This is a genomic window from Duganella sp. HH101, from assembly GCF_001758795.1.
In the GTDB taxonomy this organism is placed as follows: Bacteria; Pseudomonadota; Gammaproteobacteria; order Burkholderiales; family Burkholderiaceae_D; genus Rugamonas; species Rugamonas rivuli.
Map to the genome: position 1 here is coordinate 398061 of NZ_LRON01000004.1, position 55432 is coordinate 453492.

The window sequence follows — 55432 nt, forward strand, 5'->3', positions numbered from 1 at the left end:
GCAGCTTCCAGAACCGCTTCCCGCAGATCAAGGCCAATGTGCGGCTGCTGAAAAAGCTGCCGGCCGTGCCGGGCCATCCGGGCTTCGACCTGGCCGGGCGCATGACGCCGGCCGAGCAGCCCAAGGACTTGACGCTGCGCTTCTTCGCCGGCGACGGCACCGAGGCCAAGGAGCTGGAGGACGGCGAGTATCTGGTATCGACCCGCGAAGGCTTCCTCAACGTCGACGCCAAGTCCAACCGCATTTCCATCACCGACAAAATCGTCAGCATGGATGGCGTCAGCGGACGCACCACCGGCAACCTGGAACTGGCCGGCGCCTACGAGGAGTTCGGCGACGTGCAGGAACAGCGCGACGTCACCGGCGGCGACATCACGGTGCACGGCAACGTCTACGGCAATATCCACTCGCGCGGCGGCACCGTGGTGCTGGACAAGAACCTGGTCAGCGGCAGCATCGCCAACACGGCCGGCAGCATCACCGTGACCGGCGTCGCCTCCAACTCGGTGATCCATACTGGTAAAGGCGCGGTGCACATCGGCCGCGCCGAGAACTGCGTCATCTCCGGCACCATCGTGACGCTGGGCGAGGCCTCCAATTGCGAGATCATCGCCGATGAAATCCGCATCGAGGTGGCCGAGGGCTGCGCGGTGGCGGGGCGCAACGTGGAAATCGACAGCGCCGGCCCGCGCCGCCGCACCGAGATGGTGGTCTATGTGCTGGTGAAGGATGTCAGCCAGTTCGACCAGGAGATCGCCGACCTGGAGTTGCGGGTGGCCGCTTTCGACCAGGCCAACCAGGGTTACCAGCAGGAGGTGGACCGCATCGCCGCCATTCCGGACGTGCGCCGCTACCTGGCGCTGGCCACCAAGCTGCGCACCCAGGAGCTGCAGCTCACTCCCGAACAGGGCCAGCACCTGCGCAAGATCGCGGGCGCGGTGGCGGCGGAGCTGCAAGCCATCGCCAAGCTGCGCACCGACCTGCAGGCAGGCCAGACGCAGTTGAAGCTCTTGCAGGACAAGCTGGCCCGCGTGATCGAGCAGAAGGTGGAGGCGGCCGGCATCGCACGCTGCGGCCTGCGCATGGTCAGCGGCGAGACCACGGTGCGCACCATGCCGTTCCAGGCCGATGTTGCGGCGCTCACGCAGCTGCCGGCCAAGGATATCAAGCAGCGCCTGCGCGGTACGCCCAACGGCGGCGAACTGCTGTTCTGCGACGGCGCCGGCTCGCTGGACTGGCATTTGAATCCGCGTCTGCGGCCTGTGGCTGGCTAGCCATGGTGCGCGCACAAGGCCTGCGGTTCATGCTAATCTAGAAATAACATTAAAAAAGTGAAGAAGTGCCGCTGCGGCGGCGTTTCGACGTACATCTTCCTGGGGATTACTGTGTCAGATGACGCGACGGCGATGGAACCAAGCGCGGAGAACGATCTGCCATCAGCGATCGTCAAACGCGCCGACGGCGTCTACTTTGCCGCCGACGCTACGGCCGTGTCCTGCCTGGCGGCGGTCAGCCAGGTCTTCCTCGGCAGCGCCTATTTTGCCAACCTCGATTACGCGATCTTCATCAAACTGCTCTACAATTGCGGCCCCGACCTGCCGGCCAGCCTGACCAGCAAGCCGCTGGTGCGCTTCGCCGACAGCATCGAGCCTTTCCATCCGCCGCGCCGCGCGCTGTACAAGTCCGTCAAGATCATCAACGGCGAGGCCGAGTACTATTTCGAGCCGGTGTTCTTCGAGATTCCGGACATGCCGCTGCAGCCGGCGCGCCTGAACTTCGACGAATTCGTCTCCGACATGTGGGTCAAGGGCATACGCTTCGGCATCGATGCGCCGGCCGTGCGCGACGTGATCGCCAACGGCCGGCTGGCGCGCATCATCGTCGCGCGCCGCCTCAACGCCACGCCGGGGCGCGACGCTTCCATCGTGGAAGTGTCGGCCGATATCCACCGCAGCAACGCGCCGCGCGAAAAATCGGACGGCAAGCTCGATCTGCAGGCCTTCCAGAACCGCTTCCCGCAGGTGAAGCCCAACGTCAAGCTGCTGCGCAAGGTGCCGCGTACGCCGGGTGTGCGCGGCTTCGAACTGTCGGGGATCGTGCTGGAGCCGCCGGCGCCCAAGGACATCGAATTGAGCAGCGTGGCCGGCGAGGGCACGGTGATCGAGAACCTGCGCGACGGCGAATTCCTGGTGTCGGCGGTGGAGGGCTTCCTCAGCGTGGATCCGGCCACCAAGCGCCTGTCGATCGGCCCCAAGATCATCAGCCGCGAGGGCGTCAGCGCGCGCACCACCGGCAACCTGCAGCTGACCGGCGAGTACGAAGAGTTCGGCGATGTGCAGGAACAGCGCTCCGTCGACGGCGGCAACATCACCATCCACGGCGACGTATTCGGCATCATCAACTCGCGCGGCGGCGACATCGTCCTGAGCCGCAACCTGATGGGCGGCACCTGCACCAACGCCGACGGCGGCATACGGGTGCAGGGCGTGGCGTCGGGCGCAGTGCTGCAAACGAAACGAGGCGAGGTGACGCTGGCGCGCGCCGAGAGCTGCATCATCTCCGGCACGCGGGTGGTGATCGGCGAGGCGAGCAACTGCGAGATCCTGGCGGAGGAAGTCGTCATCAAGGTGGCCGAGGGCTGCGCCATCGCCGCGCGCAAGATCGAGATCGCCAGCGCCGGGCCGCGCAAGCAGAACGAGATGCTGCTCTACACGCTGGTGCCGGACACTTCCAAGTTCGAGAAGAAGATCGCGGAATTGCAGCCCAAGGTGCAGCATGCCGCGCACGAAGCCAATCTGCGCAAGGCGGAGATCGACGCGATCACCGGCCAGACCGAAGTCCGCAACTACCTGACGCTGGCCACCCGCGTGCGCAAGCGCGAGGTGATGCTGACGCCCGAGCAGGAGCCGCTGTTCCACAAGATGGCGGCGGCGGTGGGGCCGTCGCTGAGGGCGGTGGCGAAGATTTCGCTGGCGATGAAGGCGGCGCAGATTCAGCAGGAGCAAGCGCAGGAGGAGGTCAACCAGGTGCAGCGGCAGAAGCAGGCGATCATGCACGGCTCGCGCTGCATGGTGCAGATGCTGACCGGCGATGTACTGCTGCGGACCATGACCTTCATCCCGGATGGCCCGCCGGCTTACGACCGTCCGGCCAAGGAGGTCAAGGCCAAGGTACGCACCACGGCGGCCGGCATGGTGACAATCTACTCGGGCGCGACGGGGCCTATCGCCTGGGCGCCGGAGACGGACTGATCCCGCCGCAGCGTCGCCACCAGTTCGCGGGCGTGGCGCGGCAGCGCGTCCAGGTCGCGCACGCAGATCAGCAGTTTGCGGTCGGCCCATTCATCGCTTAATTTCAGCACCAGCAGACGGTCGGCGTCGGCGCTGCGGCGGGCCGCGGTTTCCGGCATCAGCGCCAGCCCGGCGCCGCTGGCCGCCATGCGGCATACCGCTTCGAAGCTGCGCAGGCGGATCTTGCAGTGCATGTGCAATCCCAGTCGCGATGCCTGTCCTGCGGCGTACTGCTGGAAGGCGCTGTCGCCGGCCAGGCCGATGAAGTCGTGGGCCAGGGCGTCGGCGTAGCGGATGCTGCTGCGCCTGCGGTACTGCCGCGCCAGCGGATGGCTGCGCGCCATCACCAGCGCCAGTCTGTCGTCGCGGAAGGCGAAGGTTTGCAGCGCCTCCACATTGGCCGCATCGCTGACGATGCCGATGTCGGCGGCGCCTTCGGCCACGGCCTGCACGATGTCGCGGCTCAGGCGCTCCTCAAGATCGATGCCCAGCTGCGGATGCGCGGCGAGGAAGGTTGCCAGCGCGTCCGGCAGGAACTCGGTCATGGCGGAGGTGTTGCACAGCAGCCGGATGCGGCCTTTGAGGCCGGAGGCGAATTCGGCCAGGTCGGCCTGCATGTCGTTCACCTGGCGGGCGATTGCGCGCGCGTGGTGGAGCAGTGCGCGGCCGGCTTCGGTGGGCTCGGCGCCGCGTCGGCCGCGTTGCAGCAGCGGCACGTCCAGTGCCTGCTCCATGCCGCGTATGCGGGCGCTGGCCGAGGGCAGCGCCAGGTGCGCCAATTGCGCGCCGGCGGTGATGCTGCCGCTTTCGGCGATGTGGACGAATAGTTTGAGGTCGGTGAGGTCGAAGCGCATGGTCTCTGCCTATGGAATTGACGAAGTCTGGCTGAGTATATTCCAGATTTTCAGACGCCTCGCGTTGCGCCACAATGGTGCTCATGGATACTTCATACATTTTTATTGCGCTGGTGTTTGTCCTGGCGGGCATGGTCAAAGGCGTGACCGGCATGGGTTTGCCGACGGTCGCGGTGGCGCTGTTGACGTTGAAGATGTCGCCGCTGGAGGCAGCCGCACTGTTGATTGTGCCTTCGTCCGTAACGAATGTTTGGCAGCTGGCGGCGGGGGCGGCGCTGTATCCGCTGTGGCGGCGCCTGCGGGCCATGCTGCTGGCGGTCTGCGTCGGCACGGCGCTGGCGGCGACGTTGGCAGGCGGCGCGGATGGCGCCGCGTGGAGCGGGGCGGTGCTGGGACTGGCGTTGCTAGGCTACGGCGTGCTGGGTCTGGCCGGCTGGCGCTGGCGGGTGGCTCCCCGCGCAGAGCGTTGGCTCGGGCCGCTGGCGGGCGTCGCCACCGGCGCGCTGGCCGGCGTTACCGGCGTGTTCGTCATGCCGGCGGCGCCGTATCTGCAAGCGCTGGCGCTGGAGAAGGACGATCTGGTGCAGGCGATGGGACTGGCCTTTACCGTGTCGACGCTGGCGCTGGCGGTCATGCTGGCGTATCAGGGCGCTTGGCATGCAGCGGCGGCGGGCGCGTCATGTCTGGCGCTGCTGCCGGCTGCGGGCGGCATGCTGCTGGGGCAGTGGCTGCGCGGCCGCATGGCTCCCGCGTTGTTCCGCCGCTGCTTCTTCGCCAGCCTGCTGGCGTTGGGCGCGCATCAATGCCTGCGGGCCTTTGCTGGCTGACCTCTACAAACTGACCTTGCCGCGCAGCTGTTTGCGTTCCCCGTCCTTGCTCTTGCCGTCCAGCCGCTTGCGCTGCGAACTGCGGGTGGGCCGGGTAGGGCGGCGCACGGCAGGCAGCACGGCCACGCTGTCGACCAGCTCCTGCAAGCGGCGCAATGCTTCCTCCTTGTTGGCCTCCTGGCTGCGCGACTGCTGCGCCTTCAGCACCACCACGCCATCCTTGGTGATGCGCTGGTCGCGCATGGCCAGCAGGCGTTCCTTGATGTGCTCCGGCAGCGACGAGCCGACGATATCGAAGCGCAGGTGCACCGCGCTGGAAACCTTGTTGACGTTCTGCCCGCCCGGCCCCTGGGCGCGGATCGCGGTGAACTCCACTTCATTCGGATCGATCACGGCGCAAACCTGACCGGCTGCGCCACGGACCACGACTCGCCTTCGGTATCGTGTGTGCGGCGGCTGACGATGTCGCGGAACAGCGGATGCTGCAAGGCTTCCTCGGTGCGTAGCACGGGCGTGACGCAGCAGTCGGCGTCGGCGAAGGCCTCCGTCCATTGCGCCAGCGTGCGCGCGGCGAACACCGCGTCCAGCTCCGCCTTGAGCGCCATCGCGTCCTCGCCGCCGACCTGCTGGCCCAACTGCCAGTGGCGCGGCTTCAGGTCCGGCCGTTGCAGCACGTCGCAGCAGGCCTGCCAGAACTTGAGCTCCAGCGCGCCGACCGCCATGTAGCGGCCGTCGGCCGTGCGGTAGACGTTGTAGCAGGGGACGCCGCCAGTCAGCAGATCGCGGCCCGGCGCGGCGGGCGCGCCGTTGTTGACGGCCACCAGCGGCATGATGTTATGCGCCATCACGGCGGCCGTCATCGAGACATCGACCATGCGCCCCGCGCCACCCATCTTGACCGCGACCAGCGCCGCCAGGATGCCCTGCAGCGCAGACTGCGCGCCGCCCAGCAGGTCGCCCACCTGCAGGTTGGGCAGCGCCGGCACGCCGTCGGCGCCGGCGTTCTGGTCCAGCATGCCGGCATAGCCGATGTAGTTGATGTCATGCCCCGCCAGCAGCGCGTAGGGGCCGTGCTGGCCGTAGCCTGAGATCGCGCACATCACCAGCTTGGGATTACGCTCGCGCAGCGTGTGCCAGCCCAGTCCCAGCTTGTCCATCACGCCGGGGCGGAAGCTCTCGACCAGCACGTCGGCCGTCTCCACCATCGCCAGCAGCTGCTCGCGGTGGGCGGCGTCCTTCAGGTCCAGCCGCACCATCCGCTTGCCGCGATTGACGGCGACGAAGAACTGCGACACCTCGTTGCGCACCGGCCCCATGGCGCGCGCGTAGTCGCCGGGACCGGGGTCTTCGATCTTGATCACTTCCGCACCCATGTCCGCCAGGTGCATGGTGGCGACGGGGCCGGGCAGCAATCGCGTCAGGTCCAGCACGCGGATGCCGCTGAGAGGGAGTTCTGTATTCATGGATTCATTGTAGCAAACCAGCAACCGCGAGCCCGGCGAATGTTGACGTTGCTCAACGACCGCTTTGGAACGCAAAGGTAGGATGGCATATGCCTGTTACCGCACGTCCCGGACGAAAGGATCATCATGCCTTCATTGACTACGCAATCCGCCAGCGCCGACCAAACCGCCGTCGTCGCCGCCAACCAGTATCTGGTGTTCCGGCTGGGCGGCCTTGATTACGCGCTGGACTTCACCAAGGTGCAGGAGCTGCGGCCCTTGAAGGCGCTGGAGCGCTTTTCATCGGAAGGGGAGATCGTGGCCGGGGTGGCCGTGTCGCGTGGCGTCATCATGCCTATCGTCGACATGCGCATCGCCTTCGGGCCGCGGCCGCCGGAGCACGATCCGCTGACGGACGTGATCATCCTCAAGCTGTCTAGCTGCGTGATGGGGATGGTGGTGGACGGGGTGACGGATATCGTCCCGCTGACGCTGGGACAGATCAAGCCGATACCGGGTGCCAGCGCGGTGGAGTACCTGGTCGGCATCGGTGAAGCGGACGGGCGCCGGCTGATCGTGGTCGACATCGATAAGCTGATGTCGATCCAGAAGGTTCAAGTCGGCGCCCGCCAGGCAGCTTAGGCGAGGGCTTCGAGCTGCTCCTGCAGCTCCAGCCATTCCGCTTCCAGCTGGCCGAGGTCCTTGGTGAAGAAGGACTGATCGGCCAGCAGCTGTTTCAGCTTGGCCTTGTTGGCCGCGTCGTAGATCGACGATTCGCCCAGGGCCGCGTCCACATCGGCCTTCTGCGCGCTGCGCTTGGCGATCTGGTCGTCCAGGCGCTTGATCTTCTGCTCCAGCGGCTTGCGCAGCGTAGCCAGGCGCTGGCGGTCTTCGGCCTGCTGGCGCTTCTGATCCTTGCTGACCGCAGCCGGCGCGGGAGCGGACGGCGGCGCGACCGGCGAGGTGACGGGGAAGTCGGTCTTGTTGGCCTTGCCCGCAGCCGGCAGCACGTCGGTGCCCTTACCCAGCTTGGTCTTGAACAGCCAATCCTTGTAGTCGTCCAGATCGCCGTCGAACGGCTGCAGCTTGCCGTCGGCAACGATGATGAATTCGTCGGTGGTGGCGCGCAGCAGGTGGCGATCGTGGGAGACCACTACCAGCGTGCCTTCGAACTGCGCCAGTGCTTCGGTCAGCGCCTCGCGGGTTTCCAGGTCCAGGTGATTGGTCGGTTCATCGAGCAGCAGCAGGTTGGGGCGCTGCCAGACGATCAGGGCCAACGCCAGGCGAGCCTTCTCGCCGCCGGAGAACGGCGCGATCGAACTAGTCACCATCGTGCCCGGGAAGTTGAAGCCGCCCAGGAAGTTGCGCAACTCCTGCTCGCGCACGGTCGGCGCGATCTTCGCCAGGTGCCACAGCGGCGATTCGTCGTGGCGCAGCATCTCCACCTGGTGCTGGGCGAAGTAGCCGATGTTGAGGCCCTTGCCCATGGTGGCGTCGCCGGTCAGCGGCGACAGTTCGCCGGCGATGGTCTTGATCAGCGTCGACTTGCCGGCGCCGTTCACGCCCAGCAGGCCGATACGCTGGCCGATCTGCAGCGAGAACTTGATCTTGTTGACGATGGTCTTGTGGGTGATGTCGCCGGTCTCTTCGTTCTCGATCTTGTAGCCGGCATCGACGTTTTCCATCACCAGCAGCGGATTCGGGGCGCTGAGCGGCTCGCGGAATTCGAACGAGAATTCGGCGGCGGCGCGCAGCGGCGCCAGTTCTTCCATCTTGGCCAGCGCCTTCATGCGGCTCTGCGCCTGGCGGGCCTTGGAGGCCTGCGCCTTGAAGCGGTTGACGAAGGACTCCAGGTGGGCGCGCTTGCGCTGCTGCTTTTCCAGCGCGCCGGCGGCCAGGATCATCTGCGCTGCGCGCTGGCGTTCGAAGGACGAGTAGTTGCCCGAGTAGCGCTTCAGTTTGCGCTCGTCGATATGCACCACCACGTTGACCACTTCATCGAGGAAGTCGCGATCGTGGGAGATGATGAGCAGCGTGCCGGCGTAGCGTTTGAGCCAGTCTTCCAGCCAGATGATGGCGTCCAGGTCCAGGTGGTTGGTCGGTTCATCGAGCAGCAGCAGGTCGGAAGGGCACATCAGCGCCTGCGCCAGGTTCAGGCGCATGCGCCAGCCGCCGGAGAAGCTGGCCACCGGTTGCTGCATCTGGTCGATCGAGAAGCCCAGGCCGAGCAGCAGCTGTTCGCCGCGCGATTGCACGGTGTAGGCGTCGGCGTCGGCCAGCGCGCTGTAGATCTCGCCGATGGCGATGCCGTTCTCGGACGATTCAGGCTCCGATTCAAGGCGGGCCAGTTCAGCCTCCAGCTTGCGCAGGGTGACGTCGCCGTCGATGGCGTAGTCGAGTGCCGCGCGGTCCAGCGGAGGGGTTTCCTGCGCCACGTAAGCGACGCGCCATTTGGCCGGGAAGTCGATCTCGCCCTGGTCCGGGTGCAGCTCGCCGCGCATCATCGCGAACAGGCTGGATTTGCCGGCGCCATTGGCGCCGATCAGGCCAATCTTGTCGCCGGGGTTGAGGGTGACATCGACCTGTTCCAGCAGCGGCTTAATACCGCGCATCAGGCTTACTTGAATAAAGCGAATCATTGGTTCTTGTTCTTCTTAAAGTTTAAGCTGGTCTGCGGTCAGCAGGAATACCATGTCGTCGCCGTTGCTGGTGGTGAGCCAGGTCAGGCCCAGTTCACCGAAGGCCGCTTCGGCGAACTCGCGCTCATTGCCGATTTCGACGATCAGGATGCCGTCATCGGTCAGGCGCTCGGCGGCGCCGGCGACGATCTTGCGCACCAGGTCCATGCCGTCCTTGCCGCCATCGAGCGCCAGTTCAGGCTCGGCGCGGTATTCCATCGGCAGCTTGCTCATCGACGACGAGTTCACATACGGCGGGTTGGTGATGATCAGGTCGTACTTCTTGTCCGGCACATTGGCGTACAGGTCGGACTGGATCAGCGTCAGACGGTCTTCCAGCTTGTAGGTGGCGACGTTTTTCTTCGCCACTTCCAGCGCGTCGGCCGAGATATCGACCGCGTCCACGTGCGCGTCCGGGAAGGCGTCGGCCAGCATGATGGCCAGGCAGCCGGAGCCCGTGCACAGTTCCAGCACATTGCTGACGTTTTCAGGCTCGTTGACCCACGGCGCGAAGTACTGCGGGATCAGTTCCGCGATGAAGGAGCGCGGCACGATGGTGCGCTCGTCCACGTAGAAGCTGTAGGTGCCCAGCCAGGCTTCGTTGGTGATGTAGGCAGCAGGCACGCGCTCGTTGGTGCGGCGGTCGATGACAGCCATGACCGCGGCGATTTCCTCCGGCAGCAGCTTGGCGTCCAGGAACGGGTCCAGGTGATCCAGCGGCAGCTTGAGCGTGTGCAGGATCAGGTAGGCCGCTTCATCGAAGGCTTCGACGCTGCCATGGCCGAAGAACAGCTTGGCGGTGTTGAAGCGGGTGACGGCATAGCGCAACAGGTCGCGCGGCGTGGTGAAAGGAGTCGTGTTCATGGCTATCTCGGTAAAACAGTAATCGGTTTGCGCACGCCGCGCCGCCAGCCTGCGGGACTCAGGCCAGCAGGTTCTCCAGCGTACGGCGGTAGATATTCTTCAGCGGATCGACAAAACGCAGCTCGATATGCTCGTCGATCTTGTGGATACTTGCGTTGGGAGGCCCGAATTCTATCACCTGAGGGCAGATCTGAGCGATAAAGCGTCCATCCGAGGTGCCGCCGGTGGTCGACAATTCGGTGTCGACGCCCGTTTCGGACTTGATCGCGGCGGCCAGCGCATCGCTCAAGGTGCCGCGCGGCGTCAGGAAGGGCAGGCCGCTCAGCGCCCATTTCAGGTCGTAGTGCAGATTGTGCTTGTCCAGGATGGCGTGCACGCGGCGCTTCAGTTCCTCGTGGGTGCTGGCGGTCGAGAAGCGGAAGTTGAAGTCGATGACCATCTCGCCCGGGATCACGTTGTTGGCGCCCGTGCCTGCGTTAATGTTGGACATCTGCCAGGAGGTCGGCAGGTAGTACTCGTTGCCTTCGTCCCAGCGTTCGGCCACCAGGTCGGCCAGCGCGGGCGCGGCCAGGTGGATAGGGTTGCGCGCCAGCTGAGGGTAGGCGATGTGGCCTTGCACGCCCTTGACCGTCAGGCGGCCGGACAGCGAGCCACGGCGGCCGTTCTTGATCATGTCGCCCAGGGTCTCGTCGGAGGTCGGCTCGCCGACGATGCAGTAGTCCAGCGTCTCGCCGCGCTCCTTGAGGATATTGCAGACCACCACGGTGCCGTCGATGGCCGGGCCTTCCTCGTCGCTGGTGATCAGGAAGGCGATCGAGCCTTTATGGTCGGCGTGGGCGGCGACGAACTCCTCGCAGGCCACCACGAAGGCGGCGATCGAGGTCTTCATGTCGGCGGCGCCACGGCCATACAGCTTGCCGTCGCGGTGGGTCGGGTTGAAGGGTTCCGAGCGCCATTGCTCGACAGGGCCGGTCGGCACCACGTCGGTATGGCCGGCGAACACCAGCACCGGCGAGGTCGTGCCGCGGCGCGCCCACAGGTTGGTGACGCCGTTCGATTCGATCACTTCGCAGGCAAAGCCCAGCGGCGACAGCAAATCGATCAGGTGCTGCTGGCAGCCTTTATCGTCCGGCGTTACAGAGGAGAGGGCGATCAGCTTTTCGGTCAGCGCCAGGGTCTTGGAAGGAGTCATGTTTATTTGTCGAAGATTTGTTTGTACTGGGCGTCGGAGAAGGACACGGCGAAGGTGCCGTTCTTGTCCAGCACCGGGCGCTTGATCACGGACGGGTTTTCCAGCATCAGGGCGATGGCGCTGTCGTCGTCGACGATGGAGGCTTTGCGCTCGTCGGACAGCGCGCGCCAGGTCGTGCCTTTTTTATTGACCAGCACATCGCGCGACAGGTGTTGCAGCCAGCCGGCGACGATTTCGCGGGTCAGGCCCTGCTTTTTAAAATCGTGGAAGACAAAATCCTGCTGCTGGTCGGCCAGCCATACGCGGGCCTTTTTGACGGTATCGCAATTCGGGATGCCGTAGAGGGTGATTTTCATGTGCGTGCTTGCGAAAACGAGTGTGATAGGCGAAGGGCGACAGAATACCATGGCTGGCACTTGTTGATCTGCGCCGACGCTCCTTAGTTGCAAGCTATGCCTTCGCCGTCGGGGGAAAGAAATATCGAATAGACACGACCGGGGCGGTCTGAAACAATATTAACTCTGGCCGCAACCCCACACGGAGAAATAATATGAAAAAGACTCTGACGGCCCTGGCGCTGGGTGGCGCCGCCGCATTGGCGCAAGCGGGTGTGATCGACTTCAATCCACCTTCGCCCGTGTGCAGCAGCGCGGCCGATGGCAGCGGCGGCATCGTCGGCTGCACCAACTATGGCACCATCGCCCAGTCCTACGGCGACGTGCCGGGCGTGCTGGATGTGCAGTACACGGCCCTGCGCGTGAGCGACACCAGTTTGAGCTGGTGGGACGCCGACTACAACACCCTGCGCGGCGTGGCCTGGGCGGTCGGCGGCGACGGCAACTCGGCGGCGCAGATCGACCTGCTGCCCTTGAACGGCATGGCCGTCACCGTCACCCACTTCGACCTTGGCGCGTATTCCAACACCGCGCGCGGCACCCACCTGACGGTTTCCGCGATCGGCGGCCCTGTGTTGTTCAGCTACGACGGCAATGTCGGCGGCCTGCCGGGCAATATGCCCAGCAGTTTCGATGGCAGCTGGAGTTCGCTCAACGGCATCCGCATCGAATGGCACGACAGCGCCTACAACGTCGGCATCGACAACATCACCTATTCCGTCAACGCGGTGCCGGAACCGTCGGCCTGGCTGATGCTGGCGCTGGGCCTGGGCGCCATCGGCGTCGCGGCCCGTCGCCGGGCCTGATTTCGCCTCTCCACGCCGGCGCGGGCCAAGTTCCCGCGCCCCATGGTGGCAACGCCGCCACGACTCCCCAGCTTTCATCCCACATTCCCCGCCTTTGCGCTTACAATTCCATTAAGAACATTCTTTGTGGAAATACCAATATAGGGTTTCCGGCGCCGCCGCGCCCCTTGCCGCCTACGCTGCCGACAGTATCCATGACCGAGTCCAAAGCCTCACTATCTCCACCCGCCGATTCGCTGGTTAGGCGCCTGACCCGCATGAACCTGCAGCTGCTCAGCGTGACCATGCTGCTGACCTTCGCCCTGCTGGCCACGGCCACGTGGTACGTCGCGCGCGGCCGCCAGGTGCACGCGGCGCAGCTCAGCGCCCGGCTGCTGGCCAACAGCGTCTCGCCGATGATCGTGTTTGCCGATCGTCCCGCCGCCCAGATCGAGCTTGAAGCGTTTTCCCGCCGCAGCGACCTGCTGCTGGTGCAGGTGCAGACCCTGGCCGGCGCGGTGTTCGCGCAGTGGCAGGCCGGCGACGGTACGCCGCCAACACGCATCGTGCCGCCGGTCGCTGCCGCGCGACTGGCCGACGCGACGTCGGTGACGATGCAGGAGCTGGAAGTGTGGGCGCCGATTCGCCTGAAGGATGAGGTGGTCGGCGTGCTGGTGCTGCGCGAAAGCCTGGCCGGTTTGCGGATGGCGGTGCTGACGCTCAGCGCTGCCGCAGCGGCGTTGATCGCGATGGCGATCCTGGTCGCCTGGCGCGGGCTGCTGCTGGTGCAGCGCCGCGCCTTGGCGCCGCTGGTGGAGCTGTCCAACCTGGCCGAGCACATCGCCCGCGAACGCGATTACGGCAAGCGGGCAACGGTCTACCGGCGCGACGAAGTGGGACGTTTGACCGAGCGCTTCAACGACATGCTGAAACGGATCGAAGTGTGGCAGGCCGACCTGCACCAGCAACTGGAGCAGGAACAGGAGGCCGGCCAGCAGTTCCAGCAACTGGCCCACAGGGACAGCCTGACAGGCCTGCCCAACCGCCTGTTCTTCCAGGGCGAATTGCAGCGCTACCTTGCCTTCAGCACGGAGCACGACGAGTTGATGGCGCTGATGTTCATCGACCTGGATAACTTCAAGACCGTCAACGACAAGCATGGCCACGACGCCGGCGACGCCGTGCTGTGCGAAGTGTCGCGCCGCATGGCCAGCGTGGTGCGTTCGCGCGATGTGCTGTGCCGCCTGGGCGGCGACGAGTTCGCGCTGATCCTGCCGGCGCTGCCGGACCAGGCGGCGGCCGAGCACCTGGCGCAGCGCCTGATCGACGCGGTGCGCGTGACGCTGACGATCAACGGCGTGGTGATGCCGATCGGCGCCACCGTCGGCCTGGCCTTCGCACCGGTGGACGCGACCGACGCCACGGCCTTGCTCAACGCCTCGGACCAGGCCATGTATGAAGCCAAGCGGGCCGGCAAGAACACTTACAGGAGGGTGCATAGTGCGGGGGCTTAAGCCAGGGCTGTTGCTGGCGGCCGTATGCTGCTCGCCCGTGGCGCAGGCACAACAGCCGGCGCAACAGCCGGCGCCCGCCAGCCTGGAGGAACTGCTGCGGCAAACGCCGACCGACATCACGCGCGGCGTCGAGGAATCGACTTCGTCGCGCTTTGCGCAGAGTGCGTCGGAGGCGCCGTCCGTCACCTACGTCGTGACGGATACCGACATTACCCGCCACGGCATGCGGAATATGGCGGACGTCCTGCGCAGCATGCCGGGCCTGTACGTGACCGGCGACGGCAACTTCGTCTATGTCGGCGCGCGCGGCCTGGGACGGCCCGGCGACTACAATTCGCGCCTGCTGTTCCTGATCGACGGCATGCGCGTCAACGAGAACATCTACGACGCCGGGTTGCTGGGTTCCGAGTTCTTCGTCGACGTCGACCTGATCGACCGGGTCGAGTACGCGCCGGGGCCGGGCTCCGCGCTGTATGGGAACAACGCCTTCTTCGGCGTGGTGAACATCATCACCAAGGGCGCGGACAAGCTGCATGGCGTGCAAGTGCGGGCCAGCGCGGACTCCGACCGCCTGCGTGAAGTGCGCGCCAGCGTCGGCCATCGCTGGGAGCAGGGCGGCGAGGGCTGGCTGGCGCTGAGCGCCTTCAAGCAGAGCGACATCGCCGCGCAGTATCCGCTGCCGCCGGGCTTCGACAGGCCCGTCAAGGATCACAACTGGGACCGCGGCCAGCGCCTGCTGGGCATGGGCCGCTACCGCGGCTTCACGCTGCGGGCGGGCCTCAGCCACCGGGAGCAGGGTACGCCCGGCTTCCTGCCGCCGGAAGCGCCGGCGCCGATTGTGCAGAACCGGAATGTGTTCAACAACAGCTTCCTGTCGGCGGAATACCAGCGCGACCTGGGGAACGACTGGAGCCTGTATGGCGCGGTGTCGTCCAAACGCAGCGACTACCTGCAAGCCTTCCCGTACATACACCGCGATCTGACGCCGTTCGAATTCGACAAGCGATCATTGGGGCGCTGGTACAACGTCGACCTGCGAATCAGCACCCAGCGCTGGCGCGACCATGAGTTGATGGCCGGTTTCGAGTACCAGTACGACCGCACGCAACGGATCATCGCCGGCCCTTTAGGCGAGCAGCCGGACGCCGAGTTTTACGGCGATAACCGGCGGCGCGGCCTGTTCGTGCAGGATTCGTGGCGTCTCAACGACAGCCATCGCGTGACGCTGGGCCTGCGCCGCGACGCCACCATGATGGGCGGCACCAACATCAATCCACGCTTCGCCTGGATCTGGAGCGGCGTGCCCGATGCGTCGCTCAAGTTGATGTACGGCAGCGCCTACCGCGAGGCGAACCTGTTCGAATACCAGGTCAACGCACCGTGGGAAGCGCCGTTGCCGACACCTGAGCGGGTGCGTACGCTGGAAGTGGCATGGGACCATGCGTTGAGTCATAACGTGCAGTACCGGGCGTCGGTCTATGCATCGCGGCTGCGAGACCTGATCAGCGTGGGCCAGGAGAGCGGCGTGTTTGAGAACTCCGGCCTGATACGCAGCCTGGGCGCGGAGCTTGGTCTTGAACGGCGCTGGGCCGGAGGCCAGCAATGGCAAACCGCGCTGTCGCTGCAGCGCACCTCCGACGCGCTCGGACAGCGGTTGAACAACTCGCCGCGCGCATTGCTCAAGATGCTGTACAGCCAACCGCTGCAAGGCGACCGGCTGCGGCTGTCGTGGCAGGCGCTGAGCGAAAGCCGGCGCGTGACGGCGACGACCACTCTGCCCGGATACACCCTGCTTAACGGCACACTGCTGTGGCGCCAGAGCGAGGGCGTCAACGTCGCGCTGTCGTTGTACAACATCGGCAACGTGCGCTATTTCGACCAGCCCGACGGCGTGGGGCCGCCGCTCCGGCAGGAGGGGCGCGTGTTGAGGTTATCGCTGACCAGGCAGTTCGGCCCATGACGTCCTGGCGCAAAACATGGCTGCTGCTGCCGATGCTGGCGGCGCTGGCGTCGCCCGCGCGCGCGGGGCAGGACCAGCTGCAACTGAAGGCGGCGTTCATCTATCGTTTCGCGCAGCTGACCCAGTGGCCGCCACCGCCGCAGCGCGAATTCACCTATTGCGTGGCGGGCGACGCGCCCTTGCAGGACGCGCTGCGTACGCTGATGCAGGCCACCCCGGGCGGCATCCCGGTGCATACGCTGCAATTGAGCGAGCCGCAGCGCGTGCCGCAATGCCAGTTGCTGGTGCTGGGCGCGGGCGTGCGAGGTGGTGACTTACGGCGCTGGCAGGAGATATTGGCGGACGATCCGGTGCTGGTGGTGGGTGACAGCGCGGAGTCGTTTCGCAGCGGCGCGATCATCGGCCTGGTGATCGAACCAAACGGCCTGGCGTTCCGCATCAATCAAACGGAAGCCAGGCGGCGCGGCCTGGCGATCAGCTACCAGATGCTGAAGCTGGCGCGCGAGGTGAAGTAGGGCGCTTCAGGTATTGAGCGTGAACTCGGTGAACGAGGCCTCGTCCGGCGCGGGCTTGGCGTCCGGCTCGGCCTGGGCGCTCTTGCTGTCCGGGCCATTATTCAATAGCCACAGCAGGTTGGTGGCGGAATCGGCGTTGGCCAGCGCCTCGTCCTGGCTGATCAAGCCGTCCTGCACCAGTTTGAGCAAAGCCAGTTCGAACGATTGCGAGCCGGGCGACATGCTCTTCTCCATCGCTTCCTTGATCTGGCCGATTTCGCCTTTTTCGATCAGGTCCGAGATGTAGCGGGTGTTGACCATCACCTCCACCGCCGCCGTGCGCGTGCCGCCGTTGATCGAGCGGACCAGCCGCTGCGAGACGATGGCCTTCACCGTCGACGACAGATCCTGCAGCAGCGCCGCGCGGTTCTCGATAGGGTAGAAACTGATAATACGGTTTAGCGCGTTATAGCTGTTGTTGGCGTGTAGGGTCGCCAGCACCAGGTGGCCCGACTGCGCGTAGGCCAGCGCGGCGGCCATGGTTTCCTTGTCGCGGATCTCGCCGATCAGGATGCAGTCCGGCGCCTGGCGCATGGAGTTGCGCAGCGCGGTGTAGAAGTCCTTGGCGTCGCTGCCGATCTCGCGCTGGTTGACGATGGACTTCTTGTTCTTGAACAGGTACTCGATCGGGTCTTCCAGCGTCAGAATATGGCCGGAGCGCAGTTCGTTGCGGTGGTCCAGCATCGAGGCGATGGTGGTGGACTTGCCGGAGCCGGTCGAGCCGACCAGCAGCAGCAGGCCGCGTTTTTCCATGATCAGGTCCGCCAGCACAGGCGGCAGCTGCAGGTCGGCCAGCAGCGGAATGGTGGCGGGCACGAAGCGGAATACGGCGGAGATGGTGCCGCGCTGCTTGAATGCGGAGAGGCGGAAGCGGCCCATGTTGGGCATCGATACGCCCATGTTCAGCTCATTGGTCGCGGCCAGTTCTTCCATCTGCGCGGGAGAGGCGATCTCCGACAGCAGCGAGTGGATGTTGTCCGGCTCAAGCTTTTGCTGGTTGATGGGGATCAGGTTGCCGTTGATCTTGATGTGTACCGGCGAATTCACCGCAAAGAACATGTCCGACGCGTTCTTTTCCTTCATCAGCTGGAACAGTCGCTCCATGGCCATGGCACTCTCCTCAGTATCAAAAAAAACGGGGACTACGATGAGTCCCCGGTTCTTGTTGCCTGCTTAGATACCGCGCAGCAGTTCGTTGATGCCGGTCTTGGCGCGGGTTTTTGCATCCACGCGCTTGACGATGACCGCGCAGTACAGCGAGTACTTGCCGTCTTCCGAAGGCAGGTTGCCCGAGACGACCACCGAACCGGCAGGCACGCGGCCGTAGGTCACTTCGCCGGTGGCGCGGTCGTAGATCTTGGTCGACTGGCCGATATACACGCCCATCGAGATCACCGAGTTCTCTTCGACGATCACGCCTTCGACGATCTCCGAACGGGCGCCGATGAAGCAGTTGTCTTCGATGATGGTCGGATTGGCTTGCATAGGTTCCAGCACGCCGCCGATGCCGACGCCGCCGGACAGGTGGACGTTCTTGCCGATCTGCGCGCAGGAGCCGACGGTGGCCCAGGTGTCGACCATCGCGCCTTCATCGACGTAGGCGCCGATGTTGACGTAGGAAGGCATCAGCACCACGTTCTTGGCGATGAAGGAGCCACGGCGCGCCACGGCTGGCGGCACCACGCGGAAGCCGCCCTTGGCGAAATCTTCGGCGGTGTAGTTGGCGAACTTGGTCGGAACCTTGTCGTAGAACTGCATGGTGCCGTCGGACGGCATCTGCACGTTGTTCTCCAGGCGGAAGGACAGCAGCACGGCTTTCTTGACCCACTGGTTCACAACCCAGTCGCCGGTGGTTTTTTCGGCCACGCGGATGGTGCCGGCGTCCAGGCCTGCGATCACGTGCGAAACCGCGTCGCGCAGTTCGGCGGTGCCGTTACCCGGGTTGATGTTGGCGCGGTCTTCCCATGCCTGGTCGATGATTTGCTGGAGTTGTTGGCTCATGATTTACTCAATTATTTGTTAAGGGACTTGCAGAATTGGACAATGCGCTGCGCAGCTTCCAGGCCTTCTTCCGTTTCGGCGACCAGCGCCATGCGGATGCGGTTGCGGCCCGGATTGGCGCCGTGGGCGTCGCGCGCCAGGTAGCTGCCCGGCAGTACCGTGACATTATATTCGGCGTACAGGCGCTGGGCGAATTCGGTGTCCGACAGGCCGGTCTGGCTGACGTCGGCCCACAGGTAGAAGCCGGCGTCCGGCAGTTCCACCTGCAGCACTTCCTGCAGCAGCGGGGTGATGGCGGCGAATTTGGCGCGGTATTTTTCGCGGTTCTGTTCGACGTGGGTTTCGTCGTTCCAGGCCGCGATGGAAGCAGCTTGCACGGAAGGGCTCATGGCTCCGCCGTGATAGGTGCGGTACAACAGGAATTTTTTCAGGATGTCGGCGTCGCCGGCCACGAAGCCCGAGCGCATGCCCGGCACGTTGGAACGCTTCGACAGGCTGCTGAACACCACCAGGCGCGCGTAAGGCTTGTCGATGGTGGACAGGCCCAGGGTGTGGGCCGCTTCCAGCGCGCCCAGCGGCGCCTTGTCGCCGTGGTAGATCTCGGAGTAGCACTCGTCGGCGGCGATGATGAAGTTGTAGCGCTCGGACAGGGCGAACAGGTTCTCCCAGTCGGTCAACGTCAGCACGGCGCCGGTCGGATTGCCGGGGGAGCACAGGAACAGCAGCGATACGCGTTCCCAGACCGAGCTCGGGATGCTGTCGTAGTCGCAGCCGAAGTTGCGGGCCGGGTCGGAGTTGACGAAGTACGGCTCGGCGCCGGCCAGGTAGGCCGCGCCCTCGTAGATCTGGTAGAACGGGTTGGGGCTGACCACCAGCGATTTTGCGGCCGGATCGATCACGGTCTGCGCCAGCGCGAACAGCGCCTCGCGCGAGCCATTCACCGGCAGCACCTGGGTGGCGGGGTTCAGCTTGGGGATGCCGTAACGGCGCTCCAGCCAGCCGGCGATGGCGCCGCGCAGCGCGTCCGAGCCGATGGTGGTCGGGTAGCTGGCCAGGCCGTCCACATTGTCGATCAGCGCCTGCTGGATGAACTGCGGCGTCGGGTGTTTGGGCTCGCCCATGCCCAGGCTGATGGCCTTGTGCTGTGGGCTGGCAGTCACCTGCGCAAACAGCTGGCGCAGTTTTTCGAACGGATAGGGTTGCAGCTTGTCGAGATGTGGATTCACTTGGCGGACCGGGTGCGGAACGTTGATAAAAGAGCAGGGTAGACAAGCATTATAGCGCCTCCGCACGGGTGTCGTCATACGACGGTTAGAAGCCTTGCTATCAATGCCAAATAATAAACGTGTGAGATACTTCGGCCCATGGTTCACGACGAGGTTATGCATGGAACAGGATGAAACGATGCTGGGCGCGGGCGTCAGCCGGCGCGTGATGGCGCTGCGGCTGGCGACGGGACTGGCGCAGGGCGCGCTGCTGTATTGGCTGTACCAGGCCGACCGGGGAGGCTGGTGGCCGGCCGGTGCGCCGTATGTGATGACGCCACTGCTGATGGCCTGTGCGCTGTTGCCGGCGATGCTGATATCGGCCATGGGCCACATGGCGCCGAAAAAAGTGGTGCAGTGGATGTTGGCTGCTGTCGGCGTGGTGCTGGTCATGGCTTTGCATGCCGTCAGTCGCGAAGCGGGCCTGGCGCGAGGCGCCGGCGAGCTTGCGAAAGGCGCGTTCACGTCGATACCGGGCCCGATGATGGTTTTCGGCGCGGTCTTCATGTACATCGCCCACTCGCTGGTGATGGCGGGGGCCGCGGACAAGCGACGCATCGCCAGCTATCACACCTATTTCGAGCTGGCGTGGAAGCTGGCGGTGCAGCTGATGTTCTCGGCCTTCTTTGTCGGCTCGCTGTGGCTGGTGCTGTTGATGGGCAGCGGCCTGTTTGCGATGGTGAAGCTGGGCTTCCTCAAGCAGATGATGGAGGAGTCGTGGTTCGTGGTGCCGGTGATCTGCTTCGCCTGGTCGTGCGCGATGCACATCACGGACGTGCGGCCGGCCATTGTGCGCGGCATCCGCAGCCTGCTGCTGGTGCTGCTGTCGTGGATATTGCCGGTGGCGGCGCTGATCGTCAGCGGCTTCCTTTGCGCGCTGCCGTTCACGGGGTTGGATGTGCTGTGGGCCACGCGCCACGCTACCTCGCTGCTGCTGGCGGCAGACGCGGTGCTGATCGTGCTGATTAACGCGGCCTTCCAGAATGGCCAGGCCAAGGCGGCGCTGGTGGTGCGTGTGAGCGCGCGCGTGGCCGCGCTGCTGATCCTGCCGCTGACGGCTATCGCCGTCTATGCGCTGGGCTTGCGGGTGCACGACTATGGCTGGACCTCGGACCGCGTGATCGCGGCGGCCTGCCTGGTGGTCGCAAGCTGCTATGCACTGGGCTATGCCTGGGCGGCGCACCGCTACGAGACATGGCTGTGCCCCATCGCCAAGGTGAACGTGGCGACAGCGTTCGTGGTGCTGGCGGTGCTGCTGGCGTTGTTTACGCCGATCGCCGATCCTGCTCGGCTGTCGGTGAACAACCAGGTGGCGCGGCTGGAGAAGGGCCGTACCAAGGCTGCGCAGTTCGACTTCCACTATTTGCGTTTCGAAGGACGGCGCTACGGCCAGGAGGCGTTAACGCGCCTGTCGCAACAAACCACCGGCCCGGATGCGGCGCTGATACGCGACTTGGCCGCCAAGGCATTGAAGGAGACGAATCGCTGGAACGGCGGCCAGCAGGTGGCGCCGGTGTCGATCGTCGACAACGTCAAGGTGTGGCCTGCGACAGCCAGATTGCCGGCCGGCTTCCTTGCGCAGAAGTGGAGCAATATGCCGGACGCGGTGGAGGCCCAATGTCTGGTCACGACCGGGCGCACTTGCGACGCCTTGGTGATTGACGTCGATGGTGATGGTAAGCCGGAGGTGCTGCTGTTTAATGCAGGCCCTTACACAAGGCCGTCGCTTTACGCCGAGCAGGCGGACGGAAAATGGAAGGCGGTCGGAAACCTGGATGCGGACGAAAGCTCTTGCCAGCCGCTGATCGACAAGCTCAAGGCGGGGGAGTACACATTGGTGACGCCGCGTATGAAGGCGTTGGAAGTGGCGGGGCAGGTCTTGCAGTTCCAGTCGGAGTTCGGCCCTGATAACTGCAAGCTTATCAAGGCCGCAAAATAGACGAGTCGTGGGGGGAGGATGTCGCCTGCAAAGGGCATGTCTGCATGTCCTCTCCCAATCTTCGTGTGAGTTCGCCTCGCAGGGTGTGCAGGCCTTCGATGCGTTTGTCGATGTCTTCCAGTTTGCGCTCCAGCGCCGCGCGCAACTGCGGCGCGGACGACTCAGGTTCAGCCAGCAGCGGCAGGTCGGCTTCGATTTCGGCCAGCGTGAAGCCCAGCGTCTGCGCCAGGCGGATGTAGCGCAGCCAGTCCACCGCTTCCGGTGGATAGTCGCGGTAGCCGTTGGCGCTGCGGCGCGCGCGCAGCAGGCCGCGCTTCTCGTAAAAGCGCAGGGTGTCGCGGCTTAGGCCCGTGGCGCTGGCGATTTCTCCGATTTGCATGCCTGGACTCCAAATATCGTTTGACCCTGGAGTGTACTCCAGGCTTTAGCATGGCTCCACCATATTCAAGGAGACCTCATGCTTGCACCATCCACCTTCCGCAAAATTGTCCTGGGTAGCGCCATTTATGATCTGATCGTGACGGCGCCTTTCGCCACGCCGTGGAGTTTCGCTTTCGCCCGCACGCAACTGGACGACATCAATCAACTGCTGGGCGGTGCGGCGTTGCCAGCATTCGCGCCGTTCCATGTGCTGTTTGCTTGCCTGTTGGGGAGTGTGGTGCTGGTGTGGGCGCTGCTGCGAATCAGCGATCCGCAGCAGCGCTTCGGCCGTTTCGACGGCGCAGCGCGGCTGCTGTTTTCGACCTGGATGATCTGGACGCTCAGCGTCACCGGCGCACCGCTACTCTGGCTGTTTATCGTTCCGGAGATGGCCTTCTGCGTGGCGCAGTGGTTGCCGGTGCACAGGCGATGAGCCGCTTACAGATCGATGCTGATGCCCAGTTCTATTGAACGCCCATGGCCGGGCAGGGCGCGCAGCGTGCCGCCGTCGGCCCGCAGGCCTGACAGGTAGACGCCGCCCAGCGGATCGGCATACGCTTTATCCAGCAGGTTGCTGACGCCAGCCGTCAGGCGCACATTCTTCCGCACCTGATAGGCGGTGTGCGCGTTGAGGAGGGCATAGCCTGCGGTCTCCGGTTCCAGGCGGCGCGCGTCAACCCGGTCCTTGCGGGCTACCAGTTTAGTCTCGATCTGGCTGTGCCACGCGCCGTTCGAGTGCTCCAGCGTCAGCAAGGCGTTGAACGGCATGATGCGATACAGGTCGCCGCCATCCGTACGCTTTCCGCGCGCGTACGCGGCGTTGCCGGTGACGGTGAACGAGCCAAAGGAAGGGCTGCTGGTCAACGGCGCGCTCCAGGACAGGTTGGCGCCATACAGTTTGGCGTCGTGGTTGGCAAAGCGCAGCAGCGCACCGTTCGCGCTCATTCGCATGTAGGGATTGAACTGTCCCAGGACATCTACGTCGATATAGTCGTGCACGCGGTTGTAGTATGGGTTGAGCTTGACGAACCATCCCGCCGTGCCGCTGCCATGCCAATGCGCGGTGAAGCCCAGTGTGTACGCGGTCTCCGGCTTCAGATCGATATTGCCGACATAGCCGTTGCCGTCGCCGAACCAGTTCGTCATGGTCATGGCCATCGTGCCGCGCCCCCAGGAGTAGCGCTCGTACAGATTGGGCGAGCGGGTCTTGCGGGCCGCCGCCAATTCGTACGTGGAGGACGCATCGGCCTCGAAGCGCGCCAGCGCCGTCAGATCCAGGTTGCTGTCGCGCTGACGGCGCGAGCGGGCGTTGAATGCCGCAGCGGCTGCGGCATCGGCGGCGTTCATCATGTTGTTGGCGTAGGGCTGCACATCGCCGGCATCCATGCGTACCGATTCCCAACGGGCGCCGAGCAGCGATGTCCATTGCGCGTTATGCACGGTCTCCGCCTCGCCGTACAGCGCGATGCGGTCGCGCCGGCCGTCGTTGATGTTCACGTAGGTCTGTGGCCCCATCATCATCGAACCGGGGACGGCGGGCCAGTAGTCCTCCAGGCGGAAGGTATGGTACTCGTGCCCGACGCGCAGCTTGCCGGCGTCGCCCCATGGCAGCGTGGCCTTGAGCGCGTAACCGGCGTTGCGGCCGCGCGTCACCATCGGCATCATGCCGAGCCGTTCTGGTGTGAAGAAGCCCATGTCGTGGTTGGTCCTTTGCCAGTAGGCGCTGCCATCGAGCTCGCCCCAGCCGAACCGGCCGACGTAGCCCAGGTTGGCGAACTTGCCGTCGTTGTCCGTCATGTCCATGTACTGGTTGGGGAAGCCTTGGTAGGGAATGTGCTGTAGGCCTGCGCGCAGCGTGAGCTGTTGGTCTTTGCCGCGCAGGGCCAGCATCGCCGACTGGTTGATGCTTTCATAAAGGCTGGCCAGCACGCGCTGGTTGTTGCCGTCTTCGTAGCTATGACCGCGTGCATAGGCTGCGCTGTAGCCCAAGCTCCAGCGGTCGCTGGCGATGCCGGCCGAGATGCCGCTGTTGATCGTTACGCCATTGCTGCCGGCGTTGAGGGTGACGCGGCCCGTGCTGCGCAGTGCGTCCGCCGTCTCGGCGAACACCGGTGCGGGGGATTTGACGGTGACGGTGCCGCCTATGCTGTCGCCGCCAGCGCTGACTGGCGTTACGCCGGCCAGTACTTCGATGCGGCCCACCTGGCTCGGATCGATGTACGACAGCGGGGCGTTCATGTGGTTGGCGCAGGCGGAGGTGATCTCCATGCCGTCGATGCGGATCTTGAGGCGGTCGTCGCCCAGGCCATTGACGAAGGGCAGGGCGGAGACGCCGCCAGCCTGCGCCGCGCTGTAGCCAGGTGTTGAGCTGAGCAGCAACGCGGAATCGCTGACGGCATTCGGTCGTTGCAGCCAGCCTTCGCCGATGGCGGAGACGATGACTTTGAGGCGCGGCTCGGCGGCCGCTTCGTTGGCGGCTTGCGCGTTGGCTGTTGCAGCGGCGGCGCTGGCGATGGCCAGGCAGGCGGTAAGGTAGTGCTGTTTCATGGTGAATCCTTTTGCTACTGTTATTGATAGTTTGTTTGAGGATGGCGGCGCAGCGCGGTGATCAGCGTATCGAGCAGCAGCGCGGCCAGCATGGATGCGCCGAGCAGCGGGAAGCAGCAGCCCAGCACTACGGCGATCAGCACGACGCCCCGCGCCAGCTGATCACTGTTGCGGCGCTCGGGCGCGGCCAGCCTGCCGACGGGGCGGCGCTTCCACCAGATGACGATGCCGCTGATGCACAGGGCGATCAGCGCCAGGCAGCCGGCCAGCATGAGCAGCAGGTTGGGCGTGCCATACTCTCCGCCCTGATGCACGCTGACGCCCCATTCGGTGATGCGGCCTATCGCGCCGATGCGTTCGGGGCCGATATCCATCAGCACCTTGCGGCTGTATTGGTCGATGTGAATCACGCGCTGGTCCTCCGTGCGGCCGGTGCTGCGGATCGCACTGTAGACGCCACGGGTATCGCGCGGCAGCGCAAGCCGGTAGCCGCGATCGATGCCGATCGACGCCAGTTGCGCGACGACGGCTTCCGGGCTGGCCGTGCCGGGGTGGCTCAACAGGGCATAGTCGTTGGTGCTGGCCTCGTGCGCCATGGCCTTGTGATGTGCATGCGGATCGTCCGATTCGGGAACGGCGAGTTGCTGCTGGGTCCACGGCAGTTCGCCCAGGGCGCGTGCGGGCAGCGTGGATTTGGGCACTCCTCGCCACATGCCATTCGGGACGCCCAGATCGTGCGCGGTCAGCCATGCGTTGACGTTTGCGCCCCAAAAAACCGACCATGGCATGCCGGTCAGCGCCAGGAACAGGATGACGATGCCGCCGAAGGCGCCGGTGACGGCATGCAGATCGCGCCACCACGTTCGCCCCTCGGCTCCCGGCCGTATCGACACCACGCCCACGCGACGGCCACGCGGCCACCACAGATAGACGCCGGTGGACATCAGGACGATGATCCAGCCAGCGACGATTTCAATCACCACCTTGCCGCCGTCACCGGCGATGGCCAACGAATGAATGTGCTTCACGATGGTCATGATGCGCTGGTCTTCGGCGATGGCGCCTGCAACCGTCGCGGTGGCGGGATCGACAAACACCTGTAGCGTGCCGCCGTCGGGCCGGATCACGTCCACCTGCGCGTTGTGCCGGTCGTCTGCAGGCAGGTTGAGTGCCTTGGGCCGCCCCGGATAGGATTGCAACGCGGCGGCGATCAGCCGTGACGGCGGCTGCGTGATATTGCTGGCCTGCGCGCGCAGCATCTGCGGGGCGTAGACCAGGTCGTCGATCTGGCGATGGAACAGGTACATGGCGCCAGTGACCGCCAGTGAAAAAATAAAAGGTACGCAAACCAGGCCGGCAAAAAAATGCCAGCGCCAGATGCGTCGATACAGGCCGGCGCGCGGTGCCGCGGCCGTAGCAGAATACGATGAGCTCATTGCTATCCTCGTCAAACAGATTGACTTGGCGCACAAAAGTGCGCACGTGGGCAGGGATCAGACGAGGGTGGGCGGTGCGCGCGCATGAGCCGCAGACCATGCGTGTAGCGGCTGCGGGGCGGCGTAAAAGAGGGAAGGGTAGATAGCGCGGCCGCCATCCGCAAGCAGCACTGTAGCCGGTGCGGTGCGGATGGCGTCGGAGCCGCCATGGGTGGCGCAGAATGCGCAATGCTCCATGCCGTGCTTGGCGGATGCCGGGGCCTTGCTGTTGTCGCCGGGGGCGAGCTTGACCAGCTTGTAGCCGTTCACCGTGCAGACTTCCACAGTGTCGGCGCCGGCTGCGGCCAGTGCATGCGAAATCGAAGGCGCGAGTGCGCTGAACAGGATGGCCAGCAAGGCTATCCAGATGTGCAGCGTTTGTCGTTTTGCCATTTCGATCATGTTGTCATTATATCCGATGGCGTTTGTTTGCCGTTGCCGGAATGCTCTCCGCGAGGAAGTCGATAAAGGCGCGCACGCGGGCCGGCTGCTGCTGCCGGCTCGGATAATAGACGTACAGGTCGGCCGATGGCAGCGTGTAATCGGCCAGCACCACCTGCAGGCGGCCGCTGTCGAGGTATTTGGCGGCGTCCCATTCGGAGCGCAGCAGGATGCCGTGGCCGTCCAGCGCCCAGCCCAGCACCACGTCGCCGTCGTTGCTGGACAGGCTGCCGTGTACCTTCACCGTCTCGGCCTTGCGGCCCTTTTGCAGCTTCCAGGTGCTGTAGGTATCGTTATTCTGGCGGTGCAGGATGCAATTGTGCTGTACCAGGTCCTGCGGCAGGTGCGGCGTGCCTCGCCGCTTCAGGTAGGCCGGCGAGGCGCACAGGAAGCGCCGGTTGGACAGGATCTTGCGCGCACCCAGGCGCGTATCGGGCAGTTCGCCGAAGCGGATGCCCAGGTCGTAGGCGTCTTCCACCAGGTTGATGGCGCGGTCGGTCAGCTGCAATTGAACTTCCACGTCCGGATAGCGGCGCGCGAAGGCGGAGACCAGCGGCGCGATGGTGGTGCGGCCGAAACCCAGCGTGGCATTCACGCGCAGCAGGCCCTTGGGCGCGGCGCGGCTGCTCGATACCGATTCCTCCATGTCGCGGATGTCGCCGAGGATGCGGGCGGCTTGCGACAGGTAGGTTTCGCCTTCGCTGGTCAGGCTGACGCGGCGCGTGGTGCGGTTCAGCAGACGCACGCCCAGGCGCTGCTCCATCAGCATCAGGCGCTTGGTGACGGCCGGCGGCGTGATGCCCAGTTCGCGCGCGGTGGCGGAAAGGCTGCCCAGCTTCGCCAGCAGCACGAAGAAGGACAATTCTGAGACGATGTCATTATTCACTTGAAGTGTATAAAGGAGTAAATGTCAGTGAATTATACGACTGCTTTTCAATAGTAAGCTTGATCCCATTCTTAGCCCTCTGGAGACAGCACCATGAAAATCGTCGAGATCCGCGAAAAGACCATCCCTATCAGTTCCCCCATCCGCAACGCCTACATCGATTTCAGCAAGATGACTTTGAGCCTGGTGGCGGTGATCACGGACGTGATCCGCGACGGCAAGCCGGTGGTGGGCTACGGCTTCAACTCGAACGGCCGCTATGGGCAGGGCATGTTGATGCGCGAGCGTTTCATCCCGCGCATCCTGGAAGCCGATCCGATCTCGCTGATGAACGACGCCGGCACCAACCTCGATCCGCACAAGATCTGGAACTGCATGTTCACCAACGAGAAGCCGGGCGGCCATGGCGAACGTTCGGTCGCCATCGGCACCATCGACATGGCGGTGTGGGATGCAGTGGCCAAGATTGAAGGCGTGCCGCTGTTCCAGCTGCTGACCGACCGTTACGGCAACGGTAGGCCGGACCGCAAGATCTTCGTCTATGCGGCGGGCGGCTACTACTATCCGGGCCAGGACCACGGGAAGCTGAAGGACGAGATGCGCAGCTACATCGACCGAGGCTACACGGTGGTGAAGAAGAAAATCGGCGGCGCCTCGCTGGATGAAGACCTGCGCCGCATCGATTCCATCCTTAGCGTTCTGGGCGATGGCCAGAAACTGGCGGTGGACGCCAACGGCCGCTTCGACCTGGACACCGCGATCAAGTATGCGAAGGCGCTGTCGCAGTATGACCTGTTCTGGTACGAGGAAGCGGGCGATCCGCTGGACTATGAATTGCAGGCGACGCTGCGCAATTACTACGATAAGCCGATGGCCACCGGCGAGAACCTGTTTTCGATGCAGGACGCCCGCAACCTGATACGCCACGGCGGCATGCGCGCGGACCGCGACTGGCTGCAGTTCGATTGCGCATTGAGCTATGGCCTGGTCGAGTACCTGCGGACGCTGGACATGCTGCACGAGCATGGCTGGTCGCGCAAGCGCTGCATCCCGCATGGCGGCCACCAGATGTCGCTCAATATCGCAGCGGGACTGGGCTTGGGCGGCAACGAGTCGTACCCGGACCTGTTCCAGCCCTTCGGTGGCTTCCCGGATGGCGTAACGGTCGATAACGGCTACATCACCATGCCGGACCTTGTCGGCATCGGCTTCGAGGGCAAGGCCAACCTGTATGCCGAGATGCAGGCGCTCAGCGCCTGATCGTCATCACGCCGCCTTCAGCAAGGACTGTGGCTTGCTCCAGACCTGCTGCGCCACGCGCATCATGTTGCGGCCCATGACCAGTTCGGCCTCGCTGTCGGTCATGCCGACCTTGCGCAGCGCTGCGGCCAGCTGGCGCCAGACTTCCGGCGGCGTGAAGGTCGGTGGACGTTCGGCGCTGTAGCCGGCGGAGGCGGGCCACCAGTAGCCCGGGTCGAAGTCGCCGGGCGGCGTGTCGTCCAGGCCGGGCTGCTGGAAGCAGATGTCCAGGCCGATACCGGCATGCGATACCCCCACCAGATCCGCCACATAGGCCACGTGGCGCGCGACTTCGTCGGCGCCCGGATGCTCTTTACCCACGAACCACGACAGGCCGGATATGCACACCACGCCGCCCGTGGCGGCGCAGGCGCGTATCTGTTCATCGGTGACGTTGCGGCCGTGCGGCACCAGCGCGTGGGGATTCGAGTGGCTGAAGATCACCGGCTGCGACGACGCGGCCATGATATCGAGGCTGCACATGCGGCCCGTGTGCGAGCAGTCCATCAGCATGCCGGCGTCGTTGACCGCCGCCACCATGCTGTGGCCCAGCGGGGTCAGGCCGCGCGGCAGGTCGTGGCAGCCGTCGGCGACGCTGTTGTTGCGGTTGTAGGCGAAGTGGATCTGGCGCACGCCCAGCTGGGCGTACAGGGCCACCATCTCCGGCTGTTCGAGCAGCGGCATCGCGCCTTCCAGGTCGAAGCTGATGGCCATGCGGCCGTCGGCGGCGGCCTGGATCACGTCGTCCACGCTCGAAACGAGCACGTAACGGTCGGGATCTGAGGCGATGGTGGCGCGGTAACCGGCGATGACCGACATCACTTGCGAAATTGGATTCATGTCGCCGCCGACATTGAGCGAGACGTAGTTCACCCCGGCGGCGTGCAGCCGCTGGACGGGCGTGAAGTCGGCCTGCGGATGCTGCGGCAGGCAAGCGTGGGCGTCCCAGTTGATCATGTTCGTAGGCTTTGTCGAAAATACTATATTCCCACGAATGCGTGTCCAGGGCAAATCGCAGCGGCCGGGGTGTGGCGCGCATGCTTTATACTGGCGACAAATTCACATTATTAAGGCCAACATGTCTTTTTCTTCGCTGGGCCTTGCTCCCTCACTGATTAACGCCGTTACCGAAATCGGTTATCAGGAGCCGACCGCCATCCAGAGCGCCGCCATTCCCGCCATCCTGCGCGGGGAGGATGTGCTGGGCGCGGCACAGACGGGGTCCGGCAAAACCGCTGCTTTCGCGCTGCCGCTGTTGCAGTCGCTGCTGGACAACCGCAGCGGCCCGCGCCAGCTGCATGGCCTGGTGCTGGTGCCGACGCGCGAGCTGGCGGCGCAGGTGGGCGAATCGATCCGCAAGCTGGCCTCGCACTTGTCGATGCAGGTCAAGGTGTCCATCGTGTTCGGCGGCGTGTCGATCAATCCGCAGATGATGGCCTTGCGCGGCGGCGCCGATATCGTGGTCGCCACGCCGGGACGGCTGCTGGACCTGATCGACCACAATGCGCTGAAGATCTCGCGCACGGCCATGCTGGTGCTGGACGAGGCCGACCGCCTGCTGGACCTGGGCTTCAGCGAAGAATTGAACCGCATCCTGGAGCTGCTGCCCAAGCAGCGCCAGAACCTGTTCTTCTCGGCGACCTTCCCGCCTGCGGTGCAGGCGCTGGCGGACGGCATGCTGCATCAGCCTACGCGCATCGAGGTGTTGTCCGAACCGGTGAGCAAGCCTGATATCGCCCAGCGCGCGATCATGGTCGATGTGCCGCGCCGTACCATGCTGCTCAAGCATCTGATCCAGGAGCATAAGTGGAGCAGGGTGCTGGTGTTCGTCGCGACCAAGTACGCGGCCGAGCATGTGGCCGATAAGCTGAACCGCAACGGCATCCGCGCCGGCGCCTTCCACGGTGAGTTCAGCCAGGGGGCGCGCACCGAGGTGCTGGGTGACTTCAAGGCCAGCCGTTTGCAGGTGCTGGTGGCGACCGACGTGGCGGCGCGCGGCATCGACATTGCGCGTCTGCCTGCGGTGGTCAACTACGATTTGCCTCGTTCGGCGGTCGACTACACGCACCGCATCGGCCGTACGGGCCGCGCGGGCGAGAGCGGCGTGGCGATCAACTTCGTCAGCGCGGAGACGGAGCAGCATTTCCGCCTGATCGAGAAGCGCCAGGATATTTTGCTGCCGCGCGAGCAGATCGCCGGCTTTGAGGCGGTGGAGACGCTGCCGCCTGCGCCGGCCAATTCGGTGACGGATACCGTCAACGGCGGTATCAAGGGCAAGCGCAAGAGCAAGAAGGACAAGCTGCGCGAGGCGGCTGCAACTGGGGCTTCGGACGAGTAATAACTCGCGCCGTCAATCCGGCGCGGCGGAGCGGTATAGCTTGCGGTACTCGGACGGCGATGTCCGCAGCGCCGCCCGGAAGTGCTGTCGCAACGACAGCGCGGAACCGAATCCCGCCTGCTGCGCCACCACTTCAATCGATACTTCGCTGCTCTCCAGCAGATGCTGCGCATGGGTCAGCCGCTGGTTCAGCAGCCATTGCTTGAACGAGGTGCCGGTGGCGTTGCGGAAGTGGCGCGTGAAGTTCCTGCGGCTCATCAGCGCACGCTCGGCCAGCGCATCGATGCTGTGGTTCTGCGTCAGATCCTCTCCAACCCACGCCAGCACCTGAGCGAAGCGGTCGTCGCTGCCGGTGACTGGAAGCGGGCGTTCGATGAACTGCGCCTGTCCTCCCTGCCGGTGCGGTGCGACCACCAATTGCCGCGCCACCCGATTGGCGACCTCCGCGCCGCATAGCTGCCGCAGCAGGTGCAGGCAGCAATCCAGGCCCGCCGCCACGCCGGCCGACGTTACCACCTTCCCCTCATCGACATACAGGACTTCACGGTCGACCTTGACCTTGGGGTAGCGCGTGGTCATGGTGTCGGCGCAGGCCCAGTGCGTGGTGGCCGTGTAGCCGTCCAGCAGGCCGGCTTCGGCCAGCGGAAGCGCACCGATGCACAGGCCCACTACCTGCGCGCCGCGCTGGTGGGCGCGGCGCAAGGCGTGCAGCAAGTTAGGCGGAGCGGGGCGGCAGTCGGCATGCCAGGATGGCAGGATGACGATGTCGGCCCGGGTCAGCGCGGCGAGGCTGTGGGTGGCGACGATATCGAAGCCTGCCGTGGTGCTCAGCGGCGCTGCCGGGTGTTCCGCGCATACTTTGACGTCGAAGGTCGCGCTGCCGCAGTCGGCGCGCTGGGCGCCGAACACCTGGCATGGTACCGACAGGTGAAATGGGTTGATGCCGTCGAAGGCGATGACGGCGATGCGGTATTTATGGATGGGCGGGGTGGATGTCGACATGGCCTGATTATATCGCATGGTGGCCTTCGGGCCACTTTTGGATAAGGCCGCGGCGGCGCAGAATGTCACTCACCGGGCGCTTCCGCCTTATCCTACAGGAGAACAACATGACCGCAACCCCACGCCGTGCCTTGATCGTGATCGACGTCCAGAACGAATACTTCACCGGCAAGATGAAGATCGAGTATCCACCGGTTGAGACTTCGTTGCCGAATATCGGCCGCGCCATGGATGCCGCGCGCGAAGCCGGCATACCCGTGGTGGTGGTGCAGCACGACGCGCCGGAGGCTTCGCCGATCTTTGCGCTGGGCTCGGACGGTTGGAAAGTGCATCCCGTGGTGGCGCAGCGGGTGCACGACCATTTCATCAACAAGGGCATGGCCAGCGTATTTGCCGGGACCGACCTGGCGGACTGGCTGAAGGAGCGTGGCGTCGATACGCTGACCATCGCCGGTTACATGACGCACAACTGCAATGCATCGACCATCTTCGAGGCGAAGCATCGCGGCCTGCAAGTGGAGGTTCTGGAGGATGCCACCGGTGCGCTGCCGTATGAGAATGCGGCGGGCAAGGTCAGCGCGGAAGAGATCCACCGCGTTTTCAACACGGTATTCCATTCGAACTTCGGCGCGGTGGTGAGCACCGAAGATTGGCAGGTTGCGGTGCGTGATGGCCGCAAGCTGGAATCCGACAATATCTATCTGTCGAACCAGCGTACGCGCTAACCGCCGGTGCGCTTGGGTTGGTGGCCCAGTTTTTTCAGGGCTTCCATCACCAGGTCGCAGTGGTCGCCCTGGATTTCGATGACGCCATCCTTGACGGTGCCGCCGGAACCGCAGGCGCTGCGGAGCTGCTTGCCCAGCAGGGCGAGGGCGGTGGCGTCCAGCGCCAGGCCTTTCACCAGCGTGACGGTCTTGCCGCCGCGCCCTTTGGATTCGCGCGATACGCGTACGACGCCGTCGCCGGCAGGCTTGGATTTGGCTGCGGCCTTGCAGCTGCAATCGGCGACCGGCTGGCCGCAGTCGGGGCACATGCGGCCGGTTTCGGTGGAGTAGACGAGACGGGTTTTCATAGAGCCGGAATTCTAGCAGAAGCCGGCCTAGAGAAAACGGGCGTTCCTCAGCGATGCCGGCACGATGCGGCGGTGCATGGGCGCGACGAACAGCATGTAGACGCGGCCCAGCAGGTTGTGGATGTGGACGACGGTGCTGACGGCTACCTTGTCCTCCAGCTTGCAGACGGAAACTTCGACGTGCAGGTGCTTGTCGGTGTCGCCGAGAATGACTTCCTGTTCGCTGAGGTAGCAGATGGTGAAGATGCCGACGCGGTCGCCGACGCGGTAATCGATGGCTGGCTTGGCGGGGTTGACATCGCCAAGGCCGCCAAGGTTCTTCAGACCGACCAGGCTCACCACGCGATTACGCAGCGCCATCAAGCGGTTGATCCACGCGGGCATGCCTGCCACCACTTGCAAATACAAGTCCAGCGCGGAACGCGGCGTTGGCTTGATGGCCGTTTCGTAGCAGTCGTAAAAGTCGGCGCCGTCAAGGTGGCGGGATATTTCGCTGTGTGGCGGGATGTCGATGGCGGAAATCATGGAGGTCCGTGTACACGAAAGAACATGCTCAAACAGTATCATATGCTGGCCGCGCGTGCTGACTGCCTCGCAAAAGCGGCGATGGCCGCTGCGGACTCCGTGGCGGCAGTCTGCAGGAGGCAATGCGGTCCATGTAATGTCAGCAACTCCGTTGCGGGGTAGAGCGTTGCGATGTCATGTCCGGCGCTAGCCGGTACTACGCGATCTTCCAATGCCTGCATATAGAGGACCGGCAGTTGCAGCGTCTTCAGTTTGGCCGAGACATCGACCGTGAGCACGGTGCGCAAACGGGCTTGCAGTACCCGGCTTTCGACTGCGGCGATGGCTGCGGCCAGGGAGGTGCGTAAGGCCTTGCTGGCTTGGCGACCCAACAGCGTATAGCTTATCAACGCGGCGGGCGCCAGTTTGATCGGCAGGCGGGATGCCAGCCTGCCGATAGCGTCGAGTACCGGTCTTGGATTGCGCACAAAGGTGCAGCACAGGACAACGCCAACAAGGCCCTCAGGGCGAGACGCGGCAATCGAAATGGCGATCGGACCTGAGAACGACTCGCCAAGCAGTATGAATTGCCCGCTTGTTGGCAATGCCCGGCGCGCGATCGCTTCCAGTTCGCTGTAGCCCAGTGGCTCGTGGGTAGGATAGGGAACGACGGTGATTGCGAATTCATCCTTTAGCGCATCGATGAGGGGAGCGAACAGATTCCCGGTTCCATCCATGCCAGGCAATAGGACGATGGTCAGCATCCTACGGTTTTTCGCCGACGAGATCGATGCGGCGTTTGATGCGTTGGGCTTCTGCGGTATCGCCCGATTTCTCGGCGCGCATGGCCTGGACGCCCAGCCATGCCAGCAACGGACGGCGCCAGCCTTGGGTGGAAGCGGTGTCCACGGCGTCGCTCAGTACTTGCGGCGTGGCTTTGCCGGTGCGGAGCAGGACGCCGCTGGCCACCAGTTTCGAGAGCGGGTCGGCGATGGCTTGCGTGGTGATGCTCCCTGCGGCTACCGGCTGGTGCTGTGGCGGCAGCAGCGCGATGTCGGCGGCGGTGGCGCGGCCGGATAGGTAGGCGGCGTAGGCGCGGTCGGCCGGGCTGGCGTCCTGCGACAGTTTGTCGTAGCCGGCGCAGTCTTCGAATACCAGCGAGGCGACGCGCGCGGCGCAGCGTATCAGTTCGGCGCGTATCATCAGATCGACCTTGCCGGTGCTGGCCAGCGCTGCGCGGGCGCGCTGGTATTCGGCCGCTTCCACGCGGGCGTTGCCGGACAGGTAGGCGGACGTGCTGCGCTCGATGGAGCTCTGCGCGTTCATCTGCCAATCCGGCACGGGCGGGTTGTTGCCGCAGGCGGCCAGCAACGTGGCGGCGGTCAGTGCTGCAATCAGGTGAGCGGTAGTCTTCATGGCAGTTTGATCTCCGTGTCGCGCTTGAACGGCCATTTACGGTTGATTTCATTGACCAGCTGTTCCACCCGGCGCAAGCTGCTTTCCACCTCGCCCCGCAGCACACCCAGATCGGCCGTGGCTTCCTTGGCGTTGGCGCCTACGGCCTGTGCTTCGACCAGCACCGCGTCCATTTTCTTCAGACTGTTGCGGGCGTCCGCCAGCAGGCCGTTAAGCTGCACGATGGTCGCCTGCGCGTCCGTCATTACGCCTTGCTTGCCGAAGACTTGCGTATCGGCGTGGCCGATCAGGCTATCGGCCTTGGTGGCCAGCGCGTTCACGGTGATCAGCAGCTTGTTGGCGCGCTCCACCAGTTGTTGGGCGTTCTTGTCGTCGCCGGCGATCAGGCCCATGGCGCCGCCGGGGCCATTGAGCTTGCCGGTGACGCCCTGGACGTTGGCCAGGCTGGCGGCCAGCGCGGAATTTTCCGCCGTCAGCTTGTTGAGGTTTTCCAGCAGATCCTTGGCGGCGGCCAGCAGGCGTGGGATTTCGGCGCCGGCATCGCCGACCAGCAGCGCGCGGGCGGCGCCGTCTTCCAGCGGCGGATCGGTCGGTATGCCGCTGAAGGCGCGCAGCTTGGCGCCGCCCACCAGGCCGCGCTCCAGCGTGAAGATGCTGGAGCTGCGCAGCCAGTGCGCGTCGTTGCGCGGCACGTCGACGATCACGCGCGCCTTCCCGTCCTTGCCCAGCTCTATGCGGCGCACGCGGCCTATCGGGAAGCCGGCGAATGTGACGTCCATGCCGACGGTGACGCCTTCCGAATCGTCCGCCTGCAGCACCAGCGTCTGCGTCGATTCGAAGGCCCCGCGCGCGTACATCAGGTACAGCGCCGAACCGGCCACCAGCACCACCATCAGCACCAGCAGCAAGGCCGCCTTGAATTCCGCGTTGCGCACCGGCGCCGCTTCGTTTGTCTGTTCTGTCATCGCTTTATTCCGCTCAGTAGTAGTTGCCCATCAAGGAGGCGATTTCGATCAGCAGCATCACGGCGAACAGGCGCACCATGTCGTACAGGCCGTGCGTTACCTTGGCGCGGTAGCTGCTGCTGAAGTAGAAGGAGGAGGCCATCGGTATCAGGCCGACCGCGAAACTGAAGAAGACGATCTTCAACACCAGGATCAGCGCAACCGCCGGATTGAACACCTGGCCGACCACGCGCGTGTAGCCCGGCAGCGCCCATGGCGTGAAGCCGTACAGCGTCAGATAAGCCAGGACCAGCGTCATCACGCAGCTGACGGCAGCCAGCATCCACACGGCGAATACGCCGGCCGCCACGCGCGGGAAGAATTCCTGGCGCAGTTCCGCCTCGCTGGTGTTGTCGGCGTTGCTGCGGCTTTGCGAGAATTCCAGTCCGGCGGGCAGGGTGGTGCGCAGCGCGACGAAGGCTGCGGCGGTCAGCGGAATCAGCTCCAGCACCAGCACGCGCACCACCATCTCCAGCGCGAAGCGGGAGAGGCCGTAGCTCTGCGAGGTGACGACCACGATGCGGATCAATACGAGGCTGACCAGCGCCGACAGAACGCCATACCAGGCCAGGTTGGGGGCGGTGTCGCGCACGATGTGCCGCGCCAGCAGGTTGCGGTTGGCGCCGCGATAGCTGGCCGGGCTGAAGGCCAGAGGCAGCATCAGCACGGCGAATTGCAGCAGCCGCCACCAGCTGTTCAGCCAGGCGACGGTTGCGCGGATCAGGCGCCGCAGCGCCGGGGGGATAGATGCGTCCATGCTCATGTTGGCATCTTAGCACCGCGATGGCTTGGTAAGGTGTCCGGCACGGCCGCGCGCCTATTCCTCTTCCGCGAAGGTGGCGATGATGGCGTCGGCCGTGGCGCGCACGCGGGCGCTGCGACTCAGGTCGGTGTGCATCACCAGCCAGACCTCGTAGTGGTCGACCCGTTCGGGCCAGACGCGCGTGAGCTGCGGATCGCCGTCGGCCATGTGGCAAGGCAGTTCGGCCACGCCCATGCCGCGCCGGGCTGCGTCCAGCATGACCATGCCGCTATTGACTTCGATCGCCACGCGGGCGTTGGCGATCGGCTCCAGGCACAGCTTCTCCTTGTGGCGCGGCGCCACCGAACCCTGGTAGACGATGATGTCGTGGCCCTGCATGCCGTTGCCGGGCACCGGCATGCCGCGTTGGGACAGATAGGCCGGCGTGGCGTACAGGCCCATGCTGCGCCGGGCCAGGTGGCGCGAGATCAGGTCGGGACTGGTGGGTTTGAGCGTGCGCACCGCCAGTTCTGCTTCGCGCCGCGTCAGGTTGCTGATCTCGGTGCTGGTGCTCAGGACCACGCGGATTTCGGGATGCATGACGTGCAGCCGCTGCATGGCGCCCAGCACCGAGTGGCTGGCGATGGTGTCCGAGGTGGCGACGCGCACGGTGCCGGACAGGCGATTGTCGATGCCCTGCATCTCGCGCTGGAACTGCAGGGCCGCGCGCTCCATCAATTCGGCGGCGGTGACGGCGAGTTCGCCGGCCGGCGTGGCCAGGTAGCCGGACGGCGTGCGCAGGAACAGCCGTGCGCCCAGCGATGCTTCCAGCGCGTTGAGGCGGCGGCCGACGGTGGCCTGGTCGATATCGAGGAAGGCGGCGGCCGAGCGCAGCGTGCCTTTGCGGTAGATGGCGAGGAAAATCCTGGCGTTGTCCCAATCCATGCGGCGTGTCCGGGTGTGATGCATTTTTGCATCGGAGTGCCGATGTTATGCGTATTTACTGCATCATGCAAGAGGGCTAACATCGGCGCATCTCTCCAAAGGACGCACCATGACTACCCCTGTCTCCGTGGCGCCGGCGATCCAGCCGCGCCAGATTCCCGCCTTGCTGGTGTTAATGACACTGGCCGTAGGCTTTGTGATGGCGATGATCGATGTCACCGCCGTCAATACCGCCTTATCCGATATCTCCGTCAACCTGGGCGTGCCGCTTACCGGCCTGGTTTGGGTGGTGGACGGCTACACGCTGACCTTCGCCGCGCTGCTGATGGCAGGCGGTGCGCTGGCCGACCGCTTCGGTCCGAAGAACGTCTACCAAGGCGGCCTGAGTGTGTTCATCCTCGGTTCCGTGCTGTGCGCCGTGGCCCCCAGCGGCAATGCGCTGATCGCAGCGCGCCTGCTGCAGGGCGCCGGCGCGGCGCTGTTCATGCCGAGTTCCCTCAGTCTGCTGACGCATGCCTACGAGGACCAGGCCACCCGCGCGCGCATGCTGGGGACGTGGTCGGCCATCGTCGGCTGCTCGTCGGCGGCCGGTCCGCTGGTGGGCGGCCTGCTGGTGCACTCGTTCGGCTGGCGCAGCGTGTTCTGGGTGAACGTGCCTATCGGCCTGCTCGGCATCGTGCTGACGCAGGTGGTGGCGCCGGCCACGCCGCGCCATGAGCGCGCGCTGTCGATGCTGAGCCATTTGCTGGGCGTGGTAGCGCTGGCGGCGCTGAGCTTTGTGCTGATCGAAGGCCCGGCGCTGGGCTGGGCTTCGGCGCCGGTGCTTGGCGCGGCTGCTGCGACGGTGCTGGCGGCCTTCATGCTGGTGCGGCGCGAACGCAACGGCGCGCATCCCTTGCTGCCACGGGCGCTGTTCGATACGCCGGCCTTCGCGGCGGCCAATGGCGTCGGCTTCCTGATTAACTTCGCGGTGTTCGGCCAGCTGTTCCTGCTGAGCCTTTTCATCCAGCAGTCCGGCGCGGATGCGCTGCATACGGGCTTGAAGCTGATACCGATGATGGCCGCTTTCGCTGTCGGCAACCTGACTTCGGGGCGCATCACGGCGCGTGTCGGCACGCGGCCGCCGATGCTGTATGGCTTGATGGTGGGCTTGATCATGGCGTTTGTGATGCTGGTCGGCTTGAGGCCGCAAACGCCATACTGGCTGCTGGTGTTGGGTGCGGTGGTGATGAATTTCGCCATCGGCATCGCGATTCCGGGCATGACGGCGACCGTGATGCTGGTGGCCGGCAAGGCGCACTCCAACAGCGCCGCCGCCGCGCTGAACGCCAATCGTCAGATCGGCGCCCTGGTCGGCGTGGCGATGATGGGCACCGTGATGCATATGGCGCCCGAGTGGGCCTGGCGTCTGCCGCTGTCGTTCTGCCTGATTACGGCGGCATACGCCGGGGCGCTGTTGCTGGTGTACCGCTACGTCAAACTGGGCAAGCCGGTTTAAACGCCATGCTTACGGCGCCATTCGATCATCTCGGCGATGGTCAGGATGGGCATGCCGTGCAGTTCGGCGAAGCTTTCGATGTCGGCGCCGCGCATCATGGTGCCGTCTGGGTTCATCAGTTCGCACAGCACGGCGGCGGGGTTGAGGCCCGCCATCGTCGCCAGGTCCACCGAGCCTTCGGTGTGGCCTTGGCGGGCCAACACGCCACCCGGTGTGGCGCGCAGCGGGAAGACGTGGCCTGGATGGACCAGGTCATGCGGCACGGCGTCCGCCGCGATGGCGGTGCGGATGGTGGTGACGCGGTCGGCCGCCGAGACGCCGGTGGTGACGCCCTCGCGCGCTTCGATCGACACCGTGAACGGCGTGCCGTAACGGCTGCCGTTATCGGCGGCCATCATCGGCAGTTCCAGCGCACGCACCTTGTCGGCGCTCAGGCAGAGACAGACGATGCCGCTGCATTCGCGGATCATCATCGCCATCGACTGCACGGTGATTTTTTCGGCGGCGACGATCAGGTCCGCTTCATTCTCGCGGTCGAAATCGTCGAGCAGGATCACCGGCACGCCGGCGCGCATGGCGTCCAGCGCCGCGGCGATACGGCCTTCCAGGTCGTCCGAAACGAGGGAATAGGGGGATACTGCGGATTGTTGGTCAAACATGTGGAACGCTCCTCGCAAAATTGGCGAAAAACGCGACAGGGCAAGCGAATACGCGCGGCCCGCCACACCGATCGCTCGGGCGGGAGGCCGCGTCACCGCACATCTTCTTTCATCCGGACTATACCGTCGGCTCTGGAGTCGCACCAGATCTGCTGACCCTTTGCGATGGATTGCAAAGGCGCTCGCGGGCTTGGCCATCGCTGGCCTTACCGCCGGTGGGGAATCGCACCCCGCCCCGAAGACGTCGTTAACACCTGCCGGCTGGCAGGCGAGCGAGGATTCTAGCCCAAATTAAGAATTTCGGTGTAAGGTAGCTTTTTCCTTCCTAAAATTGCAATGGGTATGAAGCTGATGACAATGCGTAGCGCCACCGCCGCCGTTCTGCTGGCGTGTACTCTCATGGCGCAAGCCGTCGATCAGCCGCCGCTGAATTTGAACGATCAGATTCCCATCGGCCCGCAGGTCAAGGTGGGCACGCTGCCCAACGGCTTGACCTATTACGTGCAAAAGAACGCCCGCCCCGAGAAGAAGCTGGAGCTGCGGCTGGTGGTCAAGGCGGGATCGATCCTGGAGGACGAGGACCAGCTAGGCCTGGCGCACTTCACCGAGCATATGGCTTTCAACGGCTCGACCCATTTCAAGCGCAATGAACTGGTGTCCTATCTGCAGACGATAGGCGTGAAGTTCGGCGCCGACCTGAATGCCTACACCACCTTCAACGAAACCGTCTACGTGCTGCCGATACCGACCGAGAAGCGCGAGGTGGTGGAGCAGGGCTTCCAGGTGCTGGAGGACTGGGCGCACGGGCTGTCCTTCAACGATGCCGATATCGACAGCGAGCGTGGCATCGTGCTGGAGGAGCTGCGGCTGGGTAAAGGCGTGGACGACCGCATGAACAAGGTGGTGCTGCCGAAGGTGCTGAACGGCTCGCGCTATGCGCAGCGGCTACCCATCGGCAAAGAGGACGTCCTCAAGAACTTCAAGTACGACGCCATCAAGCGCTTCTACCGCGACTGGTATCGGCCGGACCTGATGGCGGTGGTGGTGGTCGGCGATATCGAGCCGGCCGATGCCGAGCAGCTGATCGTGCAGCATTTCGGGAAGTTGAAAAATCCGCAGAACGAACGGCCGCGCGAGTATGCCAGGATTCCGGAGCGCGCCGAGCCTGAGGGCGTGGTCTTTACCGACAAGGAGATCGGCACCAATTCGGTCTTCATCCGCTATCCGATCCAGGCATGGCAGCCAGGCACCACGATCGCCGATTACCGGCAGAAGATGATCGAGAATATCTACGGTTTCATCCTCGGCCAGCGCATGCATGAGTTGACGCAGCAGGCCAATCCGCCGTTCCTGCAAGGCTTCAGCGGCATGAGTGGCGTGATGCGCGGCTATCGCTCCTTCGTCGCCGGCGCTGTGCTGGGCAAGGGCGGCGTGACGCCGGCCATCAACGCGCTGGTGCAGGAAGACCAGCGCGCGCGCCAGTACGGCGTTACCGAGTCCGAACTGGAGCGCGCCAAGAAAGGCTTGCTGCGCAACTTCGAGCGCATGTACAACGAGCGTGACAAGTCCGATTCGTCCGGCTACGCGGCGGAGTACATCCGCAACTTCCTCGACAAGGAAAGCATCCCCGGCATCGCCGCGGAGTACCGCTACGCCAACGAGCTGATACCGGGCATCGCGCTGTCGGAGGTGAATGCCGCCGTGCGCGCGGCGATCCCCGACAGCCAGAACAAGCTGGTGGTCTACTCCGGCACCGCTGCGGCGGGGGCGCTCACGCCGAAGGCCGAGGAGCTGCTGGCCGTGGCCAGCGCCGCCGAGAAAATCAGCGTCAGTGCGCGGGAGGAGAAGGTGTACGCCAGCCAGCTGATGCCGGTTCCGCCCAAGGCCGGCAGCATCGTCAGCCAGACCGTCAATGCCAAACTCGGAATGACCGAGCTTGTGCTGAGCAACGGCGTGAAGGTGGTGCTGAAGCCTACCGACTTCAATAACGACCAGGTGATCGTGACAGGCTTGCGGTTCGGCGGCTGGTCGCTGCTGGGCGACCAGGATTTGTTCAGCGCGCGCTACGCCAGCAATATCGTGCACCAGATGGGCGTGCAAAACTACACGCCGAGCGATCTGGTGAAGGTACTGGCCGGGAAGACGGCGGCCGCCAGCGCCAGCGTCAGTTCGCTCAACGAGATGGCGAACGGCTTTTCCGGCAAAGGCGATGTCGAGACCATGCTGCAGCTGCTGTACCTGAACATGACCCAGCCGCGCAAGGACCCCGCCATCTACAGCGCCTATGTCGACCGCCAGCGCGAACTGGCGAAGAACAACTTGGCGCGGCCCGAGTCCATCCTGGGCGATACGATCACGGCTACGCTGTACAACAACAACCCGCGCGTGCAGCGGGCGCCGAAGCCCGCCGACTTCGACCAGCTGGGCATGGACCGCGCGGTGGACCTGTACAGCAGCCGCATGTCCAGCGCCAAGGGCTTTACCTTCTTCGTGGCGGGCAGTTTCGATGTCGAGAAGGTCAAGCCGCTGATCGCCACCTATCTGGCCAGCCTGCCGGTGGGCGACATTCCCGTGGCGTTCAAGGACGAGGGCGTGCGGCCGGTGCGCGGTGTGGTCAAGAAGGAGGTGCATGCGGGTTCGGAGCCGAAGAGCACGATCTCGCTGTCCTTCACCGGCGAGACGCAGTTCTCCGCGCAGGAGCGCATGCGCTTGCAGGCATTGATCGAGGTGTTGAATATCAAACTGATCGAGGTGCTGCGCGAGAAGATGGGGGCGATGTACAGCGGCGGCATACGCGGCGGTATCGAGCGCATCCCGTACCAGCACTACGCGGTCACGGCCACCTTGCCTTGCGCGCCGGAGAATGTCGACAAGGTGCTGGCGGCGACGTTTGCGGAGATCGACAAGATCAAGGAGAGCGGCGCACTGGACTCGGACCTGGAGAAGGTGAAGGCGACGTGGCTGAAGAACTATCGCAACGGCCTGCGCGAGAACGGCTACTGGATGGCGGTGATGATGAACGCCTTCGTCAATCAATCCGATCCGGCCGAGGTGCTGACCTATGAGTCGCGCGTGACGGCACTGACGGCGGAGGAGTTGAAGGAGACGGCGCGGCGCTATTTCGACATGAACAACTACGTGCAGGTGGTGCTGTATCCGGCGAAGTAGGCGGGCCGCCTGTTACACTGGCGGCTTGTATCAACCGATGTAGAGATAAATCATGGCAAAGAAAAAAGAAGAGCTGGATCCGGAAACCCTGGAATTGATCAACTGGTGTATCGAAGTGGAGGGCTTCCTGGTCAAGGGCGGCGCCACGCAGGAAGAAGCGCAGGAGCATATCGAAGAGCAGGTGGAGTGGTTCACCGACCAGTTCTACGAGGGCCTGACGCCCGAAGAGGCGGCGAAGGAAGCGCTGGCCTGATACCTTGTCCTATGCTGGAATTGTCACGATGAGAATATACGCTGTTGTTTTGCTGTTCCTTGTTACGCTTTACCATCAAGTCAACGCCGAGGAGTGCCCAGCCGGGAAGTCCTACGAACAGGCGAGGGCGGTAGTCCGCGACCTTCAGCGCATCGTGGCGCCTGGCGGCGTCGATGAGTCGTATACGACGACCATCGGCGGCATCAAGCAGTGGCTCAATGTGCGCGGGCAGGACAAGTCCAATCCCGTCATCCTGTTCCTGCACGGCGGCCCTGCGGCGCCGCTGACGCCGAGCACCTGGGAGTTCCAGCGGCCGATCGAGGAGTACTTCACGGTCGTCAATTGGGACCAGCGCGGGGCCGGCAAGACTTATCTGGAAGCCAAACCCGAAGAGATCAGCGACAGCATCCACATCGACCGCTACGTCAAGGACGCCATCGAGGTCGCCGAGTTCGTACGCCAGCGTTACGGCAAGAGCAAGGTGATCCTGATGGCGCACAGCTGGGGAACTGTGATCGGCATGAAGGCCGCGCTGGAGCGGCCGGACCTGTTTTACGCCTACGTCGGCATGGGCCAGGTGATCAATACGCCGGACAACGAGCGGCTCAGCTTCCAGTACGGGTTGGACCAGGCACGGGCGCATAACAATGCGGAAGCGATCGCGGAGCTCAATTCCATCGCGCCGTATCCGGGCAATACGCCGATCACGCGCGAGCGCATCATCATTGCGCGGAAATGGCCGCAGTTCTATGGCGGGCTGAGTGCGTATCGCGATGGCGGCGCGAAGTACTATTTCGATGCGCCCTTGCTGTCGCCCGAATACGACTGCAAGGCTGCTCGCGCGGTCGATCAGGGCAGCCTGTTCACGCTGGACCGGATCCTGCCGGAGTTCCTGCTGGTCGACTACAAGCAGGTGCGCAAATTTCCGATCCCGGTGGTGATGTTCATGGGGCGTCACGACTATACAACGCCCTCCGCGCCCTCCGCCGCATGGCTGGAGCAAGTGGACGCGCCCTACAAGAAGGGAATCTGGTTCGAGCGCTCGGCGCACATGATTCCGTGGGAGGAGCCGGGCAAAACGCTGAATAGCTTGCTGGAGTATGTGCGGCCGTTGGCGATTCCTGCGAGTCGTTAAAGAAGCGGAGGGCCGGTTCTGTCTATGCGAGCGGGCCGGTGACGAAATCGGCCAGCAGCCCCCATCGTTGCCCTCCGCCTTCGGATATGCAGAACGTGCCGCTGAGCTGTACATCCCACAATACCAAATCCCCGTTATTCTCGACGACGAACTCGTAGGTGTTCGGCAGCTGGCCGGGTCGCAGCACCACGCGCAGTCCTTCGTGGTTGGTGATGCTCATGTTGTGCGGCTATTCCTTTTATATGGCGTCGTGACAAACGACGCAGATTTTGTTCCCCTCCGGGTCGCGCAGGTAGGCGCCGTAGTAGTTGGCGTGGTAGTGCGGACGTAATGCCGGCGGCCCTTCGCAGCGGCCGCCGTTCGCCAGCGCGGCGGCGTGGGCGCGGTCGACCGCTACGCGCGACGGCGCCATGAAGGCCGTCATCTGGCCGTTGCCGCAGGCGGCCGGTTGGCCGTCGTACGGTTTGCCGACGATGAACAAGGGCCGCGCACCTTCTGCCGGCTGCCAGCCGGCCCATGGCTTGGATGCGTCGTTGAAGCGCAGGCGCGTGCCCAGCTCCGTCATCACCGCGTTGTAGAAGGCGAACGCCGCTTCGAAGTCGTTGGTCCCCACGTAGATATGCGATAGCATCGGTTTCCCCGGTTGAGTGAGTAGATCGTCAACATTTCGGGGTATAGTGTACCCGGAGACTAATCGAATGGGGGAACACCATGGAACTGACGTCCGTCGCGCCACCGCCGCTGCGCCGCATCGCCGATTTGCCCGCGCCGAAAGCGCAGCTGTTGATGGGGAATGTACGCGATATCAATCGCAAGCCTTTGCATCAGGTGCTGGAGAGCTGGGGCCGCGAGTTCGGCCCCATGTACCGCTTCCGCGTGCTGCGCAAGGAGATCGTCGTCACGTCCGACCGTGAACTGATCGCCAGCCTGCTGCGCGACCGGCCCGACGCGATGCGCCGCTCCAGCCGCACCGCCGAGGCGCTCAACGAGGTGGGCACGCGCGGCCTGTTCACAGCGGAGGGCGAGGATTGGCGGCGCCAGCGCAAGCTGGTGATGCGCGCGCTGACGCCGGAAGTGATCCATAACTTTTTCCCCACATTGACCGCGCTGACCGAACGCCTGCGCCTGCGCTGGGAGACCGCCATCGCCGCCGGCAGGCCGGTCGATGTGCTGCGCGACCTGAAGGCCTATACGCTGGACGTGACCATCGGCCTGGCGATGGGGCAGGACATCAACACGCTGGAGCTGGAGGAACATCCGCTGCAGCGCGATATCGAATTCCTCTTCAAGCTGGTGGCCAAGCGCCTGACGTCGCCGTTTGCCTATTGGCGCGTGCCGGTGCTGCGGCGGGCCGACGACCATGAGGCGATTGCGGCGGCGGAGCGCATCCAGCGCGCCATCTTCGGCTTCATCGCCGAGGCCCGCAAGCGCATCGAGCGCAATCCTGCGCTGCGCCAGAAGCCGTCCAATATGCTGGAGGCGTTGATCGTCGCCCGCGACGAGCCGGATTCCGGCCTGACCGACGAGGCGGTGGTCGGCAATGCGATCACCATGGTCTTTGCTGGCGAAGACACGACCTCGAACACGACCGCCTGGCTGATCGATTTCCTGTCGACCCATCCGCAGGCCGCGCGCAGCATGGCGGCGGAGACCGGACAAGTCCTCGGTGCCAAGGCCGTGCTGGACGACTACCATCAGCTGGAGCACCTGAAATACATCGACGCCGCCACGCGCGAGGCCATGCGCCTGAAGCCGGTGGCGCCCATCATGGCGGCGCAGCCGAACGAGGATGCGGTGGTCGGCGACCTGTCGGTGCCGAAGGGGACGGTGATCTTCCTGCTGCTGCGCCAGGCCTCCGAGCGCGACTGCGAGCTGGCGCAGCCAGAGCGCTTCCAGCCGGAGCGCTGGCTGGAGGGCGCCCACGGCGGCGGCGACGACCCGGCGCGCAAGCTGTTCCCCTTTGGCGGCGGGCCGCGTTTCTGCCCCGGCCGTTATCTGGCGATGGCCGAGATCAAGATGGCGATGGCCATGCTGGTCAAGAATTTCGAGATCGAGCGGGTGCCGGGCGCGGCGCCGGTCGAGGAGCGCTTCACCTTTACGATGACGCCGAGCGCATTGCCAGTGCGACTGATCAAAAAAACATGATAGGCTAGATGTGCAGCGTCCATCCGCGTCTTAAAAAAAGGGAAAAATCATGCTGAAGAAGATCGCCATCGGTGTCGTCGTTCTGGTTTTGATCGTGCTGGGCCTGGCCGCCATGCAGCCGGACAGTTACCGCGTGCAGCGCACCATCGCCATCAAGGCGCCGGCCGAGAAGATCCTGCCGCTGATCAGCGACTTCCACAACTGGACGTCGTGGTCGCCGTGGGAGAAGCTGGACCCCGCGATGAAGCGCACCTTCAGCGGCGCGCCCAAGGACCAGGGCGCGGTCTACGCATGGGAAGGCGACGACAAGGTCGGCTCCGGCCGCATGGAGATCACCGGCCTGACGCCGGCCAAGGTCGATATCAAGCTCGATTTCCTGAAACCGTTCGAATCGCATTGCCAGACCGTGTTCGCGCTGGAGACCAAGGGCGACATCACCACCGTGAGCTGGACCATGTCCGGCCCCAGCGAATTCATGACCAAGCTGATGGGCCTCGTGGTGAGCATGGACAGCATGATAGGCAAGGACTTCGAGGCCGGCCTGGCCAATATGAAGGCGGTGGCCGAGAAATAGCATATGCGGAGGTGGGCCATGAACTTGCGTCTGAGACGGGCGGTGGCGGTGCTGGCGATGCCGGCGTTATTGATGGCGGCTGCCGGCGCTTCGCCGCCCCCGGTGCGGCAGAGCCATCCCGTCATCGGCACCTGGCGGATCACCATGCCCGATGGTTCATGCAGCGAGACCTACCGCATCCGCAGCGACGGCACCACGCTGGTGTTCAGCAACGAGGAGGTGGCCGAGTCCACCTTCTCCATCAGCGACCAGCCGGACAAGGATGGCTTCTACAAGGAGGTCGACACCATCGTCAAGGACAACGGCAAGCGCGATTGCCTCGGCGATGTGAGCGAGGTGGGGCACTCGTCCACCACCTATCTGCTATTCCATCCCAGCGGCGACATGTTCCTGATGTGCGTGGAGCGGCGTACCGACAAATGCCTGGGGCCCTTCATCCGGGTCAAGGGCAACGCGATTTGATCTACGCGCGGTAGGCGCCGGGATTGACGCCCGCCCATTCCTTGAAGGCGTGGTTGAACGCGCTCTGCTCCTGGTAGCCCAGAAGGAAGGCGATATCCACCAGGCTCAGTTCCGGCTGGCGCAGATAGTCCTTGGCCAGCGCGAAGCGGGCCTGGTCCAGTATCTGCTGAAAGGTCGCGCCGGCCTCGCTCAACTTGCGTTGCAGCGTGCGCGGCGACAGTTTCAATTCTTCGGCAATGGATGCCAGCCGCACCTGGCCGTGGGCGAGGTTGCGGACGATGGCGGCATGCACCTGCTGGGTGATGGCGTTGTCGGGCTGCGCGCGCTGGCGCAGCAGTTGTTCGGCGTGCTGCTGCAGCACCGGGTAGAGGCTGACATCGGCGTTCGGCACCGGGTAGGCCAGCAGGGCTGCGTCGAAGCTGGCGACGTTGGCCGCTGCGCCAAAGGCGGGCATGGCGCCCAGCACGCGCACGTATTCGTCGCGGTCCGCGGGCGCGCCGCCGTCGTGGGTCAGGGTCAGTTGCGCGGCTGGCAGTGTGGTCCCGGCCAGCCAGTTGCCGAATACGCGGATGCCGGCGAAGACGCTGTCGGCCAGGTGGCGCTGGGCCGGGCCGTAGTTGCTGTGCCAGGTGTAGTGGGCCACGCCGTCCGCCACCGTCAATGCCGAGCGGCCCAGGTCGTGCGCCAGCTGCTCGTAGCGCATGGTCTGTTCGAAGGCCTGGCCGAAGTCGCGGCAGCTCAGCAAAATCAGGCCGTAGACGCTGTAGGTGCCCAGCTTGACGCGTTCACCCACGTGCAGGCCGAAATGCGGATCGTTGGCCAGGTGGGCGCCGATGTCGAGCAGGCGCACGTAGTCGTCGGCGCGCAGGGAGTCGGGCAGGGGCTGCAGGGCGCCGGCGGGCATGCCGGCCGCCTGCTCCAGCGCCATGGCCGTGACGCCGCGCGCCGCCGCCGCTTCGAGCAGGGGCTGCAGGTAGGAGCCGGCCACGCGGCGCGTCAGCTCAGCGTGCGGACTTGGCATGATCGAACAAGGCGGATGTCATGAAAGCGCAATACCAGGTGGGTTCGTTATCTTATTCTGTTGTCATTGAAACTCGGTGCGCGCCAGTATAGCAAGCGCTCCGCTACGCAGACAGGAAAACAATGAGACGCTGGAACGGTTGGGGTGACGATACGATAGAGTTTGCGCTGAACGACGATGCGCTGGGCTTTCTGGCGCAGCGCATCGGCAAGGGTTCGCCGGTGGCGGATGCGGCGTTCGAACAGGCTTGCGCGCAGATCGCGCCTTCGCGGCTGCCGCCGCATGCGCTGGTGGACACCTCGGCCGAGGTCCGGTTGCGCAGTGCGCTGGGCCAGAGCCTGCCGGACTGGCTGCGCCTGCGCTACGGCGTGATCGGCACGGCGCCGGATGGCGTGGCCCATCCGGAAAGCCCTGAGCAGGTGAGGGAGTTGATCGATTTCGCGCAGCAGTTCGGCGTGGCGCTGATACCGCAGGGTGGCGGCACCAGCGTGGCCGGGCATTTGACCGCGCCGGCCGGCGCGCAGCCGGTGCTGTCGGTCAACCTGACGCGCCTGCGCCAGCTGCATTACCTCGATACCGAATCGCAGCTGGCGACCTTCGGCGCCGGCGTGTTCGGGCCGGACCTGGAGGCGCAGTTGCGCGCGCGCGGCTACACGCTGGGCCACTTCCCGCAGTCGTTCGAGTATTCGACGCTGGGCGGCTGGGTGGTGACGCGTTCGTCCGGCCAGCAATCGCTGCGCTACGGGCGCATCGAGCAGATGTTCAGGGGCGGCAAGGTGGAGACGCCGGCCGGTACGCTGGATATCCCGACCTTCCCGGCGTCGGCGGCGGGCACGGACCTGCGCGAGATGGTGCTGGGCTCAGAAGGACGACTGGGCATCCTGACCGAGGCCACGGTGCGCGTGACGCCGCTGCCGGAGTACGAGGCTTTCCATGCGGTGTTCTTCCCGAGCTGGGATGCGGCGGAGACGGCGGTGCGGCAGGTGGTGCAGGCGGGATTGTCGCTGTCGATGCTGCGTTTGTCGAATCCGCTGGAGACGACCACCATGCTGGCGCTGGCCGGCCACAAGAAACTGATCTCGGCGCTGGAGCGCTATCTGTCCTGGCGCGGCTGCAAGGACGGCAAGTGCATGCTGATGATAGGCGTGAGCGGCCGCAAGGCCGCAGCCAAGGCGGCGCTGCGGCATGCGCTGGTGCTGGTCGCGCCGCACGGCGGCGTGCATATCGGCCGCAAGATGGGCGACAAGTGGAAGCAGAACCGCTTCCGCAACGTCTATCTGCGCAACGCGGCCTGGCAGCACGGCTATGCGATCGATACGGTGGAGACGGCGGTGGATTGGCCACGCGTCGGCACGATGATGCAGGCGGTGGAGGCTGCGGCCGCCGACGCGCTGGCGCAGTACGGCGAGAAGGTGCACGCTTATACGCACCTGTCGCACCTGTATGCGCAGGGGGCCAGCGTTTATTCGACCTTTGTCTACCGGCTGGCCGGCGACTATGAGCAGGACCTGGCGCGCTGGCGCACGCTCAAGCATGCGGTGAGCATGGCGATCGTCGGGAACGGCGGCACCATCAGCCATCAGCACGGCGTGGGCAGCGACCATGCGCCATATCTGGCGGCGGAGAAGGGCGAGTTGGGCTTGGCGGCGATGCAGGCCTTGTTCAACCATTTCGATCCGCAGCAGATCATGAATCCCGGGAAGCTGCTGCCATGACGGCGCACTGGCGCAATGGCGGGCGCTCCGCGTTGACGGATCTGCTGGCGCGCGAGTGGGATGTGATCGTGATCGGCGGCGGCATCACAGGCGCGGGGATCTTGCTGGAGGCGTCGCGGCGCGGGCTGAAGGCTTTGCTGGTGGAGCAGCGCGATTTTGCTTGGGGTACGTCGAGCCGGTCTTCGAAGCTGGTGCATGGCGGTTTGCGCTATCTGAAGGAGGGCCAGTTTGCGCTGACCCGCGAGTCGGTGCATGAGCGGCAGCATCTGCTGCAGCATGCGGCCGGGCTGGTGGAGCCGCAGAGCTTTGCTTTCGGCGATTACGAAGGACGCAAACCGGGCAAGCGCATGTTCCTGCTTGGGCTGGCGATCTACGACCGCATGGCGGGGCAAAAGGGGCGGCATTACTTTGGATTGAACGAGTTCGGTGCGCTGGCGCCGAACGTGTCGACTGTTGGGCTCAAGGGTGGCATGGTTTACACCGATGCCAAGACCGACGATGCGCGGCTGGTCATGCGCGTATTGCAGGAGGCGCAGCAGCTTGGCGGCGTGGCCGTCAATTACATGGCGGCGGAGTCGCTGCTGCGGGTGGATGGCGACGGGGTTCGCGGCGTGCGGCTGCGCGATGGCGTGAGCGGCGCGGAGCACGAGGTGCGCGCGAAGCTGGTCATCAGCGCGACCGGTGCGTGGGCGGATGGCCTGCGCACGCAAGGCGCCGCGTCTGGCAAGGCCGCTGCGGCCAAACCACGGTTGCGGCCTTTGCGCGGCAGCCACCTGGTGCTGCCTGCCTGGCGCTTGCCGCTGGCGCAGGCGATCAGCTTGATGCATCCGCTGGACGGCCGGCCCGTGTTCGCCTTCCCGTGGGAGGGCGTGACGCTGGTGGGCACGACGGATGTCGACCACAAGGACGATCTGTCGCGCGAGGCCGCGATTACGCGGGCAGAAGTCGATTATCTGATGGCGGCCCTGCACGACCAGTTCCCGCAGCTAGGCTTGCAGGAGCGCGACGTGATCGCCAGCTATGCCGGCGTGCGTCCCGTGATCGACAGCGGCAAGGCCGATCCGTCGAAGGAAGGACGCGACCACGCGCTGTGGCTGGAAGACGGGTTGCTGACGGTGACAGGCGGGAAGCTGACCACGTTCCGCGTGATCGCGCTCGATGCGCTCAAGCTGGCGGCGACGCTGCTGCCGGAGTGGCGCGACAAGCTGGAGCCGCAGCCGGTGTTCGGCGCGGCAGCGACGCGCAGCCTGCCTTACCAGCGTCATTTGCCGGCGGGCCAGGCGCGGCGTCTGCAAGGCCGTTACGGCGCGCTGACGCGGGAACTGATCGCGGCTGCGCAGCCGGGCGAGCTGGCGCTGATCGCGGGGACGGAGACCATCTGGGCGCAATTGCGCTGGGCGGCCCGCTGCGAGTCGGTGCAGAAGCTGGAGGACTTGATGCTGCGCCGCAGCCGTCTCGGCATCCAGCTGCGCGGCGGCGGCGTGGACATCATCGGCCGCATACGCGCCATCTGCCAGCCGGAGCTGGGCTGGAGCGACGAGCGGTGGGATGCCGAGCAGGCCGCCTATCTGGCATTATGGAATACCCATTACAGTCTGCCCGCATAAGTACGGGCACACATTACGAGACTAGAGCGACATGGCCGACCAATACCTTCTTTCCATCGACAACGGCACCCAGAGCGTGCGCGCATTGCTGTTCGATTTGAACGGCAACCTGGCCGCCAAGGCGCAGGTGCATCTGCAGGCTTACTTCTCCGATCATCCCGGCTGGGCGGAGCATGACGCCGATGGCTACTGGAAGGCGGTCGGCCAGGCGTGCCAGCAGCTGTGGGCTTCCACCGATATTCCTCGTTCCGCCATCAAGGGCGTGGCGGTGACGACGCAGCGCGGGACGGTGGTCAACCTCGACCGCGACGGCAAGGTGCTGCGGCCGGCGATCACGTGGCTGGACCAGCGGCGCGTGGGCAAGCAAAAGCCCCTGAGCTTCCTGTGGCGCACGGCGTTCAAGCTGGCGCGCGTGTCCGGCACCATCGAGTACTTCCGGCGCGAGGCGGAGATCAACTGGATAGCCGAGCATCAGCCGGACATCTGGGCCAGGACCGACAAGTATCTGCTGCTGTCGGGCTTTCTCAATTTCCGTCTGTGCGGGCGGCATGTCGATTCGATCGGTTCGCAGGTGGCGTATCTGCCGTTCGATTACAAGCGCCACAAGTGGGCCGGCGCGCGCGACTGGAAGTGGGAGGCGCTGGCGGTGCGCAAGGAGATGCTGCCGGAGCTGGTGGAACCGGGCACGGTGATCGGCGCGATCACCGCCGCCGCCGCCGAGGCGACCGGCATCCCGGAAGGCACGCCGCTGGTGGCCGCCGCCGCCGACAAGGCCTGCGAGGTGATAGGCGCCGGCGCGCTGGAACCGCACATCGCCTGCCTGAGCTACGGCACCACCGCGACCATCAACACCACCACCAAAAAATACGTCGAAGTGACGCCGTTGATACCGCCTTATCCGGCGGCCATTCCCGGCGCCTACAGCACGGAGGTGCAGATCTTCCGGGGCTACTGGATGGTGAACTGGTTCAAGGAGCAGTTCGGACACTTCGAACAGATGGCCGGCGCGCAGCAGGGCATGGCGCCTGAGGCGATGTTCGATCTGCTGGTGAACGAGGTGCCGCCCGGGTCGATGGGCTTGATGCTGCAGCCTTACTGGAGCCCGGGCATCAGGACGCCGGGGCCGGAGGCCAAGGGCGCGATGATCGGCTTTGGCGACGTCCATACGCGCGCCCATATGTACCGGGCGATACTCGAGGGCCTGGCCTACGCGCTGCGCGAGGGCAAGGAGCGCATCGAGAAGCGCAGCGGCGTGCCGGTGACGGAGTTGCGCGTGGCCGGCGGCGGCTCGCAGAGCGATGCGGCGATGCAGCTGACTGCCGATATCTTCGGCCTGCCGGCGGCGCGTGCGCATGTGTACGAGACGTCGGGACTGGGCGCGGCGATTGCGATAGCGGCGGGGCTGGGACTGCACAAGGACTTCGACAGCGCGACCCGCGCGATGACGCGGCCGGGCAGGGTGTTCCAGCCTATCGCGGCGAACCGGCAGATCTACGACAAGCTGTATCGGCGCGTGTACCTGAACATGTACCGGCAATTGCAGCCGATGTATCAGGAGATCGCCGATATCACGGGTTATCCCGAGCAGCTTTAATGGGGGTCAGGTCTGACATTTGGACACGAACTGGGCCCTAAGCGGCCAGTGATAGACGAGCTCGTGTCCAAATGTCAGACCTGACCCCAGGTTTTGTTAGCGCATCACCAGCGCCTTGACCGCTTCCATCGCGGCGCTGCCGGTCTGGGTGGCTTGCACCTGATTGCGGCCGCCTTCCTTGGCCACGTACATGGCGCGGTCGGCGGCGACGAACAGCGATTCGGTGTTGTCCAGCTGGTGCGGCTTGATCGTCGCCACGCCTATGCTCACCGTCAGCCAGGCCGACGTGGTCGAGCGCGGGTGCGGGATCTGCAGCGACTCGACGTGCGCGCGGATCGATTCTGCCAGCAGGTAGGCCGAGTCGCTGTCGGTCTCGGCGAACAGCAGCACGAACTCCTCGCCGCCGTAGCGCGCCGCCAGGTCGGTCGGGCGCAGCGCGTGCGAGGCGATGGCCTGCGCCACCTGCTGCAAACAGGCGTCGCCGGCCGGGTGGCCCAGGGTGTCGTTGTACAGCTTGAAGTGGTCGACGTCCAGCACCACCAGCGACAAGGGCAGGCCGCTGCGCATGGAACGCTGCCATTCCTTCTCCAGGAAGGTGTCGAAGTGGCGGCGGTTGGCGATCTTGGTCAGCGGGTCGACCATCGCGGCGCGCTGCAACGCGTCTTCCGACAGCTTATGGTGGGTGATGTCGTGCAGCAGGCCGATGAACAGCGGCTGGCGCAGGTACATCGGCGTCAGCGTCAGGTCCATGCACACCGAGCTGCCGTTGCGGTGGCGGATGATCACTTCGCGCGTGCCGTGGCTGTGCGCCGTCTCCGGCGCGGCGGCGTAGCGTTCGAAGTAGTCCAGGTATTCCTGCGCCACCAAAGGATTGAGCAGCTCCGAGATGGCGCGGCCGGCCAGTTCGTTTTCCTGGTAGCCCAGGTATTTGTCGCAGGCCGGATTGGTGAACTGGATGCGGCCGTCCGCCTCGATGATCAACAGCCCCTCGGCCATGTTGTTGACGATGGTGCGCAGGCGCTCGGCCTGTTCTTCCTGGGTCTCGCTCTTGCTGCGGATGTGCAGCTGGGTGCGCACGCGGGCGCACACTTCGGCCATGCGCAGCGGCTTGCTGATGTAGTCGACGGCGCCGATGTCGAAGCCGGCCACCACGTCCTCGGTCTCGGTGCGGGCGCTCATGAAGATCACCGGGATGCCTTGCGTGGCGACGTGGCTCTTGAGCTGGCGGCAGGTTTCGAAGCCGTCCATGCCGGGCATCATGACGTCGAGCAGGATCAGGTCGGGATGGACGCGGCGCGCGATCTTCAGCGCCCGTTCGCCGGAGGTGGCGACAAAGGTTTGGTAGCCCTGCTGGACCATCAGCTTGCGCAGTGCGCTCAGGTTCTCCGGCGCGTCGTCCACTATGAGTATCGCGGCATCGCGCCGCGTGGCAAGGATGGGATTTGGGACTGGGGTGAACAAAGGCTGGCCTGATTTGAAAGTGACTATCCGTTCAAATCATAACGCGTCGGCCTCGCTCCGGGTGAAAAAAAATCCGCTGTTTTTCGAGGATTGCTTCGGAATTGACAACCATGCCACGCCAGCATGCTATTGGCTTACTTAATGTTGATGGGATGTTATGGCTTTGCGCGGTTTCCGTGACTATTGGTGATAAAGTCGCGGTGGCAGTGTTGTATTTCGGCGGGCGAAAGTGGGCGGCGGACGCCGCCCACGAGGTATGACGACTTAGATCTTGGCGGCGATCAGTTTGCCCAGGATCTCGATGCCGGTACGGATGCGGTCCGGCGCCACGGTGACGAAGGACAGGCGCAGCGTGTTGGTCTCCGGCTCGTTGGCGTAGAACGGCGAACCCGGTACGAAGGCGACCTTCTGGGCGATGGCTTCGTCCAGCAGTTTCATGGCGTCGATGTGCTTAGGCAGCGTAACCCAGATGAACATGCCGCCTTCCGG

At 64.7% G+C, this 55432-nt stretch carries 53 protein-coding genes and 1 riboswitch (2 of these 54 only partly in view); of the genes, 23 read left to right on the forward strand and 30 right to left on the reverse strand.

The window, feature by feature from the left end; genetic code table 11:
* Both DUGA2_RS09325 and DUGA2_RS09330 read left to right on the forward strand, forming a co-directional pair.
* Window positions 1-1274 carry the 3' portion of a flagellar assembly protein A gene (locus tag DUGA2_RS09325; protein WP_229214646.1) on the forward strand. 631 nt of this gene lie to the left of the window's left edge, so only the last 1274 of its 1905 coding nucleotides appear in the window; the start codon falls outside the window, past its left edge; its stop codon occupies window positions 1272-1274.
* Window positions 1275-1406: 132 nt separating this feature from the next.
* Entirely contained in the window at window positions 1407-3251 is a 1845-nt protein-coding gene (locus DUGA2_RS09330) for a flagellar assembly protein A (RefSeq protein WP_070268985.1), read from the forward strand.
* On the opposite strand, the gene DUGA2_RS09335 is transcribed toward DUGA2_RS09330, so the two are convergent.
* Entirely contained in the window at window positions 3203-4144 is a 942-nt protein-coding gene (locus DUGA2_RS09335; protein WP_070268986.1) for a LysR family transcriptional regulator, read from the reverse strand. The genes DUGA2_RS09330 and DUGA2_RS09335 overlap by 49 nt on opposite strands.
* A 74-nt stretch (window positions 4145-4218) precedes the next feature.
* On the opposite strand from DUGA2_RS09335, the gene DUGA2_RS09340 reads away from it, so the two are divergent.
* Window positions 4219-4971, forward strand: a complete 753-nt coding sequence (locus DUGA2_RS09340; protein ID WP_070268987.1) for a sulfite exporter TauE/SafE family protein — start codon at window positions 4219-4221, stop codon at window positions 4969-4971.
* Between the two features lie 3 nt (window positions 4972-4974).
* Here the strand turns inward: DUGA2_RS09340 and arfB are convergent, their stop codons facing one another.
* Window positions 4975-5364, reverse strand: a complete 390-nt coding sequence (arfB, locus tag DUGA2_RS09345) for an alternative ribosome rescue aminoacyl-tRNA hydrolase ArfB (RefSeq protein WP_008450209.1) — start codon at window positions 5362-5364, stop codon at window positions 4975-4977.
* Entirely contained in the window at window positions 5361-6434 is a 1074-nt protein-coding gene (locus DUGA2_RS09350) for a CaiB/BaiF CoA-transferase family protein (protein WP_070269095.1), read from the reverse strand. Before DUGA2_RS09350 ends, arfB begins: the two co-directional genes overlap by 4 nt.
* A 126-nt stretch (window positions 6435-6560) precedes the next feature.
* Here DUGA2_RS09350 and DUGA2_RS09355 point away from each other — a divergent pair, with 126 nt between their 5' ends.
* Window positions 6561-7055, forward strand: coding sequence for a chemotaxis protein CheW (locus DUGA2_RS09355; RefSeq protein WP_008450205.1), 495 nt, complete (start codon window positions 6561-6563; stop codon window positions 7053-7055).
* On the opposite strand, the gene DUGA2_RS09360 is transcribed toward DUGA2_RS09355, so the two are convergent.
* From DUGA2_RS09360 to DUGA2_RS09375, 4 genes are read right to left on the reverse strand one after another with little or no spacing between them, the layout of a single operon-like run.
* Window positions 7052-9025: an ATP-binding cassette domain-containing protein gene (locus DUGA2_RS09360; RefSeq protein ID WP_229212371.1), complete on the reverse strand. Its 1974-nt coding sequence runs from the start codon at window positions 9023-9025 to the stop codon at window positions 7052-7054. The genes DUGA2_RS09355 and DUGA2_RS09360 overlap by 4 nt on opposite strands.
* Window positions 9026-9067: 42 nt before the next feature.
* On the reverse strand, window positions 9068-9955 hold the full coding sequence (gene prmB, locus DUGA2_RS09365) for a 50S ribosomal protein L3 N(5)-glutamine methyltransferase (RefSeq protein ID WP_008450202.1): 888 nt from the start codon (window positions 9953-9955) through the stop codon (window positions 9068-9070).
* Between the two features lie 58 nt (window positions 9956-10013).
* Window positions 10014-11147 carry a succinyl-diaminopimelate desuccinylase gene (gene dapE, locus DUGA2_RS09370; RefSeq protein ID WP_070268991.1) on the reverse strand — a complete coding sequence of 378 codons (1134 nt, stop codon included), beginning with the start codon at window positions 11145-11147 and terminating at the stop codon, window positions 10014-10016.
* 2 nt (window positions 11148-11149) lie between these two features.
* Window positions 11150-11503 carry an ArsC family reductase gene (locus DUGA2_RS09375; RefSeq protein WP_070268992.1) on the reverse strand — a complete coding sequence of 118 codons (354 nt, stop codon included), beginning with the start codon at window positions 11501-11503 and terminating at the stop codon, window positions 11150-11152.
* A 194-nt stretch (window positions 11504-11697) separates the two neighbouring features.
* On the opposite strand from DUGA2_RS09375, the gene DUGA2_RS09380 reads away from it, so the two are divergent.
* The 4 genes from DUGA2_RS09380 (at window position 11698) to DUGA2_RS09395 (ending at window position 16316) form a co-directional block, all read left to right on the forward strand.
* Window positions 11698-12348: a PEP-CTERM sorting domain-containing protein gene (locus DUGA2_RS09380; protein ID WP_070268994.1), complete on the forward strand. Its 651-nt coding sequence runs from the start codon at window positions 11698-11700 to the stop codon at window positions 12346-12348.
* 194 nt (window positions 12349-12542) lie between these two features.
* Window positions 12543-13841 (forward strand): sensor domain-containing diguanylate cyclase, encoded by a 1299-nt coding sequence (locus DUGA2_RS09385; RefSeq protein WP_229214647.1) that lies wholly within the window; start codon window positions 12543-12545, stop codon window positions 13839-13841.
* The gene (locus DUGA2_RS09390; RefSeq protein ID WP_070268997.1) at window positions 13828-15801 is read left to right on the forward strand and encodes a TonB-dependent siderophore receptor; all 1974 of its coding nucleotides are present in this window, start codon (window positions 13828-13830) and stop codon (window positions 15799-15801) included. The genes DUGA2_RS09385 and DUGA2_RS09390 overlap by 14 nt, the downstream gene beginning before the upstream one ends.
* The gene (locus DUGA2_RS09395) at window positions 15798-16316 is read left to right on the forward strand and encodes a YfiR family protein (protein ID WP_070268998.1); all 519 of its coding nucleotides are present in this window, start codon (window positions 15798-15800) and stop codon (window positions 16314-16316) included. The genes DUGA2_RS09390 and DUGA2_RS09395 overlap by 4 nt, the downstream gene beginning before the upstream one ends.
* Before the next feature lie 6 nt (window positions 16317-16322).
* On the opposite strand, the gene DUGA2_RS09400 is transcribed toward DUGA2_RS09395, so the two are convergent.
* The 3 genes from DUGA2_RS09400 to dapC form a co-directional block, all read right to left on the reverse strand.
* Window positions 16323-17465, reverse strand: coding sequence for a PilT/PilU family type 4a pilus ATPase (locus DUGA2_RS09400; protein WP_070268999.1), 1143 nt, complete (start codon window positions 17463-17465; stop codon window positions 16323-16325).
* Between the two features lie 63 nt (window positions 17466-17528).
* Window positions 17529-18356: a 2,3,4,5-tetrahydropyridine-2,6-dicarboxylate N-succinyltransferase gene (gene dapD / locus DUGA2_RS09405; RefSeq protein ID WP_008450189.1), complete on the reverse strand. Its 828-nt coding sequence runs from the start codon at window positions 18354-18356 to the stop codon at window positions 17529-17531.
* Window positions 18357-18367: 11 nt separating this feature from the next.
* The gene (gene dapC, locus DUGA2_RS09410; protein WP_070269001.1) at window positions 18368-19582 is read right to left on the reverse strand and encodes a succinyldiaminopimelate transaminase; all 1215 of its coding nucleotides are present in this window, start codon (window positions 19580-19582) and stop codon (window positions 18368-18370) included.
* A gap of 160 nt (window positions 19583-19742) precedes the next feature.
* Between dapC and DUGA2_RS09415 the strand changes: the two genes are divergently transcribed.
* Window positions 19743-21560 (forward strand): DUF4153 domain-containing protein, encoded by a 1818-nt coding sequence (locus DUGA2_RS09415; RefSeq protein WP_070269002.1) that lies wholly within the window; start codon window positions 19743-19745, stop codon window positions 21558-21560.
* On the opposite strand, the gene DUGA2_RS09420 is transcribed toward DUGA2_RS09415, so the two are convergent.
* Window positions 21544-21939: a MerR family transcriptional regulator gene (locus DUGA2_RS09420; protein ID WP_070269004.1), complete on the reverse strand. Its 396-nt coding sequence runs from the start codon at window positions 21937-21939 to the stop codon at window positions 21544-21546. The two genes, DUGA2_RS09415 and DUGA2_RS09420, sit on opposite strands and share 17 nt — an antisense overlap.
* A 78-nt stretch (window positions 21940-22017) precedes the next feature.
* Between DUGA2_RS09420 and DUGA2_RS09425 the strand changes: the two genes are divergently transcribed.
* Entirely contained in the window at window positions 22018-22413 is a 396-nt protein-coding gene (locus DUGA2_RS09425) for a hypothetical protein (RefSeq protein ID WP_070269006.1), read from the forward strand.
* Between the two features lie 5 nt (window positions 22414-22418).
* Here DUGA2_RS09425 and DUGA2_RS09430 read toward each other — a convergent pair whose 3' ends face one another.
* From DUGA2_RS09430 to DUGA2_RS09445, 4 genes are read right to left on the reverse strand one after another with little or no spacing between them, the layout of a single operon-like run.
* Complete coding sequence (locus tag DUGA2_RS09430) at window positions 22419-24527, reverse strand: TonB-dependent receptor (protein ID WP_070269008.1); 2109 nt, start codon at window positions 24525-24527, stop codon at window positions 22419-22421.
* Between the two features lie 20 nt (window positions 24528-24547).
* Entirely contained in the window at window positions 24548-25963 is a 1416-nt protein-coding gene (locus DUGA2_RS09435; RefSeq protein ID WP_070269009.1) for a PepSY domain-containing protein, read from the reverse strand.
* A gap of 57 nt (window positions 25964-26020) precedes the next feature.
* A complete protein-coding gene (locus DUGA2_RS09440; protein WP_070269010.1) occupies window positions 26021-26404 on the reverse strand; it encodes a DUF2946 domain-containing protein in 384 nt (127 codons plus the stop codon).
* Between the two features lie 7 nt (window positions 26405-26411).
* Complete coding sequence (locus DUGA2_RS09445; protein ID WP_070269012.1) at window positions 26412-27329, reverse strand: LysR family transcriptional regulator; 918 nt, start codon at window positions 27327-27329, stop codon at window positions 26412-26414.
* Between the two features lie 93 nt (window positions 27330-27422).
* Here DUGA2_RS09445 and DUGA2_RS09450 point away from each other — a divergent pair, with 93 nt between their 5' ends.
* Complete coding sequence (locus DUGA2_RS09450) at window positions 27423-28589, forward strand: mandelate racemase/muconate lactonizing enzyme family protein (protein WP_070269014.1); 1167 nt, start codon at window positions 27423-27425, stop codon at window positions 28587-28589.
* A gap of 6 nt (window positions 28590-28595) precedes the next feature.
* Here the strand turns inward: DUGA2_RS09450 and DUGA2_RS09455 are convergent, their stop codons facing one another.
* Entirely contained in the window at window positions 28596-29585 is a 990-nt protein-coding gene (locus tag DUGA2_RS09455) for a dipeptidase (protein ID WP_070269015.1), read from the reverse strand.
* Window positions 29586-29706: 121 nt separating this feature from the next.
* Here DUGA2_RS09455 and DUGA2_RS09460 point away from each other — a divergent pair, with 121 nt between their 5' ends.
* Window positions 29707-30966 carry a DEAD/DEAH box helicase gene (locus DUGA2_RS09460; RefSeq protein ID WP_070269017.1) on the forward strand — a complete coding sequence of 420 codons (1260 nt, stop codon included), beginning with the start codon at window positions 29707-29709 and terminating at the stop codon, window positions 30964-30966.
* A 12-nt stretch (window positions 30967-30978) separates the two neighbouring features.
* Here the strand turns inward: DUGA2_RS09460 and DUGA2_RS09465 are convergent, their stop codons facing one another.
* Window positions 30979-31968, reverse strand: coding sequence for a GlxA family transcriptional regulator (locus tag DUGA2_RS09465; RefSeq protein WP_070269018.1), 990 nt, complete (start codon window positions 31966-31968; stop codon window positions 30979-30981).
* Window positions 31969-32075: 107 nt separating this feature from the next.
* Here DUGA2_RS09465 and DUGA2_RS09470 point away from each other — a divergent pair, with 107 nt between their 5' ends.
* Window positions 32076-32693, forward strand: a complete 618-nt coding sequence (locus tag DUGA2_RS09470) for a cysteine hydrolase family protein (protein ID WP_070269019.1) — start codon at window positions 32076-32078, stop codon at window positions 32691-32693.
* On the opposite strand, the gene DUGA2_RS09475 is transcribed toward DUGA2_RS09470, so the two are convergent.
* Genes DUGA2_RS09475 through DUGA2_RS09505 form a run of 7 tightly spaced genes read right to left on the reverse strand, consistent with a single transcriptional unit; the run spans window position 32690 to window position 37651 of the window.
* Window positions 32690-33040, reverse strand: a complete 351-nt coding sequence (locus DUGA2_RS09475) for a translation initiation factor Sui1 (RefSeq protein WP_070269020.1) — start codon at window positions 33038-33040, stop codon at window positions 32690-32692. The two genes, DUGA2_RS09470 and DUGA2_RS09475, sit on opposite strands and share 4 nt — an antisense overlap.
* A 27-nt stretch (window positions 33041-33067) precedes the next feature.
* On the reverse strand, window positions 33068-33565 hold the full coding sequence (locus tag DUGA2_RS09480) for a DUF2867 domain-containing protein (RefSeq protein WP_070269022.1): 498 nt from the start codon (window positions 33563-33565) through the stop codon (window positions 33068-33070).
* Window positions 33566-33603: 38 nt separating this feature from the next.
* The gene (locus DUGA2_RS09485) at window positions 33604-34308 is read right to left on the reverse strand and encodes an alpha/beta fold hydrolase (RefSeq protein WP_070269023.1); all 705 of its coding nucleotides are present in this window, start codon (window positions 34306-34308) and stop codon (window positions 33604-33606) included.
* A 1-nt stretch (window position 34309) separates the two neighbouring features.
* On the reverse strand, window positions 34310-34960 hold the full coding sequence (locus DUGA2_RS09490) for a hypothetical protein (protein WP_070269025.1): 651 nt from the start codon (window positions 34958-34960) through the stop codon (window positions 34310-34312).
* A complete protein-coding gene (locus DUGA2_RS09495) occupies window positions 34957-35925 on the reverse strand; it encodes an MlaD family protein (RefSeq protein ID WP_008450145.1) in 969 nt (322 codons plus the stop codon). The genes DUGA2_RS09490 and DUGA2_RS09495 overlap by 4 nt, the downstream gene beginning before the upstream one ends.
* A gap of 13 nt (window positions 35926-35938) precedes the next feature.
* Complete coding sequence (locus tag DUGA2_RS09500; protein ID WP_070269027.1) at window positions 35939-36727, reverse strand: ABC transporter permease; 789 nt, start codon at window positions 36725-36727, stop codon at window positions 35939-35941.
* 54 nt (window positions 36728-36781) lie between these two features.
* The gene (locus DUGA2_RS09505; RefSeq protein WP_070269029.1) at window positions 36782-37651 is read right to left on the reverse strand and encodes a LysR family transcriptional regulator; all 870 of its coding nucleotides are present in this window, start codon (window positions 37649-37651) and stop codon (window positions 36782-36784) included.
* Window positions 37652-37760: 109 nt separating this feature from the next.
* On the opposite strand from DUGA2_RS09505, the gene DUGA2_RS09510 reads away from it, so the two are divergent.
* On the forward strand, window positions 37761-39149 hold the full coding sequence (locus DUGA2_RS09510; RefSeq protein ID WP_070269031.1) for an MFS transporter: 1389 nt from the start codon (window positions 37761-37763) through the stop codon (window positions 39147-39149).
* Here the strand turns inward: DUGA2_RS09510 and ribB are convergent.
* Entirely contained in the window at window positions 39146-39808 is a 663-nt protein-coding gene (ribB, locus tag DUGA2_RS09515; RefSeq protein WP_070269033.1) for a 3,4-dihydroxy-2-butanone-4-phosphate synthase, read from the reverse strand. The two genes, DUGA2_RS09510 and ribB, sit on opposite strands and share 4 nt — an antisense overlap.
* Window positions 39809-39905: 97 nt before the next feature.
* Window positions 39906-40055, reverse strand: a riboswitch (FMN riboswitch).
* Between the two features lie 95 nt (window positions 40056-40150).
* Here ribB and DUGA2_RS09520 point away from each other — a divergent pair.
* From DUGA2_RS09520 to DUGA2_RS09530, 3 genes are read left to right on the forward strand one after another with little or no spacing between them, the layout of a single operon-like run.
* On the forward strand, window positions 40151-42976 hold the full coding sequence (locus DUGA2_RS09520) for a pitrilysin family protein (RefSeq protein WP_229214648.1): 2826 nt from the start codon (window positions 40151-40153) through the stop codon (window positions 42974-42976).
* Between the two features lie 52 nt (window positions 42977-43028).
* Window positions 43029-43229: a hypothetical protein gene (locus tag DUGA2_RS09525; RefSeq protein WP_008450136.1), complete on the forward strand. Its 201-nt coding sequence runs from the start codon at window positions 43029-43031 to the stop codon at window positions 43227-43229.
* A gap of 28 nt (window positions 43230-43257) precedes the next feature.
* Entirely contained in the window at window positions 43258-44364 is a 1107-nt protein-coding gene (locus tag DUGA2_RS09530) for an alpha/beta fold hydrolase (RefSeq protein WP_070269036.1), read from the forward strand.
* A gap of 22 nt (window positions 44365-44386) precedes the next feature.
* On the opposite strand, the gene DUGA2_RS09535 is transcribed toward DUGA2_RS09530, so the two are convergent.
* Window positions 44387-44584, reverse strand: a complete 198-nt coding sequence (locus tag DUGA2_RS09535) for a hypothetical protein (RefSeq protein ID WP_070269038.1) — start codon at window positions 44582-44584, stop codon at window positions 44387-44389.
* Window positions 44585-44602: 18 nt separating this feature from the next.
* Complete coding sequence (locus DUGA2_RS09540) at window positions 44603-44995, reverse strand: VOC family protein (RefSeq protein WP_070269040.1); 393 nt, start codon at window positions 44993-44995, stop codon at window positions 44603-44605.
* A gap of 80 nt (window positions 44996-45075) precedes the next feature.
* Here DUGA2_RS09540 and DUGA2_RS09545 point away from each other — a divergent pair, with 80 nt between their 5' ends.
* Genes DUGA2_RS09545 through DUGA2_RS09555 form a run of 3 tightly spaced genes read left to right on the forward strand, consistent with a single transcriptional unit; the run spans window position 45076 to window position 47545 of the window.
* Window positions 45076-46509: a cytochrome P450 gene (locus DUGA2_RS09545; RefSeq protein WP_070269042.1), complete on the forward strand. Its 1434-nt coding sequence runs from the start codon at window positions 45076-45078 to the stop codon at window positions 46507-46509.
* Window positions 46510-46558: 49 nt separating this feature from the next.
* Entirely contained in the window at window positions 46559-47083 is a 525-nt protein-coding gene (locus tag DUGA2_RS09550; RefSeq protein WP_070269044.1) for an SRPBCC family protein, read from the forward strand.
* A gap of 18 nt (window positions 47084-47101) precedes the next feature.
* On the forward strand, window positions 47102-47545 hold the full coding sequence (locus DUGA2_RS09555) for a hypothetical protein (protein ID WP_070269045.1): 444 nt from the start codon (window positions 47102-47104) through the stop codon (window positions 47543-47545).
* A gap of 1 nt (window position 47546) precedes the next feature.
* On the opposite strand, the gene DUGA2_RS09560 is transcribed toward DUGA2_RS09555, so the two are convergent.
* Window positions 47547-48566: an AraC family transcriptional regulator gene (locus DUGA2_RS09560; protein WP_070269047.1), complete on the reverse strand. Its 1020-nt coding sequence runs from the start codon at window positions 48564-48566 to the stop codon at window positions 47547-47549.
* A 122-nt stretch (window positions 48567-48688) separates the two neighbouring features.
* On the opposite strand from DUGA2_RS09560, the gene DUGA2_RS09565 reads away from it, so the two are divergent.
* The 3 genes from DUGA2_RS09565 to DUGA2_RS09575 are packed head-to-tail and all read left to right on the forward strand — an operon-like array spanning window position 48689 to window position 53482.
* The gene (locus DUGA2_RS09565; RefSeq protein ID WP_070269049.1) at window positions 48689-50281 is read left to right on the forward strand and encodes an FAD-binding oxidoreductase; all 1593 of its coding nucleotides are present in this window, start codon (window positions 48689-48691) and stop codon (window positions 50279-50281) included.
* The gene (locus DUGA2_RS09570; RefSeq protein WP_070269051.1) at window positions 50278-51888 is read left to right on the forward strand and encodes a glycerol-3-phosphate dehydrogenase/oxidase; all 1611 of its coding nucleotides are present in this window, start codon (window positions 50278-50280) and stop codon (window positions 51886-51888) included. The genes DUGA2_RS09565 and DUGA2_RS09570 overlap by 4 nt, the downstream gene beginning before the upstream one ends.
* Window positions 51889-51919: 31 nt before the next feature.
* Window positions 51920-53482, forward strand: coding sequence for an FGGY-family carbohydrate kinase (locus DUGA2_RS09575; protein ID WP_070269052.1), 1563 nt, complete (start codon window positions 51920-51922; stop codon window positions 53480-53482).
* A gap of 96 nt (window positions 53483-53578) precedes the next feature.
* Here DUGA2_RS09575 and DUGA2_RS09580 read toward each other — a convergent pair whose 3' ends face one another.
* Complete coding sequence (locus tag DUGA2_RS09580; protein ID WP_229214649.1) at window positions 53579-54943, reverse strand: diguanylate cyclase domain-containing protein; 1365 nt, start codon at window positions 54941-54943, stop codon at window positions 53579-53581.
* 264 nt (window positions 54944-55207) lie between these two features.
* Window positions 55208-55432, reverse strand: the 3' portion of a protein-coding gene (locus DUGA2_RS09585; protein WP_070269056.1) for a PLP-dependent aminotransferase family protein. Its footprint extends 969 nt past the window's final position; 225 of the gene's 1194 nt are visible here — the last part of the coding sequence; its start codon lies off the right edge, out of view — the gene reads right to left on this strand; it ends in the stop codon at window positions 55208-55210.

Excerpts from the sequence above, each read along its gene's own strand:
- DUGA2_RS09330 (WP_070268985.1), top strand. The coding sequence starts at position 1,407 with ATGGAACCAAGCGCGGAGAACGATCTGCCATCAGCGATCGTCAAACGC.
- DUGA2_RS09335 (WP_070268986.1), bottom strand. The coding sequence starts at position 4,144 with ATGCGCTTCGACCTCACCGACCTCAAACTATTCGTCCACATCGCCGAA.
- DUGA2_RS09340 (WP_070268987.1), top strand. The coding sequence starts at position 4,219 with ATGGTGCTCATGGATACTTCATACATTTTTATTGCGCTGGTGTTTGTC.
- DUGA2_RS09350 (WP_070269095.1), bottom strand. The coding sequence starts at position 6,434 with ATGAATACAGAACTCCCTCTCAGCGGCATCCGCGTGCTGGACCTGACG.
- DUGA2_RS09355 (WP_008450205.1), top strand. The coding sequence starts at position 6,561 with ATGCCTTCATTGACTACGCAATCCGCCAGCGCCGACCAAACCGCCGTC.
- DUGA2_RS09360 (WP_229212371.1), bottom strand. The coding sequence starts at position 9,025 with ATGCGCGGTATTAAGCCGCTGCTGGAACAGGTCGATGTCACCCTCAAC.
- prmB (WP_008450202.1), bottom strand. The coding sequence starts at position 9,955 with ATGAACACGACTCCTTTCACCACGCCGCGCGACCTGTTGCGCTATGCC.
- dapE (WP_070268991.1), bottom strand. The coding sequence starts at position 11,147 with ATGACTCCTTCCAAGACCCTGGCGCTGACCGAAAAGCTGATCGCCCTC.
- DUGA2_RS09375 (WP_070268992.1), bottom strand. The coding sequence starts at position 11,503 with ATGAAAATCACCCTCTACGGCATCCCGAATTGCGATACCGTCAAAAAG.
- DUGA2_RS09380 (WP_070268994.1), top strand. The coding sequence starts at position 11,698 with ATGAAAAAGACTCTGACGGCCCTGGCGCTGGGTGGCGCCGCCGCATTG.
- DUGA2_RS09385 (WP_229214647.1), top strand. The coding sequence starts at position 12,543 with ATGACCGAGTCCAAAGCCTCACTATCTCCACCCGCCGATTCGCTGGTT.
- DUGA2_RS09395 (WP_070268998.1), top strand. The coding sequence starts at position 15,798 with ATGACGTCCTGGCGCAAAACATGGCTGCTGCTGCCGATGCTGGCGGCG.
- DUGA2_RS09400 (WP_070268999.1), bottom strand. The coding sequence starts at position 17,465 with ATGGCCATGGAGCGACTGTTCCAGCTGATGAAGGAAAAGAACGCGTCG.
- dapD (WP_008450189.1), bottom strand. The coding sequence starts at position 18,356 with ATGAGCCAACAACTCCAGCAAATCATCGACCAGGCATGGGAAGACCGC.
- DUGA2_RS09415 (WP_070269002.1), top strand. The coding sequence starts at position 19,743 with ATGGAACAGGATGAAACGATGCTGGGCGCGGGCGTCAGCCGGCGCGTG.
- DUGA2_RS09420 (WP_070269004.1), bottom strand. The coding sequence starts at position 21,939 with ATGCAAATCGGAGAAATCGCCAGCGCCACGGGCCTAAGCCGCGACACC.
- DUGA2_RS09425 (WP_070269006.1), top strand. The coding sequence starts at position 22,018 with ATGCTTGCACCATCCACCTTCCGCAAAATTGTCCTGGGTAGCGCCATT.
- DUGA2_RS09430 (WP_070269008.1), bottom strand. The coding sequence starts at position 24,527 with ATGAAACAGCACTACCTTACCGCCTGCCTGGCCATCGCCAGCGCCGCC.
- DUGA2_RS09435 (WP_070269009.1), bottom strand. The coding sequence starts at position 25,963 with ATGAGCTCATCGTATTCTGCTACGGCCGCGGCACCGCGCGCCGGCCTG.
- DUGA2_RS09440 (WP_070269010.1), bottom strand. The coding sequence starts at position 26,404 with ATGATCGAAATGGCAAAACGACAAACGCTGCACATCTGGATAGCCTTG.
- DUGA2_RS09450 (WP_070269014.1), top strand. The coding sequence starts at position 27,423 with ATGAAAATCGTCGAGATCCGCGAAAAGACCATCCCTATCAGTTCCCCC.
- DUGA2_RS09455 (WP_070269015.1), bottom strand. The coding sequence starts at position 29,585 with ATGATCAACTGGGACGCCCACGCTTGCCTGCCGCAGCATCCGCAGGCC.
- DUGA2_RS09460 (WP_070269017.1), top strand. The coding sequence starts at position 29,707 with ATGTCTTTTTCTTCGCTGGGCCTTGCTCCCTCACTGATTAACGCCGTT.
- DUGA2_RS09465 (WP_070269018.1), bottom strand. The coding sequence starts at position 31,968 with ATGTCGACATCCACCCCGCCCATCCATAAATACCGCATCGCCGTCATC.
- DUGA2_RS09470 (WP_070269019.1), top strand. The coding sequence starts at position 32,076 with ATGACCGCAACCCCACGCCGTGCCTTGATCGTGATCGACGTCCAGAAC.
- DUGA2_RS09475 (WP_070269020.1), bottom strand. The coding sequence starts at position 33,040 with ATGAAAACCCGTCTCGTCTACTCCACCGAAACCGGCCGCATGTGCCCC.
- DUGA2_RS09480 (WP_070269022.1), bottom strand. The coding sequence starts at position 33,565 with ATGATTTCCGCCATCGACATCCCGCCACACAGCGAAATATCCCGCCAC.
- DUGA2_RS09485 (WP_070269023.1), bottom strand. The coding sequence starts at position 34,308 with ATGCTGACCATCGTCCTATTGCCTGGCATGGATGGAACCGGGAATCTG.
- DUGA2_RS09490 (WP_070269025.1), bottom strand. The coding sequence starts at position 34,960 with ATGAAGACTACCGCTCACCTGATTGCAGCACTGACCGCCGCCACGTTG.
- DUGA2_RS09495 (WP_008450145.1), bottom strand. The coding sequence starts at position 35,925 with ATGACAGAACAGACAAACGAAGCGGCGCCGGTGCGCAACGCGGAATTC.
- DUGA2_RS09500 (WP_070269027.1), bottom strand. The coding sequence starts at position 36,727 with ATGAGCATGGACGCATCTATCCCCCCGGCGCTGCGGCGCCTGATCCGC.
- DUGA2_RS09505 (WP_070269029.1), bottom strand. The coding sequence starts at position 37,651 with ATGGATTGGGACAACGCCAGGATTTTCCTCGCCATCTACCGCAAAGGC.
- DUGA2_RS09510 (WP_070269031.1), top strand. The coding sequence starts at position 37,761 with ATGACTACCCCTGTCTCCGTGGCGCCGGCGATCCAGCCGCGCCAGATT.
- ribB (WP_070269033.1), bottom strand. The coding sequence starts at position 39,808 with ATGTTTGACCAACAATCCGCAGTATCCCCCTATTCCCTCGTTTCGGAC.
- DUGA2_RS09520 (WP_229214648.1), top strand. The coding sequence starts at position 40,151 with ATGAAGCTGATGACAATGCGTAGCGCCACCGCCGCCGTTCTGCTGGCG.
- DUGA2_RS09525 (WP_008450136.1), top strand. The coding sequence starts at position 43,029 with ATGGCAAAGAAAAAAGAAGAGCTGGATCCGGAAACCCTGGAATTGATC.
- DUGA2_RS09530 (WP_070269036.1), top strand. The coding sequence starts at position 43,258 with ATGAGAATATACGCTGTTGTTTTGCTGTTCCTTGTTACGCTTTACCAT.
- DUGA2_RS09535 (WP_070269038.1), bottom strand. The coding sequence starts at position 44,584 with ATGAGCATCACCAACCACGAAGGACTGCGCGTGGTGCTGCGACCCGGC.
- DUGA2_RS09540 (WP_070269040.1), bottom strand. The coding sequence starts at position 44,995 with ATGCTATCGCATATCTACGTGGGGACCAACGACTTCGAAGCGGCGTTC.
- DUGA2_RS09545 (WP_070269042.1), top strand. The coding sequence starts at position 45,076 with ATGGAACTGACGTCCGTCGCGCCACCGCCGCTGCGCCGCATCGCCGAT.
- DUGA2_RS09550 (WP_070269044.1), top strand. The coding sequence starts at position 46,559 with ATGCTGAAGAAGATCGCCATCGGTGTCGTCGTTCTGGTTTTGATCGTG.
- DUGA2_RS09555 (WP_070269045.1), top strand. The coding sequence starts at position 47,102 with ATGAACTTGCGTCTGAGACGGGCGGTGGCGGTGCTGGCGATGCCGGCG.
- DUGA2_RS09560 (WP_070269047.1), bottom strand. The coding sequence starts at position 48,566 with ATGCCAAGTCCGCACGCTGAGCTGACGCGCCGCGTGGCCGGCTCCTAC.
- DUGA2_RS09565 (WP_070269049.1), top strand. The coding sequence starts at position 48,689 with ATGAGACGCTGGAACGGTTGGGGTGACGATACGATAGAGTTTGCGCTG.
- DUGA2_RS09570 (WP_070269051.1), top strand. The coding sequence starts at position 50,278 with ATGACGGCGCACTGGCGCAATGGCGGGCGCTCCGCGTTGACGGATCTG.
- DUGA2_RS09575 (WP_070269052.1), top strand. The coding sequence starts at position 51,920 with ATGGCCGACCAATACCTTCTTTCCATCGACAACGGCACCCAGAGCGTG.